54 protein-coding genes, 4 tRNA genes and 1 rRNA gene (1 of these 59 cut by a window edge) are annotated in these 55,252 nt (G+C 74.3%); 23 read left to right on the top strand and 36 right to left on the bottom strand.

The genetic code is table 11. The annotated features are described in order from the left end of the window. Positions 1-563: the 3' portion of a mycothiol synthase gene (mshD, locus tag QWY28_RS16165; protein WP_300953594.1), read on the top strand. 295 nt of this gene lie to the left of the window's left edge; the window shows 563 of its 858 coding nt (coding positions 296-858); its start codon lies off the left edge, out of view; it ends in the stop codon at positions 561-563. A gap of 32 nt (positions 564-595) precedes the next feature. On the opposite strand, the gene QWY28_RS24430 is transcribed toward mshD, so the two are convergent. The 4 genes from QWY28_RS24430 to QWY28_RS16145 form a co-directional block, all read right to left on the bottom strand. Further along, the gene (locus QWY28_RS24430; protein WP_369292706.1) at positions 596-904 is read right to left on the bottom strand and encodes an acyltransferase; all 309 of its coding nucleotides are present in this window, start codon (positions 902-904) and stop codon (positions 596-598) included. Between the two features lie 702 nt (positions 905-1,606). Next, a complete protein-coding gene (locus tag QWY28_RS16155) occupies positions 1,607-4,627 on the bottom strand; it encodes an amidase family protein (protein WP_300953592.1) in 3,021 nt (1,006 codons plus the stop codon). 111 nt (positions 4,628-4,738) lie between these two features. Beyond that, complete coding sequence (locus QWY28_RS16150) at positions 4,739-4,957, bottom strand: hypothetical protein (RefSeq protein WP_300953591.1); 219 nt, start codon at positions 4,955-4,957, stop codon at positions 4,739-4,741. A 10-nt stretch (positions 4,958-4,967) separates the two neighbouring features. Beyond that, positions 4,968-6,026 (bottom strand): YihY/virulence factor BrkB family protein, encoded by a 1,059-nt coding sequence (locus tag QWY28_RS16145; RefSeq protein WP_300953590.1) that lies wholly within the window; start codon positions 6,024-6,026, stop codon positions 4,968-4,970. 167 nt (positions 6,027-6,193) lie between these two features. On the opposite strand from QWY28_RS16145, the gene QWY28_RS16140 reads away from it, so the two are divergent. Continuing rightward, positions 6,194-6,697, top strand: a complete 504-nt coding sequence (locus tag QWY28_RS16140) for a DUF4234 domain-containing protein (protein WP_300953589.1) — start codon at positions 6,194-6,196, stop codon at positions 6,695-6,697. 19 nt (positions 6,698-6,716) lie between these two features. Here QWY28_RS16140 and ygfZ read toward each other — a convergent pair whose 3' ends face one another. The 3 genes from ygfZ to QWY28_RS16125 are packed head-to-tail and all read right to left on the bottom strand — an operon-like array spanning position 6,717 to position 8,592. Beyond that, a complete protein-coding gene (gene ygfZ / locus QWY28_RS16135; protein WP_300953588.1) occupies positions 6,717-7,655 on the bottom strand; it encodes a CAF17-like 4Fe-4S cluster assembly/insertion protein YgfZ in 939 nt (312 codons plus the stop codon). Next, positions 7,655-8,098, bottom strand: coding sequence for a Fur family transcriptional regulator (locus QWY28_RS16130; protein ID WP_300953587.1), 444 nt, complete (start codon positions 8,096-8,098; stop codon positions 7,655-7,657). The genes ygfZ and QWY28_RS16130 overlap by 1 nt, the downstream gene beginning before the upstream one ends. Next, a complete protein-coding gene (locus QWY28_RS16125; protein WP_300953586.1) occupies positions 8,098-8,592 on the bottom strand; it encodes a heme-binding beta-barrel domain-containing protein in 495 nt (164 codons plus the stop codon). The genes QWY28_RS16130 and QWY28_RS16125 overlap by 1 nt, the downstream gene beginning before the upstream one ends. Before the next feature lie 190 nt (positions 8,593-8,782). Here QWY28_RS16125 and QWY28_RS16120 point away from each other — a divergent pair, with 190 nt between their 5' ends. Both QWY28_RS16120 and QWY28_RS16115 read left to right on the top strand, forming a co-directional pair. Beyond that, entirely contained in the window at positions 8,783-9,145 is a 363-nt protein-coding gene (locus QWY28_RS16120; RefSeq protein WP_300953585.1) for a DsrE family protein, read from the top strand. A gap of 183 nt (positions 9,146-9,328) precedes the next feature. Then, positions 9,329-11,830: a hypothetical protein gene (locus QWY28_RS16115; RefSeq protein WP_300953584.1), complete on the top strand. Its 2,502-nt coding sequence runs from the start codon at positions 9,329-9,331 to the stop codon at positions 11,828-11,830. Positions 11,831-11,836: 6 nt separating this feature from the next. On the opposite strand, the gene QWY28_RS16110 is transcribed toward QWY28_RS16115, so the two are convergent. Continuing rightward, positions 11,837-12,871 carry an alpha/beta hydrolase gene (locus tag QWY28_RS16110; protein WP_300953583.1) on the bottom strand — a complete coding sequence of 345 codons (1,035 nt, stop codon included), beginning with the start codon at positions 12,869-12,871 and terminating at the stop codon, positions 11,837-11,839. 182 nt (positions 12,872-13,053) lie between these two features. Between QWY28_RS16110 and QWY28_RS16105 the strand changes: the two genes are divergently transcribed. The 3 genes from QWY28_RS16105 to QWY28_RS16095 all read left to right on the top strand — a co-directional run bounded on the left by QWY28_RS16105 (position 13,054) and on the right by QWY28_RS16095 (position 16,928). Continuing rightward, complete coding sequence (locus QWY28_RS16105; RefSeq protein ID WP_300953743.1) at positions 13,054-15,153, top strand: RNA degradosome polyphosphate kinase; 2,100 nt, start codon at positions 13,054-13,056, stop codon at positions 15,151-15,153. Positions 15,154-15,287: 134 nt separating this feature from the next. After that, positions 15,288-15,905, top strand: a complete 618-nt coding sequence (locus QWY28_RS16100; protein ID WP_300953582.1) for a DUF47 domain-containing protein — start codon at positions 15,288-15,290, stop codon at positions 15,903-15,905. A 3-nt stretch (positions 15,906-15,908) separates the two neighbouring features. Then, on the top strand, positions 15,909-16,928 hold the full coding sequence (locus QWY28_RS16095) for an inorganic phosphate transporter (RefSeq protein ID WP_300953581.1): 1,020 nt from the start codon (positions 15,909-15,911) through the stop codon (positions 16,926-16,928). A 162-nt stretch (positions 16,929-17,090) separates the two neighbouring features. Here QWY28_RS16095 and QWY28_RS16090 read toward each other — a convergent pair whose 3' ends face one another. Then, a complete protein-coding gene (locus QWY28_RS16090; RefSeq protein WP_300953580.1) occupies positions 17,091-18,143 on the bottom strand; it encodes a hypothetical protein in 1,053 nt (350 codons plus the stop codon). Between the two features lie 184 nt (positions 18,144-18,327). Further along, the gene (locus tag QWY28_RS16085) at positions 18,328-19,194 is read right to left on the bottom strand and encodes an NUDIX hydrolase (protein ID WP_300953579.1); all 867 of its coding nucleotides are present in this window, start codon (positions 19,192-19,194) and stop codon (positions 18,328-18,330) included. An 18-nt stretch (positions 19,195-19,212) separates the two neighbouring features. On the opposite strand from QWY28_RS16085, the gene QWY28_RS16080 reads away from it, so the two are divergent. Next, a complete protein-coding gene (locus QWY28_RS16080; RefSeq protein WP_300953578.1) occupies positions 19,213-20,274 on the top strand; it encodes a hypothetical protein in 1,062 nt (353 codons plus the stop codon). Here the strand turns inward: QWY28_RS16080 and QWY28_RS16075 are convergent. The 6 genes from QWY28_RS16075 to QWY28_RS16050 all read right to left on the bottom strand — a co-directional run bounded on the left by QWY28_RS16075 (position 20,271) and on the right by QWY28_RS16050 (position 24,775). After that, entirely contained in the window at positions 20,271-22,493 is a 2,223-nt protein-coding gene (locus QWY28_RS16075; protein WP_300953577.1) for a heavy metal translocating P-type ATPase, read from the bottom strand. The two genes, QWY28_RS16080 and QWY28_RS16075, sit on opposite strands and share 4 nt — an antisense overlap. Further along, positions 22,483-23,436, bottom strand: coding sequence for a DUF8832 domain-containing protein (locus QWY28_RS16070; RefSeq protein WP_300953576.1), 954 nt, complete (start codon positions 23,434-23,436; stop codon positions 22,483-22,485). Before QWY28_RS16070 ends, QWY28_RS16075 begins: the two co-directional genes overlap by 11 nt. Further along, the gene (locus QWY28_RS16065) at positions 23,436-23,642 is read right to left on the bottom strand and encodes a heavy-metal-associated domain-containing protein (RefSeq protein WP_300953575.1); all 207 of its coding nucleotides are present in this window, start codon (positions 23,640-23,642) and stop codon (positions 23,436-23,438) included. Before QWY28_RS16065 ends, QWY28_RS16070 begins: the two co-directional genes overlap by 1 nt. A 46-nt stretch (positions 23,643-23,688) precedes the next feature. Continuing rightward, the gene (locus QWY28_RS16060; RefSeq protein ID WP_300953574.1) at positions 23,689-24,006 is read right to left on the bottom strand and encodes a metal-sensitive transcriptional regulator; all 318 of its coding nucleotides are present in this window, start codon (positions 24,004-24,006) and stop codon (positions 23,689-23,691) included. A 147-nt stretch (positions 24,007-24,153) separates the two neighbouring features. Further along, positions 24,154-24,363, bottom strand: coding sequence for a hypothetical protein (locus QWY28_RS16055; protein ID WP_300953573.1), 210 nt, complete (start codon positions 24,361-24,363; stop codon positions 24,154-24,156). Positions 24,364-24,571: 208 nt separating this feature from the next. Next, positions 24,572-24,775: a cold-shock protein gene (locus QWY28_RS16050; protein WP_056863399.1), complete on the bottom strand. Its 204-nt coding sequence runs from the start codon at positions 24,773-24,775 to the stop codon at positions 24,572-24,574. 328 nt (positions 24,776-25,103) lie between these two features. On the opposite strand from QWY28_RS16050, the gene QWY28_RS16045 reads away from it, so the two are divergent. After that, positions 25,104-25,176: transfer RNA gene (locus QWY28_RS16045), tRNA-Lys, on the top strand. A 21-nt stretch (positions 25,177-25,197) separates the two neighbouring features. Here the strand turns inward: QWY28_RS16045 and QWY28_RS16040 are convergent. From QWY28_RS16040 to QWY28_RS16015, 6 genes are all read right to left on the bottom strand, one after another. After that, positions 25,198-25,725: a hypothetical protein gene (locus tag QWY28_RS16040; protein WP_300953572.1), complete on the bottom strand. Its 528-nt coding sequence runs from the start codon at positions 25,723-25,725 to the stop codon at positions 25,198-25,200. Between the two features lie 4 nt (positions 25,726-25,729). Then, entirely contained in the window at positions 25,730-27,241 is a 1,512-nt protein-coding gene (locus QWY28_RS16035; protein ID WP_300953571.1) for a sensor histidine kinase, read from the bottom strand. Positions 27,242-27,378: 137 nt separating this feature from the next. After that, entirely contained in the window at positions 27,379-27,798 is a 420-nt protein-coding gene (locus tag QWY28_RS16030; protein ID WP_300953570.1) for a helix-turn-helix domain-containing protein, read from the bottom strand. Continuing rightward, a complete protein-coding gene (locus QWY28_RS16025) occupies positions 27,795-28,070 on the bottom strand; it encodes a hypothetical protein (RefSeq protein WP_300953569.1) in 276 nt (91 codons plus the stop codon). Before QWY28_RS16025 ends, QWY28_RS16030 begins: the two co-directional genes overlap by 4 nt. Before the next feature lie 73 nt (positions 28,071-28,143). Next, complete coding sequence (locus QWY28_RS16020) at positions 28,144-29,961, bottom strand: thiamine pyrophosphate-requiring protein (RefSeq protein WP_300953568.1); 1,818 nt, start codon at positions 29,959-29,961, stop codon at positions 28,144-28,146. A gap of 280 nt (positions 29,962-30,241) precedes the next feature. Further along, the gene (locus QWY28_RS16015; RefSeq protein ID WP_300953567.1) at positions 30,242-30,451 is read right to left on the bottom strand and encodes a hypothetical protein; all 210 of its coding nucleotides are present in this window, start codon (positions 30,449-30,451) and stop codon (positions 30,242-30,244) included. Between the two features lie 91 nt (positions 30,452-30,542). Here QWY28_RS16015 and QWY28_RS16010 point away from each other — a divergent pair, with 91 nt between their 5' ends. Continuing rightward, positions 30,543-31,664: a glycosyltransferase family 4 protein gene (locus QWY28_RS16010; protein ID WP_300953566.1), complete on the top strand. Its 1,122-nt coding sequence runs from the start codon at positions 30,543-30,545 to the stop codon at positions 31,662-31,664. 1 nt (position 31,665) lies between these two features. After that, positions 31,666-32,829 (top strand): glycosyltransferase, encoded by a 1,164-nt coding sequence (locus QWY28_RS16005; RefSeq protein ID WP_439117263.1) that lies wholly within the window; start codon positions 31,666-31,668, stop codon positions 32,827-32,829. On the opposite strand, the gene mptB is transcribed toward QWY28_RS16005, so the two are convergent. After that, positions 32,759-34,171, bottom strand: coding sequence for a polyprenol phosphomannose-dependent alpha 1,6 mannosyltransferase MptB (gene mptB / locus QWY28_RS16000; RefSeq protein ID WP_300953565.1), 1,413 nt, complete (start codon positions 34,169-34,171; stop codon positions 32,759-32,761). The two genes, QWY28_RS16005 and mptB, sit on opposite strands and share 71 nt — an antisense overlap. Positions 34,172-34,326: 155 nt before the next feature. On the opposite strand from mptB, the gene QWY28_RS15995 reads away from it, so the two are divergent. From QWY28_RS15995 to QWY28_RS15980, 4 genes are all read left to right on the top strand, one after another. Further along, the gene (locus tag QWY28_RS15995) at positions 34,327-35,181 is read left to right on the top strand and encodes an SGNH/GDSL hydrolase family protein (RefSeq protein ID WP_300953564.1); all 855 of its coding nucleotides are present in this window, start codon (positions 34,327-34,329) and stop codon (positions 35,179-35,181) included. Positions 35,182-35,186: 5 nt separating this feature from the next. Further along, entirely contained in the window at positions 35,187-35,954 is a 768-nt protein-coding gene (locus QWY28_RS15990) for a crotonase/enoyl-CoA hydratase family protein (RefSeq protein WP_300953563.1), read from the top strand. A gap of 67 nt (positions 35,955-36,021) precedes the next feature. Further along, the gene (locus tag QWY28_RS15985) at positions 36,022-37,803 is read left to right on the top strand and encodes a hypothetical protein (protein WP_300953562.1); all 1,782 of its coding nucleotides are present in this window, start codon (positions 36,022-36,024) and stop codon (positions 37,801-37,803) included. A 62-nt stretch (positions 37,804-37,865) separates the two neighbouring features. Continuing rightward, positions 37,866-38,546 (top strand): PaaI family thioesterase, encoded by a 681-nt coding sequence (locus QWY28_RS15980; protein WP_300953561.1) that lies wholly within the window; start codon positions 37,866-37,868, stop codon positions 38,544-38,546. A gap of 144 nt (positions 38,547-38,690) precedes the next feature. On the opposite strand, the gene QWY28_RS15975 is transcribed toward QWY28_RS15980, so the two are convergent. Further along, positions 38,691-40,190: an NAD(P)/FAD-dependent oxidoreductase gene (locus QWY28_RS15975; protein WP_300953560.1), complete on the bottom strand. Its 1,500-nt coding sequence runs from the start codon at positions 40,188-40,190 to the stop codon at positions 38,691-38,693. Between the two features lie 465 nt (positions 40,191-40,655). Between QWY28_RS15975 and QWY28_RS15970 the strand changes: the two genes are divergently transcribed. The 3 genes from QWY28_RS15970 to QWY28_RS15960 are packed head-to-tail and all read left to right on the top strand — an operon-like array spanning position 40,656 to position 42,294. Continuing rightward, positions 40,656-41,579 carry an ATP-binding protein gene (locus tag QWY28_RS15970; protein ID WP_300953559.1) on the top strand — a complete coding sequence of 308 codons (924 nt, stop codon included), beginning with the start codon at positions 40,656-40,658 and terminating at the stop codon, positions 41,577-41,579. Further along, complete coding sequence (locus QWY28_RS15965; protein ID WP_300953558.1) at positions 41,576-41,956, top strand: fluoride efflux transporter FluC; 381 nt, start codon at positions 41,576-41,578, stop codon at positions 41,954-41,956. The genes QWY28_RS15970 and QWY28_RS15965 overlap by 4 nt, the downstream gene beginning before the upstream one ends. After that, positions 41,953-42,294, top strand: a complete 342-nt coding sequence (locus QWY28_RS15960; RefSeq protein WP_300953557.1) for a fluoride efflux transporter FluC — start codon at positions 41,953-41,955, stop codon at positions 42,292-42,294. The genes QWY28_RS15965 and QWY28_RS15960 overlap by 4 nt, the downstream gene beginning before the upstream one ends. On the opposite strand, the gene QWY28_RS15955 is transcribed toward QWY28_RS15960, so the two are convergent. From QWY28_RS15955 to QWY28_RS15940, 4 genes are all read right to left on the bottom strand, one after another. Next, positions 42,285-42,644 (bottom strand): metallopeptidase family protein, encoded by a 360-nt coding sequence (locus tag QWY28_RS15955; protein WP_300953556.1) that lies wholly within the window; start codon positions 42,642-42,644, stop codon positions 42,285-42,287. The two genes, QWY28_RS15960 and QWY28_RS15955, sit on opposite strands and share 10 nt — an antisense overlap. Positions 42,645-42,710: 66 nt before the next feature. After that, a tRNA-Asp gene (locus QWY28_RS15950) sits at positions 42,711-42,787 on the bottom strand. Positions 42,788-42,893: 106 nt separating this feature from the next. Next, a tRNA-Glu gene (locus QWY28_RS15945) sits at positions 42,894-42,966 on the bottom strand. An 80-nt stretch (positions 42,967-43,046) separates the two neighbouring features. Further along, positions 43,047-43,532, bottom strand: a complete 486-nt coding sequence (locus tag QWY28_RS15940) for a DUF2000 domain-containing protein (RefSeq protein ID WP_300953555.1) — start codon at positions 43,530-43,532, stop codon at positions 43,047-43,049. Between the two features lie 78 nt (positions 43,533-43,610). Between QWY28_RS15940 and QWY28_RS15935 the strand changes: the two genes are divergently transcribed. Together QWY28_RS15935 and QWY28_RS15930 are read left to right on the top strand one after the other, a co-directional pair. Then, positions 43,611-44,072, top strand: a complete 462-nt coding sequence (locus QWY28_RS15935; RefSeq protein ID WP_300953554.1) for an Lrp/AsnC family transcriptional regulator — start codon at positions 43,611-43,613, stop codon at positions 44,070-44,072. A 125-nt stretch (positions 44,073-44,197) separates the two neighbouring features. Continuing rightward, positions 44,198-44,274 (top strand) — tRNA-Phe (locus QWY28_RS15930). Between the two features lie 236 nt (positions 44,275-44,510). On the opposite strand, the gene QWY28_RS15925 is transcribed toward QWY28_RS15930, so the two are convergent. After that, the gene (locus QWY28_RS15925) at positions 44,511-45,272 is read right to left on the bottom strand and encodes a GTPase domain-containing protein (protein ID WP_300953553.1); all 762 of its coding nucleotides are present in this window, start codon (positions 45,270-45,272) and stop codon (positions 44,511-44,513) included. A gap of 57 nt (positions 45,273-45,329) precedes the next feature. Here QWY28_RS15925 and QWY28_RS15920 point away from each other — a divergent pair, with 57 nt between their 5' ends. Next, positions 45,330-46,400 carry an NADH:flavin oxidoreductase gene (locus QWY28_RS15920; protein ID WP_300953552.1) on the top strand — a complete coding sequence of 357 codons (1,071 nt, stop codon included), beginning with the start codon at positions 45,330-45,332 and terminating at the stop codon, positions 46,398-46,400. A 39-nt stretch (positions 46,401-46,439) separates the two neighbouring features. Here the strand turns inward: QWY28_RS15920 and QWY28_RS15915 are convergent, their stop codons facing one another. From QWY28_RS15915 to QWY28_RS15905, 3 genes are all read right to left on the bottom strand, one after another. Next, complete coding sequence (locus QWY28_RS15915) at positions 46,440-48,017, bottom strand: aldehyde dehydrogenase family protein (protein WP_300953550.1); 1,578 nt, start codon at positions 48,015-48,017, stop codon at positions 46,440-46,442. A gap of 1 nt (position 48,018) precedes the next feature. Further along, positions 48,019-49,617: a GMC family oxidoreductase gene (locus QWY28_RS15910; RefSeq protein ID WP_439117262.1), complete on the bottom strand. Its 1,599-nt coding sequence runs from the start codon at positions 49,615-49,617 to the stop codon at positions 48,019-48,021. A gap of 172 nt (positions 49,618-49,789) precedes the next feature. After that, complete coding sequence (locus tag QWY28_RS15905; protein ID WP_300953549.1) at positions 49,790-50,308, bottom strand: DUF5709 domain-containing protein; 519 nt, start codon at positions 50,306-50,308, stop codon at positions 49,790-49,792. 86 nt (positions 50,309-50,394) lie between these two features. Here QWY28_RS15905 and QWY28_RS15900 point away from each other — a divergent pair, with 86 nt between their 5' ends. Beyond that, positions 50,395-51,687, top strand: coding sequence for a PP2C family protein-serine/threonine phosphatase (locus QWY28_RS15900; protein WP_300953548.1), 1,293 nt, complete (start codon positions 50,395-50,397; stop codon positions 51,685-51,687). 28 nt (positions 51,688-51,715) lie between these two features. On the opposite strand, the gene QWY28_RS15895 is transcribed toward QWY28_RS15900, so the two are convergent. The 3 genes from QWY28_RS15895 to QWY28_RS15885 all read right to left on the bottom strand — a co-directional run bounded on the left by QWY28_RS15895 (position 51,716) and on the right by QWY28_RS15885 (position 54,212). Beyond that, the gene (locus QWY28_RS15895) at positions 51,716-52,147 is read right to left on the bottom strand and encodes an ATP-binding protein (RefSeq protein ID WP_300953547.1); all 432 of its coding nucleotides are present in this window, start codon (positions 52,145-52,147) and stop codon (positions 51,716-51,718) included. Between the two features lie 83 nt (positions 52,148-52,230). Beyond that, entirely contained in the window at positions 52,231-52,371 is a 141-nt protein-coding gene (locus QWY28_RS15890; protein WP_300953546.1) for a hypothetical protein, read from the bottom strand. Continuing rightward, complete coding sequence (locus QWY28_RS15885) at positions 52,368-54,212, bottom strand: hypothetical protein (RefSeq protein ID WP_300953545.1); 1,845 nt, start codon at positions 54,210-54,212, stop codon at positions 52,368-52,370. The genes QWY28_RS15890 and QWY28_RS15885 overlap by 4 nt, the downstream gene beginning before the upstream one ends. Before the next feature lie 52 nt (positions 54,213-54,264). On the opposite strand from QWY28_RS15885, the gene QWY28_RS15880 reads away from it, so the two are divergent. Next, complete coding sequence (locus QWY28_RS15880) at positions 54,265-55,041, top strand: MerR family transcriptional regulator (protein ID WP_300953544.1); 777 nt, start codon at positions 54,265-54,267, stop codon at positions 55,039-55,041. 94 nt (positions 55,042-55,135) lie between these two features. Here the strand turns inward: QWY28_RS15880 and rrf are convergent. After that, positions 55,136-55,252: ribosomal RNA gene (rrf, locus tag QWY28_RS15875) — 5S ribosomal RNA — on the bottom strand.

The following is a 55,252-nucleotide window of genomic DNA, read 5'->3' as shown; positions in this document are numbered from 1 at the left end:
AGCGGCATGGGCTGGAGCGGACGCGTGAGCTGTGGGTGATGCGGCGGCCGTCGTCCGTCCCGCTGCCCCAGCTGCCCGTGCGTGAGGGCATTACTGTGCGGGGCTATCAGCCCGACGACGCCGAGGCCGTCGTCCGCGTGAACGCGGCTGCCTTCGCCGCGCACCCGGAGCAGGGCGCGATGGACCTGGCGAACCTCCGCGAGCGGATGGCCGAGGGCTGGTTCGACCCCGCCGGCCTGCTCGTCGCCGTCGACTCGGCTTCCGGAGAGGTCCTCGGCTTCCACTGGACCAAGCAGCACTCCCCCGCGCTCGGCGAGGTGTACGTCGTCGGCATCTCACCCGCCGCCCAGGGCCGCGGGCTCGGCAAGCTGCTCACGCTCACCGGTCTGCACCACCTGGCAAGCAAGGGTGTCGACGAGGTGCTGCTCTACGTCGAGTCCGACAACGCGCCCGCGATCGCTGTGTATGGTGGATTGGGATTCGAGCACGCGGCGAACGACACGCACGTGCAATACGGGCGTCCGAACCTCTGTAAGCGGTCGGACCGGGTTGGATCGTTGTAGATTGTGATTTCAAACTCGCGACCGTGCCGCACTCAGACAGTGCGCTCTATCGGATGTTCGTACTCCCATTCCACGTCGCGGCGGATAACTCTCGCTGGCAATCCGGCAAGCAGGCAACGCGGCTCATCAAACACACCTACGACGGTAGCGTTCGCTGCTACGACGCAGCCGTCAGGGATTCTCGCGCCTGGCAGCACGGTCACACCGCTACCTATCCAAACGTCATCACCAACCTCGATCCGCGCGCCCGAGACTTGGCCGTGCAGTTGATGGAAATTTTCATCGAGAAAGTGAGTATTCCAGCCGATAGCGCAGCGTTCGCCGATCCGTAGGCCACGCATAATTACGAAATTCCCGCCCGGCGAGAAGTAGGTCCGATCCCCTACATCCATTATAGCGTTCGGGCCGATGTCCCACCGATTGCCATGAGCCACGCGAACCGTCCCTCGAATCTCCAACCTTCCGCGGACTCTGAGCAACCCACCCATCCGATTGTCAGCGAAACCGCGAAACATGACGCCGAGCTCGAGTCGACGGTTGACTCGAACGTTCTTCGAACCGCGCACGCGCATTCCACGTCCCACAATTATGATTCGTCCACGTCTTGTTGCGAGAGCAGTGCGCCACAGCGAGGCCCTAAATTCGCCGACCAGCAACTCGATTAATCTTTGCACACAACGAGTATGACACCGCTCGTCTCGAACTGCGGGGCGCGCCCCACACATGGCGGAGCGTGGTCGAGGGCGACGTGCACCGCTCCCCTGGCCCGGCGAGCTTGCGGGGCGGTGCAGGAGAGAACTCATGAATTCGTCGATACCGCGCGACGGGCGGCCAGTTACCTGCACTGCACCGCGTGACACGAGCGTTAGCCACTCGGGGACTCTCCAGTTGGGTGAGACGACTGACCCGGTTGTCCAGAATCGACTCGGGCTGTCCCCTCAGCGACACCCAAGTGGAGTTTTGAGGCGTCAATCAGAGTCCAGCGGCAATGATCAAGCGGCCCCCGGCTGGCGCCGGGGGCCGCTTCTCCTTCTGAGGACTCGTCAGCCCCTCGCACGGACGTACGCCGTGGCGGTGCTGCGGGCGAGGGTGTTGCTGCCGACGTACACAACCTTGACTGGGACCCGGCCGGTCTTGGTGAACGGCGCGAGGCGGACGGTCGCGGTGCCGGCCTTCAAGGTCAGCACGCGGGTCTTGCCGGCGGCGACGACCTTGACCGTCCCGGTCGGCTTGACGCCGGAGGCGCCGGTGACCGTGACGGTGACCTTCGGGCGGGCGCCGCGGGTGACCGTCTTCGGGGTGACTCTGGCCTTCGTGCGGCTGGTGGCCTTGGCGACCCGGACCTTCACGACGGCCGAGGTGGCGGCGTACCGGCTGTCACCGGAGTAGCGGACCGTGAGGCGGTGCAGCCCCGGGCGGAGGGAGCGGGCGGGGAGCCGCACCTTGGCGGTCGTACCCGCAACCGCGGCGAAGGCGAGCACGCGGCCGCCCGTTCGGAGCGAGATGGTGCCGGTCGGGGCCGGGCCGCCCGCGCGGAGTCGGACCGCAAGCGTGGCCGGCTTGCCGTAGGCGACCTTCGTGGTGCCGCCCTTGACGGTCAGCGCTGGCGCCGACCGCTCGGCGAGGGCCGGGGCGGTGCCGGGGGCGACGTGGCCGTCGGCGACCTGCTCGAAGGCGTAGGCGTACCCGACGAGCTCGGCGTCGGACCAGGCGCGGCCCATCAGCTGGATGCCGACGGGAGCGCCGTTGGCGTCGGTGCCGGCGGGGAAGGCGACGGTCGGGACGCCGGAGCCGCCCGAGGGGGTGTCGCGGCGGCCGAAGCTCGACCGGTTGCCGCCACCGTCGTTCAGCGAGATCTCCGAGAGCAGCCCCGGGTAGACCACGGCGTCGAGGTCGTTGGCGTCCATCCAGGCGTCGATGTTGGCCTGGTAGTCCTTGCGGTAGCCGCGCCAGGCGGCGACCTCGGCCTCGGTCATCCGACGCTTGCCCTCGCAGAAGGACGGGTCGTAGGTGGTGTACGGCAGCTTCAGCTGCGAGCAGACGACGTCGGCCGGGGAGTCCATGTCGAGCTCGGGGTGCGACGCGAGGTAGCGGGCCCAGCCCTCCCAGTTGACGTCCACGTTCGGACGGGTCGGGGCGACCGGGCTGTCGGCGACGGCGACCAGCTCCGCACCGGCAGTGGCAAGCTGCTGGCGGGCGGCGACGGAGGCGTCGATGACGGTGGACGTGCCGTACGGGTCGACCCACGCCGAGGGGACGTAGCCGATCCGCTTGCCCTGCAGCGCGTCGGCGTCCAGCACCGTGCGCCAGTCCTCGGGACGGTGCGCGTCGGCCTCGGCGGTCTCCGGGTTCTCCGGGTCGGTGCCGGAGACGACGTTGAGGATGTCGGCGAGGTCGGAGACGCTGCGGGTCATCGCGCCCGCGTAGTCCTGCAGCCACGACAGCGGCATGACCCCGCGGTCGGACTGCATGCCGTCGGTGCCGCGGAGGGTCACCAGGCTGGCGGCCGAGGCAGGCGCGTAGAGCGAGTCGCCGGTCTGCGAGCCGAGGCCGGCGGCCGCCATGCTCGTCGCGGTCGCAACGGCCGAGCCGCCCGAGGACGCGAGCGCCGAGCGGGACGGGTCGAAGGCGTTCCACACCGTGCCGAAGGCGTTGTCGGAGTACGAGCCGGAGGTGGCGTACTCCTCCATGCTCGCCTTGCCGATGATGATCGCGCCGGCCTCGCGGAGCTTCGCCACCTGGTAGGCGTCCTCTGCGGGGCGGAAGTCCTCGAACGTCAGCGAGCCGTTGGTGGTCGGCATGTCCGCGGTGTCGTAGAGGTCCTTGACCGCGATCGGGATGCCGAGCAGCGCGCCCATCCGGCCTGCGGCGCGGGCGGCGTCGGCGGCCGCGGCCTTGTCGAGTGCGTCGGCGGCGACGGTGGTGTAGGCGTTGAAGGCGAACGGGCCCTCGTCGTACGCGGCGATCCGGTCGAGGTAGGCCTGGGTGATCTCGACCGACGTGGTCACGCCGGCCTCCATGTCAGCCTGCAGCTCGGCGATGGTCTTGTCGACGACGTCGTAGCCGACCGAGGTGACCTGCGCCGGCTCGACCGCGGCCGGCGGCTGGGCAACCGTCACCGGGGCCCCGCCGCCGACGCCGTCGAGGTTGACGATCGAGGCGACCTCCTCGGCGCTGAGGCCCTCGAGGTCCGGTTCCGCGACCAGGTCGGCGGCGCGACCGGTGACTTCCGCTAGCTCGGCGGCGGCCGTGGCGGCGGTGACCCGGCCTCCCACGGCCACGAAGCGGACGAGCGAGGCGCTCGTGCCCGGCGCGAGGGTGAGGGTGTTGACGTACGCCGGGTAGTTGGCGGCGTGGCCCGTGGCGGAGTACGCCTCGGTGAACGTGTTGCGCAGCCAGGTGCCCGTGCGGTCGAACTCGCCGACCACCGTGGCGGTCGGGCCCTGCCAGGTGGAGCCTGCCGCGCCGGCGCCGGAGGCCGTGGCGGTCCAGGTGTCGGCGGTGTCGAGGGCGGCGTCGCCGGAGGACGAGGCCACGACCGCGCTGGCGTTGGTGCCGGTGGCGCCGTACCCGGTCTGGCCGCCGAAGGCGACCTCCACGGTCAGCGGACGGCCGGTGGTGTTGGTGAGGGTGTCGAGCCAGCGGCCGTAGCCCTCCTCCTCCACGACGTCGACGGTGTGGGTGACGTGGACGCCCTCGAGGGCCACCGCACGGGTGGACTCGAAGTGGCCGGCGCCGTCCTCGACGAGGCCGAAGCCCCGGAGGAGCGCGCCGTCGAAGCGGTGCCGGGCCGGGCCGTCGACGGTGACGCGGATGCCGGCGTACCCGTTGAGCATGGTGGAGTACGGCGCCTGGACGCCCGTCCCCTCCTGCGTGGCCCGGATGGAGCCGGTGTCGGCGCCCGGCGGGGCCGAGTCCTGGATGCCCCAGGCGGTGCCCTGGGCGTCGGTGACGTAGGTGAAGGCGTGGGCGGGTCCCGAGGGGAGCACCGCCGTGGTCGCGGTCAGCGAGGCCGTGGCCAGGGTCGCCACCCCGAGGGCGGCGAGACGCGAACGTGTGGGCAAGGGGACTTCTTTCCTGCGACTTCGTGCGACGTGGCCCGCCCCGGCCGGGGCGGGCCACGTCAGCCAACAGGCGTCGTGTTGCGGGGATGTGTCACCGATCGATCGCTCGGTTTACGTTCGCTGGTCGCGGCGGGCGAGAGCCGCACAGGCACCCATGCCGAGGGCCCACAGCCCCAGCACCGGGATGTCGCCGAGATTCAGTCCGTGGTTCGGCGAGAGCTTCAGCACCGTCGGGCCGGCCCACGGGCCGTGGCCGGCGATGAGCAGGGAGGTCAGCACCGACAGGACCCCGGCGAGGACGAGGACGAGGGCGAGGGGGCGGGCCGGCACCCGGCGTACGTTAGCGACCGCCTGTTTCCTTCTCCGGCTTGCCGTGGGTCTCGCGGATCTCGCGGGCCTTGGCGACGTCCTCGGCGTGCTTCTCGTCCTGCTTCTTGATGTTGCGGTCGTCGCGCGGGGGCAGCTGGACGGTCTCCTCGGCGGGCATGCCGGCCTGCAGCTCGCGGCCGCGCTCCAGCTCGGAGTCGAGCTCGGCGCCGAAGAGCAGCGCCAGGTTGGTGATCCACAGCCACAGCAGGAAGACGATGACGCCGGCGAGCGAGCCGTAGGTCTTGGAGTAGGAGGAGAAGTTCGCGACGTAGAACCCGAACGCCACCGAGGCCAGGACCCACACGACGATCGCGAGCAGGGCGCCGACGGAGATCCAGCGGAACTTCGGCTGCTTGATGTTCGGGGTGACGTAGTAGAGCAGCGCCACGATGACCACGACCATCAGCAGCAGCACCGGCCACTTGGCGATGTTGAAGACGGTGATGACGGTGGAGCCGAGGCCGAGCTGCTTGCCGACCGCGTCGGCGGCGGGCCCCGAGACCACGAGGCCGAGCAGCACGACCGCGACGAGCGCGACCAGCACGAGGGTCAGCAGCAGCATGACCGGGCGGAGCTTCCAGAACGGCCGGCCCTCGCGGATCTCGTAGATCCGGTTCATCGCGCGGCCGAACGCGCCGACGTACCCGCTCGCCGACCACAGCGCCGTCAGCAGACCGATGACCAGCGCGAGCCCGGCGCCCTGCGAGGACGCGAGCTGGTTGATCGTCGGCTCGAGGGTGTCGGCCTGGGACCCCGCGCCGATGTCGCGCATGACCTGCAGGATCTGGTCGACGGTCTTCTGCGGCTTCGAGACCAGCCCGACGATCGAGGTGAGCGCGATGAGGGCGGGGAAGAGCGCGAGGACGGCGTAGTACGTCAGCGCCGCCGCCACGTCGGTGCACTGGTCCTTGGAGAACTCGCGGGCCGTCTTGCGGGCGACGTACATCCACGACCGCTTGGTCAGGTCGTCGGGCGAGTCCGGCTTCGCCGGGTGGTCCTTGGGATCAGCGGTGTTCGTGTGGCGCGACATGACGACTCGGTTTCCGCAGGTCGCCGGGGCAAACCCGGAGCGGCCGCCGGGCCGTCTGGACCGCCCGGTGGAACCGCGGCTTTCGCAGGTCGGCCGGTCGGCCGCGGCGCTACGGTCACGGCAATCCGACGCTCGGGCGCCGATCGACCCCGAACGAGGAGACAGCGATGTCCGACCAGTCACCCCTGACCGCAGCCCCGACGGGCGCACCGCTCACCGCGCCGCCCCAGCCGGCGGTCGAGCCGACCGCGACCGGCATGCCGATGGCGCACCCGACCTCGACGGCCCAGCCGACCCCGGCGTACGCCGCCGGGCCGGTCGGCAAGGTCCGCTCCACCGGCACGTGCATCCTGCTGGCGGTGGTGACCCTCGGGATCTACTCGATCGTGTGGTTCTACAAGACCCACAGCGAGATGAAGGCGCACTCCGGCAACGGGATCGGCGGCGGGCTGGCGATCGTGCTGACGCTGTTCGTCGGCATCGTCATGCCGTTCCTCACCTCCAGCGAGGTGGGCAACCTGCACCGGCGCGCCGGCCGGGCGGCGCCGGTGTCCGGGGCGACCGGCCTGTGGTACTTCCCGGGCACGTTCATCCTGGTCGGCCCCATCGTGTGGTTCGTGAAGACCAATAGCGCGCTCAACGACCACTGGCGCTCGCTCGGCGCCGCCTGAGACAGGCCGACGACCCGCCTCAGCGCAGGGGGCGGACGTGCAGGCCGACCTCGGGGTCGACCACGACCTCCTGGGCGGCCGCGACGCCGTCGACGAGCAGCTCGGCGTCGGTGGGGACGTTCCGCTTGAGCAGGGCCAGCGCGATGGGGCCGAGCTCGTGGTGGCGGGCGGAGGTGCCGACGACGCCGACGGACTTCTCCCCGACCCTCACCTCGCTCCCCTGGGCCGGGAGGCGGTTCTCGCTGCCGTCGAGGTGCAGCAGCGTCAGCCGGCGCGGCGGGCGGCCGAGGGTGTGGACCCGCGCGACGGTCTCCTGCCCGCGGTAGCAGCCCTTGTCCAGGTGCACCGCCGGGCCGATCCAGCCGACCTCGTTGGGGATCGTGCGGTGATCGGTGTCGAGGCCCAGGCGCGGCTCGCCGCGGGCGATGCGCAGCGCCTCGAAGGCCCACAGGCCGCACGCGGGGCCCGCGGCCGCGGCGTACGTCGTCAGCTGGTCGCGCGGGACGAGGTCGTACTTGCCCCGGACGTCGGCGGCGGAGCGCCACATCGTGGCGAGGTCCGGCACCAGCGAGACCTCCACGCGGGTCATGAACTTCATCCGCTCGAGCCACTCCACGAGCGCCGCGCCGGCGCCCGGCTCGGTGTGGGCGGTGAACGCCGAGCCGTCGTCGTACCCCTCGAAGGCGTGCTCGACGTGACCCTGCGGGCTGAGCACGAGCGCCTGGGTCCAGGTGCCGGGGGCGAGGTCGAGGAAGTACTGCGTGGTGAGGTTGTGCAGCCAGCCCAGCCGGTCGGGGCCCTCGATGCGGAGCACGTCGCGATGGGAGAGGTCCACGAAGCCCTCGCCGGCCTCGAGCGAGCGCTGCTCGCCGTTGAACGACCCGTAGTGCGCCGCGACCGGTGCGTCGATGCCGTTGCCGGCGACCGCGCCGGGGAGGTCGAGCAGGGGGCTGGTCATCAGGACTCCTTCGTCGGCGTGCAGTCCGTGCAGTGGCCGAAGACCGTCAGGTGGCCCACGTCGGCGACGAAGCCGTCGGCCTCGAGCCGCTCGGTGAGCGGCCGGAGCACGTCGGGGTCAACCGAGACGACCTTCTGGCAATTCCGGCAGACGAGGTGGAAGTGCTCGTGGTCGGAGATCGAGTGATACGTCGGCGCGCGGTCGCTGAGGTGGGCGTGCCGCACGAGGCCGAGCTCCTCGAGCACCTCGAGCGTGCGGTAGACCGTCGAGATGTTGACCGCCGAGGACTGCTCGCGGACCTTCGCGAGCACCTCGTCGGGCGTGGCGTGGCCGAGCTCGTCGACCGCGCGCAGCACCATCTCGCGCTGCGGGGTCAGCCGGTAGCCGCGGGCGCGGAGCCTCGCGCGCCAGTCGGTGCCACCGGGAGCCTCGGGAGTGGCCATCAGACCCGCTGCAGCCTCGCCCACAGGTGCGGCTGGAGCGGCTGCCCGACCGCCGCCATGTCGTAGGCGTAGAGGAGGTCGCCCTCGACGTTGCCGTACAGCCGGTGGCCCGCGGTGACCTCCTTGGCCGACTCCGTGCGCGCGACCGCGTCGGTGGCCAGCTCGAGCTTGCCGCCCTCGGCGGTGCCGTACCAGATCTCGACGAAGCCGGTGTTGTGCGTCAGCACCAGCTCGACCTTCCCCTCGGGGCGGCAGCGGAGGAACCCGGTCTCCTGCGCGCCCTGGCGCACCGTGTTGCCCTCCTCGTCGATCACCCACGAGCGGGAGAAGTAGTGGAGGAAGGGCCGGCCGTCCTGCTGGAAGACGAGCTCCTGGCCGTACTGGTACGGCTCGATCGTCGGGTAGTCGCCGCGTCCGTTGCCCTGCCAGGTGCCGAGCATCCAGGCGACCGGGCCGCAGTCGGGGTGGAGGTTCTCCGGGATCTGGAAAGGCACCTGTCGAGTCTACGGGGGTGGGCCGGGTCCGTCAGGTGCGGCTGGGTGGGCGCGGGCGCCTGGGCTGCTGGGGTCCCCGGTCAACCGGGGACTCCTGCACATATCGGGGGGAACTTCACCTGAGATGTGCAGGGGTTCCCTGAGAAGTCCGCGCGGCCGTCGGCAGCCGGGGCGCCCTAGAGTCGGCCCCATGTCGCGCCCCCTCGTCGTCAAGGTGACCTGCGGCGCGGAGGACCCCGAGCGCTGCAACCAGGCGTTCACGGTGGCCGCGGCCGCCGTCGCCGCCGGGGCCGAGGTCTCGCTGTGGTTGACCGGCGAGGCGGCGTGGTTCGGCGTGCCCGGCCGTGCCGAAGCGTTCTCCCTGCCGCTCGCGACGCCGCTGCCCGACCTGCTCGCCGCCGTCGTCGCGGCGGGGACGGTGACCGTGTGCAGCCAGTGCGCCGCGCGACGGGAGATCACGCCCGACCAGCTGGTCCCCGGCGTGCAGGTCCGCGGCGCGGCGTCGTTCGCCGAGGAGGTCCTCCGGCCCGAGGTGCAGGCGCTCGTCTACTGAGGCCGCGTGCGGGCGGACGGCACCGAAGTACTGGTCGACGTCCGTCACGAGCCGCTCGCTCGGGCGTGACGGAGCCTCGAGGAGCGGACTTCCACCAGTAGTTCGGCAGGGGCTTCGCGGCTCCTGGCCCGCACCCGGGCCAGGACCCGCGGGGAGCGGCCGGGAGCGATACGATCCGGCGCCATGAGCCCGGCCGCGCCACCCCCTGAGGAGGGCACGACCGCACGCGGCTGGCGCCGTCGCCAACGCCCGGCCACCGCCCCGCCGCCTCCCGTGCTGACCCACGAGGAGGCGCTCGCCCGGCTCGCCGAGCAGACCGCGGCCGCCGACCACGCGACGTCGCTGCGCCGCGCCGCCGAGCTGGCCGCCTCCGAGCAGGCCGCGGAGCGGCTCGTCGCCGAGGAGGCCGCCCGCGCCGCCGCCACCGAGGCCGAGGCCGCGCACCGCCGCGCGGCCGAGCTGGCGGCCGCGGCCGCCGAGGCCCAGGAGGCCGCGGCCGCACTGTCGGAGCAGGCCACTGCCGCGCTCGCCGCCGCCGAGGGCCGCGAGGCCGCCGAGGCCCGGCTCGACGAGGCGGTCAGCGCCCGGGCCGCCGCGGAGGAGGCCGCTGCCGAGGCGGCCCGCAGGCACGAGCAGGCGGCGACGTACGCCGCCGAGCAGGCCTCGCTCGCCGCCGACGCGCTCGAGGGGCGGACCGCCGCGGACGCCTCGGCCGCCGATCAGGCCCGGCTCGCGGCGGAGGCGCACGAGGCGCGGCTCGCGGCCGAGGAGTCCGCAGCCGACGCCGCCCGGGAGCTCGCGGCGGCCGAGGCGCGGGCCGCCGAGCTGGCGGACGCCAACCGCGAGGCGACCGACGCCCGCCGGGCTGCCGAGGAGGCGGCGGCCGCGGCCGCGATCGCCCTCGAGGCGGTCGAGCAGCGGGCGACGGAGGCCGCCATGGCTCGGGCCGCCGCCGACGAGGTGGCGGCCGAGCACGCACGCCTGGCGACCGAGGCGCACGCGGCCCGCGAGGCCGCCGAGACGTCGGCGCGGGAGCGGGCCGAGCAGGCGGAGGCGGCGCTCGCCGACGCCCGGGACCAGGCCGCGCTCGCCGCCGCGGCGGCCGCCGCCGAGCACGCAGCGCTCACGGCCGCCGAGGAGCAGGCCGCCTCCGCAGCGACCGCGCACGAGCTCCGCGCGGCGGCGGACGAGATCGCCACCGCCCGCGGTCGCGAGGCCGCCGAGGCGTTCGAGGGTCGCCGGGCCGCCGACGACGCCGCCGGCGAGCAGGCCCGCCTGGCCGCCGACGCGCACGCCGCCCGGGAGGCCGCCGAGGCGTCGGCGCGGGAGCGGGCCGAGGAGGCGGCCGCCGCGGCCGCCGACGCGCGGGACCAGGCCGCCCTGGCCGCGGCTGCGGCCGCCGCCGAGCACGCCGCGCTGGTGTCCGCCACCGAGCAGGCCGGGATCGCCGCCGCCGCGCACGAGCTCCGCGCGGCCGCGGACGAGATCGCGACCGAACGGGGCCGCGCTGCCGCCGAGGCGCTGGAGGGCCGCCGGGTCGCCGACGAGGCCGCTGCGGAGCACGCCCGCCTCGCCGCCGAGGCACACGAGGCCCGTACCGCTGCCGAGCAGTCCGCTCGCGAACGGGCCGCCGAGGCGGCGGCCGCGTCGGAGTCCGCGTACGACGCCTCGATGCTGGCGGCCGCCGCCGCGCAGGCCGAGCACGCCGCCCTGGTCACCGCCGAGGAGCAGTCCGAGGCCGCGCGGGTCGCCGCTGCCGCCCGCGAGGAGGCCGAGACCCGGGCGGCCGAGCAGGCCCGGCTCGCCGCGGCCGCGCACGAGGCACGCATCGTCGCCGAGGAGGCCGCCCGGGTCGCCGTGGACGCGCGCGAGGCGGCCGAGCGCGACGCCGCCGAGCACGCCCGGCTCGCGGCCGAGGCGGTCGCCGCTCGTGCCGAGGCCGAGCAGCGGCTCACCGAGCTGGCCACCGAGCTCGCCGCGGCGCAGGAGGCGCGGCTGGCCGCCGAGCGCGCCGCCGAGGAGCAGTCGGCGCTCCGACTGGTCGCCGAGGAGAAGGCGGAGCAGCGGGCCATGGACCGCAGCGGGGTCGAGGCGTCCGTGCGCCACCAGGCCGAGCTGGTCGAGGCCGCGCTCGAGGACCGGCTGGTCGCCGAGCGCCGGGCCGCCGAGCTCGCCCAGGAGCTGGTCGAGGCGCGGGGCGGCGAGCCGGCGCCCCGCCCGGTCGCGCAGCCCGTCGCCGACGTGCCCGCCGCTCCCGTCGCGCCCTCCGCCCCCACGGCCCTGGAGCCGCGCGGCGGCGGGGTGCCGCGACCGGTGTACCTCGTCGCGGCGGTCGTGGCGGCGGCGCTGACGGCGTTCGCGTGGTTCGAGGGGTACGACGACCCGGTGCTGCTCGCGGTCGGGGCCGTGGTCACCGTCGCCTTCCTCGTCGCCTTCGCGACCGCCTCGCAGCGGACCGAGGTCACCCTCGCCGACGGCGTGGTCGACATCCGCGTCGCCGGCAGCCACCACACCTTCGACCTGACCAACCCGCACACCGAGGTCGAGGTGCGCGGCGAGCCGGGCCGGCGCGGCTGGAAGGTGCTCTTCCTACGGCGCAGCCTGCCGCCGTTCGAGGTCGACGCCTCGATGGTCGACCCCGTCGCCTTCACCGAGGCGCTGCGGCGCTGGCGGCCGGAGGCCTGACGCGGGTCAGGTGAGCCGCGCGCGCACCTGGTCGGCGATCGCGGCGACGGCGGCGCGGGAGGTGCGGCCGGCGCCGACGATGTTGAGGAAGCCGTGGATCTGGTCGGGGAACCGGCGCAGCTCCACCTCGACACCCGCGGCGGCGAGCTTGGCGGCGTACGCCTCGCCCTCGTCGCGCAGCGGGTCGAAGCCGGCGGTGACGACGTACGCCGGCGCGAGCCCCTCCGGGAGCTCGGCGCGAAGCGGGGCGACGCGGGGGTCGGTGCGGGTGGCGGCGTCGGGGGTGTAGGAGTCGACCGCGAGGTCCATGAACTCCTGGGTCAGGAACAGCCCGGAGCCGAACATCCGCTTGCTCTCGGTCTCCGTCGTCACGTCGGTCACCGGGTAGACCAGCAGCTGCCAGCTCAACGGCAGCCCGGCGCGGGCCGCCTCGATCGCGACCGCCGCGCTGAGGTTGCCGCCGGCGGAGTCGCCGCCGACGGCGATGCGGGCGGGGTCGGCGCCGAGCTCGGACGCGTGGTCGAGGACCCATCGGTACGCCGCGAGGGCGTCGTCGTGGGCTGCTGGGAAGGGGTGCTCGGGGCTGAGCCGGTAGTCGACGGCGAGCACCCGCACGCCCCCGCGCTCGGAGAGCACGCGGCACGTCGCGTCGTGGGTCTCGAGGTCGCCGAAGAAGAACCCGCCGCCGTGGAAGAACAGCAGCAGCGGGCCCGGCGTCGCGACCGGGCCGCTCCGGGACGAGGGCGTGTAGAGGCGGGCGAGCAGGCCGCCGGCGTTGACGTCGCGGACCGAGCCGACCGGCTGGCGACCGGCGGTCAGGCCGGTCTGCCGGATGGCTGCCTGGCGGCCCAGCTCGACCTCCAGCGTCTCGATCGCGGGCTCGCGCACCAGCCGCTGGATCCGCAGCATCAGCTGCAGGTCGACGGCCAGCGTCTGCCCGTCGCGCCGCAACGGGCGCCCGGCGAGCACCCTCTGGACCGGGGCGGGCAGCCCCAGCAGTGCCCGCAGGGCAGCGACCTCGACGACCGTCTTCGCACTCACGGCCGGGACAGTAGCGGGCCCGGGAGCCGTCCACAGCGACCGCTCGCGCACGCCGCTCCCCAGCCGCTCCCTAGCGACACCTGCCGTTCACCCGCCGGTGCCACACTGGCGAGGTGACCCTGGAGACCGGCCCGGCCGAGGACCTGCTGCCCCGTGACGGGGCCCCGCACGACTCCTTCGACGTGGAGCCGCCGTACGTCGCCGACCACGACGCGCTCGCCGCGGTGGAGAAGTACGACGACCGGTTCCTCGACCGCGAGCTCTCCTGGCTGCGGTTCAACCAGCGGGTGCTCGAGCTCGCCGAGGACCCCGAGCTGCCGCTGCTCGAGCGGGTGCGGTTCCTGGCGATCTTCACCAGCAACCTCGACGAGTTCTTCATGGTGCGGGTGGCCGGCCTCAAGCGCCGGATCGCCGCCGGGCTGGCCGTCAGGGCCGCCTCCGGCCTCATGCCGCGCGAGGTGCTCGAGCAGATCTGGCGCACCAGCCGGGAGCTGAGCGAGCGGCAGGTCTGCCTGTTCCGCGACGAGATCAACCCCGCGCTGCGCGACCACGGCATCGAGATCGTGCGCTGGCACGAGCTCGACGACGCCGAGCAGAAGCACTGCAAGAAGCTGTTCAAGGAGCGGGTCTTCCCCGTCCTGACCCCGCTGGCGGTCGACCCGGCGCACCCGTTCCCCTACATCTCGGGGCTCTCGCTCAACCTCGCCGTCGTGCTGCGGGACCCGGGGACCGGCAAGGAGCACTTCGCGCGGGTCAAGGTGCCGCCGATCTTCGCCCGGTTCGTGCCGCTGGGGAACCAGCGCTTCGTGCCGCTCGAGGACGTCATGCGTGAGCGGCTCAAGCGGCTGTTCCCCGGCATGGAGGTCCTGGAGGCGCACACCTTCCGGGTCACCCGCAACGAGGACCTCGAGGTCGAGGAGGACGACGCGGAGAACCTGCTCGCGGCGCTGGAGAAGGAGCTGCTGCGGCGCCGGTTCGGCCCGCCGGTGCGGCTGGAGGTCGAGGAGTCGATCACGCCGGCCGTGCTCGAGCTGCTGGTCTCGGAGCTCGGGGTGGCCGAGGAGGAGGTCTTCCGGCTGCCCGCCCCGCTCGACCTCCGCGGCCTGCACAGCATCGCCGACCTCTCCCGCGAGGAGCTGAAGTACCCCGCGTTCGTCCCCACGACCCACGCCCGGCTGGCGGAGGTCGAGTCCGCAGCACCGGTCGACGTGTTCAAGGCGGCGCGACGCCACGACGTGCTGCTGCACCACCCCTACGACTCCTTCGCCACCTCCGTGCAGCGCTTCCTCGAGCAGGCCGCCGCCGACCCGCACGTGCTGGCGATCAAGCAGACGCTCTACCGGACCTCCGGCGACTCCCCCATCATCGACGCGCTCATCGACGCGGCCGAGGCCGGCAAGCAGGTGCTGGTGATCGTCGAGATCAAGGCCCGCTTCGACGAGGAGGCCAACATCCGGTGGGCCCGCAAGCTCGAGCAGGCCGGCTGCCACGTCGTCTACGGCCTGGTCGGGCTCAAGACGCACTGCAAGCTGTCGATGGTGGTGCGCGAGGAGGACGGCTCGGGCGGCGGGATCCGCCGCTACACCCACATCGGGACCGGCAACTACAACCCGAAGACGTCGCGCACCTACGAGGACCTCGGGCTGATCACCACCGACGAGACGATCGGCGAGGACGTCGCCCACCTGTTCAACAACCTGTCCGGGTGGTCGCGCAACGCGTCGTACGAGCAGCTGCTCGTGGCGCCGGACTCCGTGCGCTCCGGCCTCGTCGAGCGGATCCACCGCGAGATCGCCCACCACCGGGCCGGCCGGCCCGCGCGGATCCGGATGAAGGCCAACTCCGTGGTCGACGAGGCCGTCGTCGACGCGCTCTACCTGGCTTCGCAGGCCGGCGTGCCGGTGCAGCTGCTGGTCCGCGGCATCTGCGCGCTGCGGCCCGGGGTGCCGGGGCTCTCGGAGACGATCGAGGTGCGGTCGGTGCTCGGGCGGTTCCTCGAGCACAGCCGGATCTTCTGGTTCGACAACGGCGGCGACCCCGAGGCCTGGATCGGCTCGGCCGACATGATGCACCGCAACCTCGACCGTCGGGTCGAGGTCCTGGTGCGGCTTCCTGGCGAGTCCAGCCGCACCGCGGTCGACGAGCTGCTGACGCTCGCCTTCGACGCCGACACTGACGCGTGGCTGCTCGGGCCGGACGGGGCGTGGACGCGCTCGCCGGGCTCCGTGCACCTGCAGGAGTGCCTCATCGAGCGGCAGCGGCGGCGGCGTACGACGGGCTGAGCGGCAGGGCGGCGTACTGGTCCGCCCGGGTCTTTACCCGGGTGACGGGGCCGACGCCAGCCTCGCTTGCGTGATCTCGCGGCGGTGCCCCTAGTCTGTTTCACGTCGTTCACCCGTCGTTCAGGAGTTACTCCGTGGGACTGCGTTTCCGCCCGGTCGAGGCCACGTTCTACGACCAGTTCACCGAGCAGGCGAACCACCTCGTCACCGGCGCCAGGATCCTCGCCGAGATGCTCGCCGACGGCGCGGACCACGAAGCCGTGGCCCAGCGCATGCGCGACGCCGAGCACGGTGCCGACGAGACCACCCACGCGATCATCCGGAAGGTGAACTCCACGTTCATCACGCCGTTCGACCGCGAGGACATCTACGCGCTCGCGTCCGGCCTCGACGACGTCATGGACATGATGGACGAGGTCGTCGACATGATCCTGCTCTACGAGGTGCGGCTCATGCCCGCCGAGGTGTCGGGCCAGGTCGAGCTGCTCCAGCGCTGCGCCGACCTGACGGCGGCCGCGATGCCGAACCTGCGGTCGATGCAGTCGCTCGAGGAGTACTGGATCGAGATCAACCGCCTCGAGAACGCCGGCGACAAGAACCACCGCCGGATCCTCGCCAACATCTTCAGCGGCGACTACAAGACCATCGAGGTCCTGAAGCTCAAGGACATCGTCGAGGCCCTCGAGGACGCCATCGACGCGTTCGAGAAGGTCGCGAACACGGTGGAGCAGATCGCCGTCAAGGAGTCCTGACCGGTGGAGCTCGCGATCATCATCGCGGTGGTCGTGGTCGCCCTCGTGTTCGACTACACGAACGGGTTCCACGACGCCGCCAACGCCATCGCGACCTCGGTCTCGACCCGCGCGCTCACGCCGCGGGTCGCGCTGGGTCTCGCGGCGGTCATGAACTTCATCGGGGCGTTCCTCGGGCAGAAGGTCGCCAAGACCGTCTCCGAGGTCATCTCGTTCCCGGCGGACATGCTGGCCAACGACGCCAGCCATGCGCTCGTCGTGGTGGTGGCCGGCCTGGCCGGTGCCATCACCTGGAACATGATCACCTGGTACTACGGCCTGCCGTCCTCCTCCTCCCACGCCCTCATCGGCGGTCTCGTCGGCGCCGCGCTCGCGGCCGGCGTCACCGTCTCGTGGGACACGGTGATGGAGAAGGTCGTCATCCCGATGCTCATCTCCCCCGTGTTCGCGTTCGCCGCCGGCTTCGCGGTGATGCTCGCGATCATGTGGATCTTCCGCCGGGTCAACCCGCACAAGGCGAACCGCAACTTCAAGCTCGCCCAGACCGCGTCGGCCGCCGCGATGGCGCTCGGCCACGGCCTGCAGGACGCCCAGAAGACGATGGGCGTCATCTTCCTGGCCCTGCTCGCCGGTGGGTACGTCGGCGCCGACGACGACCTGCCGCTGTGGGTCATCTTCGCCGCGGCCGCCGCGATCTCGGCCGGCACCTGGGCCGGTGGCTGGCGGATCATGCGCACCCTCGGGCGCCGCATCATCCACCTCGACCCCGCCCGCGGGTTCGCCGCCGAGTCGGTCGCCGCGTCGGTGCTCTACACCACGGCGTACGCCTTCGAGGCCCCCATCTCCACCACCCACACCATCACCTCCGCGGTCATGGGCGTCGGCGCCACCAAGCGCTTCTCCGCCGTCCGCTGGGGTGTCGCCCGCTCGATCGTCGTCGCCTGGGTCTCCACCTTCCCCGCCGCCGGCGCCGTCGCCGCGTTCGTCTACCTCGTCTGCCGGTACGTCTTCCAGCTGCCGTAGGTCCCTCCACCCCGGGCGGGCTGCTGTCCGCCCCGGCGCCTGCTCGATCCCCTTCGAGGGGGTAGTCACGGACGAAAACGTCCGTGACTACCCCCTCGAAGGACATTTTCGTCCGTGACTATCCCGCCGACGACCCAGGCGACCGTCCCGTGCCCCGGCCGGTCAGCCGGCCTGCGGACGGAGCAGGCGGCGACGGTCGTCGTCGCTGAGCCGGCGCCGTCGCTCGACGGTCGTCGTCGGCGTCCACCACGGGGGCGGGTCGACGGTCCACGCGCGCTCCTCGGCCCGCTCGAACGTCGCCCGCGCGCGGGTGTGCAGCATGCGCGGCACGATCGTGCGGAGCGGGTCGATCCGGTCCGCCGCGGTCATCGTGAAGTACTCGAGCCCGACCGCCCGGAACGCGTGCTCGCGCGTGATGTCCCGGGTCCGCCGCCGCCGTTCGAGGTGGAGCGCGCCGTCGTACTCACCGACGACACCGGCCTCGACGTCGAGCAGGTCAGGCGTGCCGAGGTGCCGGCCGGACCGGTCGAAGACCGGCTGGTTCATCGCCGGCGTCGGCACGCCGGCGTCGAGCTCCCACACCAGGCGCATCTCGACCTCCATCGGGGACCAGCTGTTCTCGGAGGCCAGGCCGATCGCGGCCCGCGCCTGCGGGATGCCGGTCCAGCCGTTGCAGGTGTCGGCATAGGCCTGGACCTCCGCGATGCTGACCAGGTCCGCGGCGGCCGCCATGTCGAGCGCGATCGTCGCGGCGCGCACGCCGGCGGCGTACCGCATCTCGAAGCAGACCGACCGCACCGCCGTGGTGACGCGCAGGCCGTCGACGACCGTCAACGTCTCAGGCGCGAGCCGCTCGGAGCTCACCTCCAGGCCGCGCTGCTCCCGCACGGCTCGGTGCAGCACGGCCAGGACGACGGGCCGCGCCGACCCGTCCGGGGCGGCACCGTCGAAGTGCCCTGCTCCCATCCAGCGCAGTGCCGCCCAGCCCGTGACACCGCCGTACGCCGGCAGTGCCATGGACGCATCCGCGATCCGCTGCTCGACGCTCACCGGCAGGTCGGCCGGCAGGAAGCGGCCGCGGGTCGTCTGTCGCCATGCACGCCCCGGAGCCTGGTTCGGCGTCGGGCCGCGCCGACCGGTCGGGTCGGTCCGCATCGGCCGCAGGACGTGCGGACGCGCAGGGTGGAACGGCTGCGGTCGGGGTGCGCTCGGCATGCCGTCATGGTGGCTGCGCCGTCCGGTTCATGCCCGCGCTCATCCACAGGCTCGGGCGGTGGGGAGTCCGCGGGGGGATAGTCACGGACGTTTTCGTCCCTCGTGACCACCGTGGAGGACGAATTCGTCCGTGACTACCCCCCTACCCCCTACCCCCGAGGTCGGCCGAACGAGGCGTCGGCGCCTAGACCGGCCGGTGCACCTCGGAGGCGACGACCGAGCCGCGGCGGTGGTGGGCGACGAGGAGGCCGGCGGGGGCGAGGCGGGGGTCGGGGAGGTCGAGAGCGGCGAGGACGAGCGGGAGCACCGGGCGGTGGGTGCACAGGACGACGGGCTCGCGGCGGTCGAGGAGGGTCGAGACGACCCGGCGGACCGAGCGCGGATCGGCGTCCTCCTCGCTGAGCAGCGGCTCCTCGTCGAGGGTGAGGCCGGCGGCGCCGGCGTACGGCAGGACGGTCTCCACGCAGCGGGTGGAGGAGGAGGTGGTGACGGAGGTGGCGCCGTACGCCGCGAGGAGGGGCACGAGCGCGAGCGCCTCGGCGCGGCCGGCGGGGGCGAGGGGGCGGAGGCGGTCGTCCTCGCGCCACTGCTTGCGGGGGTGGGCCTGCCCGTGGCGGAGCACCACCAGCGGCACCGTGCCGCGCGGGACCGCGAGCGCCTCGGCCAGGGTGGCGCGGTCGTGCGGGTAGGACAGCGTCGAGGGCGCGGCGTCGACCGGCACCCAGGCGACCTGGTCGATCTCCTCGCCGTAGGTGTAGCCCTCGACCGAGGCGGACGGGTCGAGGGCCCGGCCGACCCAGTAGTGCACGGTCTTCATCCGCCCGCCGGCGACGGGGTAGCGCTGCGGCGCCAGCGGCGGGCCGAGCCGGACCGCGAGCCCGGTCTCCTCGGCGACCTCGCGCACGGCGGCGGTGACCCGGTGCTCGCCCGGGTCGAGCTTCCCCTTGGGGAAGGACCAGTCGTCGTACTTCGGCCGGTGCACCAGCAGGACCGAGCGCGTCCCGTCGGGCCCACGCCCCAGCACGACCGCTCCCGCGGACTGCACGTCCATGCCGGTTAGTCTCACACCGTGCCGGCGCGGAGGAAGGTCCTGGGTGCCGTCCTGGCACTCCTGCTGGTGACGGCCGTCGCGGTCGTCGGCTGGCGCTGGTGGTCCGGCCGCGACACCACCGACCTGCAGCGGGCGATGGCGCTGGCACCCGCGGACGGCCAGCGGTTCTCGTTCACCGACTGGGCCGGGGTCCGCGCCGAGCTCGGCAGCGAGGTCGACGCGGACTCCTTCGACGACGAGGTGAACGCGCTGCTCGACGAGGCCTTCGACGCCGACCTCGCCAGCACCTCCGCGCTGGTGGAGAGCGCCGAGACGCTGCAGAGCAGGTACGGCTTCTCCCCCGCCAGCCTGGAGTGGGAGCTGTTCAGCCAGGGCGAGGCCGGGGCGGTCGCGATCCTGGAGGTCGCCGACGGCGGCGTGGCGGACGTGGCGGAGCGGCTGACCGAGCTCGGGTACGACGAGCCGGCGGACGAGACCGGCGTGTGGACCGGCGGCGACACGCTCCTCGCCCAGATCGGCGGCGTCACCCCGGTGCTGGCCCACGTCGCGCTGGACGAGGACCGCGGCCTGGTCCTGGCGAGCGACAACGTCGACTACCTCCGCGGCCTCGTCGAGGAGGACGACACGGGCCTCAGCGGCCTCGACGACGACGGTGTCGACGCGGCGGTCGACGCCGCCGGCGAGCCGGTCACGGCCGCGGTCTACACCGGCGACCACGTCTGCCGGGCGCTCGCCATGGCGCAGGCCGACCCCGCCGATGCGGCCGAGGGCGAGCGGCTGGTCGACGAGGCCGGCGGGGTGCACCCGCTGACCGGGTTCGTCATGGGGACCCAGCCGGGCGGCGACGTACGGGTCGCGATGGCGCTGGAGGACGAGGACCGCGCCCGCGCGGACGCCGACGCCCGCGCCACGCTCGCCGCCGGGCCGGCGCCGGGCCAGGGCGGCGACTTCGCGGACCGGTTCGAGCTCGGCCGGGTCGCCGCCGAGGGCGCCGTGGTGACGATGGAGCTGGAGCCGACGCCGGGCAGCTACGTGCTGAGCGACCTCTCGACCGGCCCGGTCCTCTTCGCGACCTGCTAGCGGAAGGTCCGCAGCCGCAGGCTGTTGGCCACCACGAACACCGACGACAGCGCCATCGCCGCGCCCGCCAGCATCGGGTTGAGCAGGCCGGCGGCGGCGAGCGGCAGAGCGGCGACGTTGTAGCCGAACGCCCACACCAGGTTCGAACGGATCGTGCCGAGCGTGCGCCGGGAGAGGCGTACGGCGTCCGCGGCGACCCGCAGGTCCCCCCGCACGAGCGTCAGGTCGCTGGCCTCGATCGCGACGTCGGTGCCGGCGCCCATGGCGATGCCGAGGTCGGCCTGCGCGAGCGCGGCGGCGTCGTTGACGCCGTCGCCGACCATCGCCACGACACGGCCCTCAGCCTGCAGCCGCCGGACGTGCGCGACCTTGTCCTCGGGCAGGACCTCCGCGACGACGTCGTCGATGCCGACCTCGCGGGCCACGGCGCGGGCGGCCCGCTCGTTGTCGCCGGTCAGCAGCACCGGCGCCAGCCCGAGCTCCCGGAACCGCCGCACCGCCTCGGCCGAGGTGTCCTTGACCCCGTCCGCGACCACGAGTACGCCGCGTGCGGCACCACCCCAGGCGACGGCCACCGCCGTGCGGCCGGCGGCCTCGGCCCGGTCGACCGCCTGGACCAGCCGGTCGTCGAGGGGCGTGCCGAGGTCGGCCAGCAGCGCCGGCCGGCCGACGACGACGTCGTGCCCCTCGACGGTGCCGCGCACCCCGCGACCGGGCAGGTTGGCGAAGTCCTCGACCGCGCCGGTGTGGCCGTCGGCGAGCGCGCGGGCGACCGGGTGCTCGGAGGCCGACTCGAGCACGCCGGCCAGGCGGCGTACCTCCGCGGCGTCGGTGCCGTCGGCGGCGACCACGTCGACGAGCGTCATCCGGCCGGTGGTGACCGTGCCGGTCTTGTCGAGGACGACCGTGTCGACGCGGCGGGTCTGCTCGAGCGCCTCGGGTCCGCGGACGAGGATCCCCAGCTGGGCCCCGCGGCCGGTCCCGACCAGCAGCGCGGTCGGCGTCGCCAGGCCGAGTGCGCACGGGCAGGCGATGATCAGCACCGAGACGGCCGCGGCGAACGCGGCCGAGGTCGCGACGCCGGTGCCGAGCCAGAAGCCGAGCGTGCCGACGGCGAGCGCGACGACGACCGGCACGAACACGCCGGAGACGCGGTCGGCGAGCCGCTGCGCGCGGGCCTTGCCACTCTGCGCGTCCTCGACCAGGCGCGCCATCTGCGCCAGCCGCGTGTCGGCACCGACCCGGGTGGCCCGGACGACGAGCCGGCCGCCGGCGTTGACGGTCGCGCCGGTGACCGTGTCGCCGGGACCGACCTCGACCGGCACGGGCTCGCCGGTGAGCATCGAGGCGTCCACCGCCGACGTACCGCTCTCCACGACACCGTCGGTGGCGACCTTCTCCCCCGGCCGGACCACGAACACGTCGCCCACGGCGAGCCGGTCCGCCGGCATCGGGGTCTCCACGCCCTCGCGCAGCACCACGACGTCCTTGGCGCCCAGGTCGAGCAGCGCGCGCAGCGCGTCCCCGGCCCGGCGCTTCGACCGCTTCTCGAACCAGCGCCCGGCGAGCAGGAAGGTGGTCACGCCGGCGGCGGTCTCGAGGTAGATGTTCGACAGCCCGTCGGTGCGGTCCACCGACAGCTCGAACGCGTGCGTCATCCCCGGGTCGCCGGCGCTCCCCCACAGCAGGGCGACGAGCGACCAGCCGAACGCCGCCAGCACGCCGACCGAGACCAGCGTGTCCATCGTCGTCGCGCCGTGGCGCAGGTTGGTGAGCGCGGCGCGGTGGAAGGGCCAGGCGCCCCACACCGCGACCGGCGCGGCGAGGGTGAGCGAGAGCCACTGCCAGTGCTCGACCTGCAGCGCGGGCACCATCGCCATCGCGATGACCGGGACGGTGAGCGCGGCGCTGACGACCAGCCGGTCGCGCAGCGCGTCGAGCTCGGGGTCCCGACCGTCGGCACCATCGGCACCATCGGCACCGTCGCCGTCGGCCGGCTCGGACCGCTCCCGGGGCAGCGTCGCGGCGTAGCCCGCCGACTCGACGGTGCGCAGCAGGTCCTCCGGCGTCACCGTCCCCGCGAACCGCACCCGGGCCTTCTCGGTCGCGTAGTTCACGCTCGCCTCGACGCCGTCGAGCTTGTTGAGCTTGCGCTCGATCCGGTTGGCGCACGACGCGCAGGTCATCCCGGAGATAGCCAGCTCGACGTCAGTGCTCATGGTCGTCCTCCTGCTCGTCCTCGTGCTCGGCCTCGCCGTGGCTGTGGGTCGCGTGGTCGTGCCCGGCGCCCTCGACCTCCACGGTGAACGCCGCGGTCCGCACGACGCCGTCGTGCTGGAAGTCCAGGAACAGCCGGTAGGTCCCGACCGAGGGGAACGAGGTGTGGAACTCCGCCCGGTCGGTGTCCTCCTCGGGGTGCACGTGCAGGTAGCCGAGGTCGCCAGCGCGCAGCGCCACGAGGTGGCCGGTCGCGCCGAGGTACGGCTCGAGGTCGACCACCTCGCCGTCGCGGCTGACCGTCGCGGTCAGGGTCGACTCCTCGCCGGCCACGAACCCGCCGCCGAGGTTCACGTCGTACCCGTCGACGCTCGCCGAGAGCTCCTGCTCCCCGAGCGGCTCGGGCTGGAAGTCACCGGGCACGAACAGGTCCGCGCCCAGGACGTGCGCCTCGCCGTCGGTCGGCTTGAAGTCGGCGAAGACCCGCCACGGCCCGGGCTCGAGGTCGACGTCCACCCGCCAGGTGCCGTCGGCGTCCATCGTCGGGTGGACGTGCTGGAAGCCGGTGAGGTCGCGACGGACGACGATGAGGTGCAGCTGCTTCTCGTGCGCCACGTCGTACGCCGTCACCGGCCCGTCCTCGCCCTCGACCGTGAACGCCAGCTCCTGGCGCCCCGCCGGCAGCGTGGCCTCGGCGAGCGTCAGCGTGTGGCCGTGCTCGCTGACCTGCAGCCCGGCGGCGGCCGCCTCGGCACCCGAACCGTGCGAGCCGTGCGCGTCGGACGCCTCCTCCGCGGTCTGCGAGGAACCGTGCGACCCGTGGCCGCCCTCGTCCGCGGCCACGGTCTCCTCGTCGGGTCCGAGCCAGCGCCCGCCGGCCCAGCCGAGGCCCAGCACGAGGACGAGCACGGCGAGGAAGCCCAGGACCCGGGTCGACGTACGCATCAGGCGAGCTCGTAGCCGGCCTCGGCCACGGCGGCCTCCACCGCGGACCGGTCGAGCGGCTCGGCGCTGGTCACGACGACCGCGCCGCTGGCGTGGTCGGCGGTCACCGACTCCACGCCCGGCAGCTCGCCGATCTCCTCGCGGACCGACGCCTCGCAGTGCGCGCACGTCATGCCGGTCACGGTCCAGGTGCTGCTGGTGCTCATCTCGGGGTTCCTTCCTCGGGGTGTTCGTGGGTCGTCGGGGTCGGCCCTAGGACCGGACCAGCCGCGCGATCGCGGCCATGGCCTCGTCGACCTTGTCCTTGCCCTGCTCCTCGCCGGCGCGCGCGGCGTCGACGACGCAGTGGTTCATGTGCTCCTCGAGCAGGCCGAGCGAGACGGCCTGGAGGGCCTTCGTCATCGCGGCGACCTGGGTGAGGATGTCGATGCAGTACTGCTCCTCCTCCACCATCCGCTGGAGGCCGCGCGCCTGACCCTCGATGCGGCGCAGCCGCTTGAGGTAGTCGTCCTTGTGCGAGAGGTAGCCGTGCTGGTGCTCGTGCTCCGGAGCCGCGGTCTGGTCGTCCATGCCGCCGACTATACCCCTAGGGGGTAGGGGCACCACGTCAGTCCCGGACGGACCGAACCCCGGACGTGCAGCGAGCCCGCCCGACAGTTCGTCGGGCGGGCTCGGGGAGCGTGCGGCGCTCGAAGAGCGCGGGGTCGTGCGGCGGCGTCAGTCCTCGGCGCGGTGCTGCGGGGCGACGCCGAGGATGCGGTCGATCTCCTCGTCGCTGAGGTGCTCGTCGGACTCGCTCGCGGCGATGATCAGGTTGGTGGTGAGCTCGACCTCGCCGAGCAGGTCGGCGTCCTCGAGCGTCACGTCGAACTGGTCGTGCACCCGGACCTCCCTCTGCGCGTCGGCGGCCTGACGTTCCTCGTTCATCCGCTCCAACCTTCCCCGCCCACTCTACGGTCAAACCTGGTTCCCGGCCGTGGCCCGGACGGGTGGTTCGCGCGGGTGGCCGGGGCCTGTGCCGGCAGGTGCCCGGACGCACACGAGGCCCCACCCGTGACGGGTGGGGCCTCGCGTCAAGAGACCTGGGCAGGTGCTGCCCGGCGCTCCGCGGTCCTACGAGCCGGAGCTCGGAGGATCAGACGGGGCGGACGTTCTCGGCCTGGGGACCCTTGGGGCCCTGGGTCACGTCGAACTCGACCTTCTGGTTCTCGTCCAGGGACTTGTAGCCCTGGGTCTGGATCGCCGAGTAGTGCACGAAGACGTCGTCGCCGCCGTCCTCCTGCGCGATGAAGCCGAAGCCCTTCTCAGCGTTGAACCACTTCACGGTGCCCTGAGCCATTGTGCTCATTCCTCTTTCGTCGGGGCGAGAGCCGCCACCTCGGCGGCCCGCACCAGATGCGGTGACACGTCGCTCCGACCCGTGATTGGTTGCACCACAGAACAGAAACGCCGTTGGATCACAAACTCCGCGGGCGTCAGACCAGCTGGAACTTGCACCTGTTGCAGGCACGACAGTACCAACCCCTGGCCGCTTGCAAACCTTTCGGACCATGTTCTGTGAAACCGGAGCATGAAGGTTCTGCGACGCACGGGTGACAGGCCGGTCGCGCCGACCCCCGTCCCGGCCGCGCGGCGGCCCTCGGGGACCGGCATGATGGGCCCCGTCGGGGCCTCTAGCTCAATGGGCAGAGCAGGAGACTTTTAATCTCTTGGTTGTGGGTTCGAGTCCCACGGGGCCCACCTCGTACGCCGCCGGGCGGGTCACCCCTCGGCCCGGGCTCTGCGGGCCGCTCGACGAGCCGCGCCCCGCTCCGCCGCCCGTACCGTGACCCGGTGCCGCCAGGCGTTCGCCCAGCCGATCAGCAGGCTGCCCAGCGGGATCCCGAGACCGAGCCACAGCCACGAGGCGACCGGCCCCTCGTCGTAGGTGGCCGACGGACGCTCGGGGCTCACCCAGAGGTCCCAGGTCTCCCCGGCCGCGCGGCGGGCCGTGCCGCTGCGCTTGAAGGTCGAGGTGTGCGCGGCGCCGTCCTCGTCCCGCCACGCCAGCTCGTAGGTCGTGACGGGCCGGTCGCTGCTGCCGGACCGCGTGCCGGGCAGGACCGAGACGACGGTGGTCTCGCGCCGCTCCGTGCCGCCGAGGGCGTGGTGGCGCAGGTCGGGGAGGGCGACCAGCAACGCGGCCACCATGAGCAGGCCGAGCACCAGTCCGAAGACGACGTCCCCGCGGGACAGGCCGAGCCAGGTGGGTCGCTCGGCCGCCGAGCGCGCTGTCGATCGCGCTGCCACGGGCTCAGCCCACCGCCCCGGCGCGCCCGACGAGCGAGGCGTGCCCACCCGACGCCGCGAGGCGGGGCAGCCGGACGGTGAAGGTGGTGCCGACGCCGACCTCCGACTCGACCAGCACGTGGCCGCCGTGGGCCTCGACGAGCGCGCGGGTGATGGAGAGCCCGAGGCCGAGGCCCTCGATGCCGCGCTGACGGGCGGAGGCGCAGCGGTAGAAGCGCTCGAAGACCCGGTCGAGGTCAGCGGGCGGGATGCCGAGGCCCGTGTCGGCGAGGACCAGCTCGACCTCGTCGACCTCGTCGTCCCAGTAGACCTCGAGGGTGACCGAGCCGCCGTCGGCGGTGTACTTCACCGCGTTCGACAACAGGTTGTCGAGGACCTGGCGGACCCGCCCGGCGTCGCCGAAGGCCGGGATCCGCCGGGGCGTGCCGCTGCCGTCGTCCAGCGCGGCGGACAGGGCGACCCCGGCGGCGGCCGCGCCCGGCTCCGCGGCCGCGACGGCCTCAGCGGCGACCGCGACGACGTCGTACGCCGCGCAGCGCAGGTGGAGGGCCCCGCTCTGCAGCTGGCCGGCCTGGATGAGGTCCGAGACGAGGCGCTCCAGGCGCGCGGTGTTGCGCTGCAGGGCGGCCACGTCGGCACGGACCTCCGGCGGCTGGTCCGGGTACGACGCCAGCAGCTCGGTCCGGCCGCGCACCGCCGCCAACGGCGTCCGCAGCTCGTGGGAGACGGCGGCGATGAAGTCGTCCTTGACCTGCAGCGCCTGCAGCACGTCGGTGATGTCGGTGTAGGCGAGGCCGGCGCCGGCGAAGGTGCCGTCGGGGTCGCGCACCGACCGCGCCGAGACCGACAGCGCCCGCCGCAGCAGGGGGTCGCGGCCGACCCACATGTGGACGTCGTCGAACTCCTCGCCGTGCGCCGCCCGCCACGACGGCATCTGCTCGCGCGTCCACGGCACCCCGTCGAGGCCGAACACCGCGCCCTCCTGGCCGGCCGTGCCGAGGTGGCCGTCGGGGAAGGCGAGGGCGATGAAGTCGCGGTGGCGGCGGTTCATGGCGGCGTACCGCCCGTCGGCGTCGAGGAGGACGAGCCCGACGTCGACGGTCTGCACGATGGCGTCGGCGAAGCGTCGCTGGTTCTCCAGCAGCTGGGCGGCCGCCCGCAGACGCTCCTGGTCGCGCATGCGCTCGGTGACGTCGACGACCTGGGACATGAAGTACGCCGGCCGTCCTTCGGCGTCCTTGACCACCGCGACCGACAGGTCGCCCCACACGTGCTCGCCGTCGCTGCGCACGTAGCGCTTCGTGACCCGGTAGCCGTCCCGCTGGCCGGTCAGCGCCTCCTGGAAGAGACGGAGGTTCGACTCGAGGTCGAGGTCGGCGGTGACCTTCGCGAAGGGGACGGTGAGCAGCTCCTCGCGGGTGTAGCCGAGCATGTCGCCGAGGGCCTGGTTCACCGTGACCATGCGGCCCTCGGCGTCGACGAGCGCCATGCCGACGGGTGAGTGCTCGACGGTCATGCGCCACAGCTCCGCCGCGTCCGGGCGTCCCGGCTCGGCTGCGTCACCGCGGTGGGCCATCATCCGTCCCTCTGTACCACGGCCGCCCGCCTCGCCGCGTCGGCCCGTGGACGACCAACGGGGCGCGGCGGCGGACGTTATGCCCGTGTGGGCGGACCAGCGGTCGCCGCCGTGCGCGCCCGGCAGCGGAACGGGTCGCCGCCCGCCCGGCCCCGCAGCAGCGGTTCGTGGGACATCACCCAGGCGACCGCCTCCGCCCTCCGGGCGACGTGCAGCTTGCGGTAGGCCGTGCGGATGTAGGTCTTCACGGTGTTGATGCTGACGAACAGCACCGCCGCGATCTCCTCGTTGGAGCACCCGGCGGCGATCCCCCGGAGGACCTCGACCTCCCGGTCGCTCAGCTCGGCCGGCAGCTCCTTCGCGCGGGGGGCGGCCCCCACGCCGGCCCGCACACCCACGCGCGCCCGGGCCGCCCGCCGCACGGCGTTGACCAGCGTGGGTCCGTCGGCGCTGATCGGCAGCAGGGCGACCCCGGAGTCGCCGATGGCCGCCGTCACGGACCGACGTGCTCCGGCCGCACGAGCAGCACGGTGGCCCCGCCGTCGTCGACGGAGGCCCGGGCCGAGGGCCCACCCGAGACGAGCAGGGCGGAGTCGACCACGACGACGTCGGCCCACGCGGGCCGGACGCCGGACCGGCCGGTGCCGAGGTCGTGGACGGCGACGTCACGGTCGTAGGAGGCGAGCACGGCCGCCACGCCGTGGACGACCACGGCGTGCGGGCTGAGCACGGCGACGTCGAGCGAGGAGACGGGCCGGAGGGCGGTCATCGGAGGTCCTGTCTGCGGACGCGGGGGACGCGTCGTCCACGGCCTCTGCTCAGCCGCCCGCCAGTCTAGACCACTACGGGGCCGACCGCGTCCCGTCCGGACCCGACTCCTGCGCCGCCTGCCGGTCGAGCAGGCGCCGGGCGTGCGCGCCGCCCTCCTCCTGCGCCAGCGCGCGGTGGAAGCTGTCGAGCTTCTGCTCGCCGGCCGGGAACGGAGGAAGCAGGGGCACGTCGGGGTCGACGACCGCCTCGAGCACGACCGGCCGGTCGGCGGCGAGCGCGCGGTCCCACGCGTCGTCGACCTCCTCGGGGCGCTCGACGCGGATGCCGGTGAGGCCGAGGAGCTCGGCGTACGCCGAGTAGGGGACGTCCGGGAGCGACTGGCTGACCGCGTACCGCGGGTCCCCCTCGGTCTCCCGCTGCTCCCAGGTCACCTCGGCCAGGTCGCCGTTGGCGAGCACCAGCACGACGAAGCGCGGGTCGGCCCAGTCGCGCCAGCGCGAGGCGACCGTGACGAGCTCGGCGAGGCCGTTCATCTGCATGGCCCCGTCGCCGACGAGGGCGACGACCGGCCGGTCCGGCGCCGCCAGCTTCGCGGCCAGGCCGTAGGGCAGGCCGGAGCCCATCGACGCGAGCGTCGAGGAGAGGTGGGCCGGGACGCCGGGCGGGAGCGTGAGGTGCCGGGCGTACCAGTAGACGACCGAGCCGACGTCGACGCTGACCTGCGCGTCGTGCGGCAGCCGCGGGGTGAGGGCGCGCACGACGCGCTCGGGGCTGAGGGGGTCGGCCTCCCCCGTGCCGCCCGTGGCTCGCTCCTCGGCGATCCGGTGCCACCGCTCGACCTGGCCGACGACCTCCTCGCGCCAGGAGGTGTCGCTGCGCTCGTCCAGGAGCGGCAGCAGCGCCTCGAGCGTCTCCGCGGCGTCGCCGACGAGGCCGACCTCCACCGGGTAGCGGTTGCCGACGTGGCGCCCGTCGAGGTCGACCTGCACGCCGCGGGCCTGGCCGGGCGCGGGGTAGAACTCCGTCCACGGGTCGTTGGTGCCGACCATCAGCAGCGTGTCGCACCGGTCCATCAGCCAGGCCGAGGCGGTCGTGCCGAGGTGGCCCATCACCCCGCAGCTGGTCGGCAGCGTCTCGTCCCACCACGGCTTGCCGAGCAGGCTGGTGGTCACCCCGGCGCCGAGCCGCTCGGCGACCGCCCGCACCTGGTCGCCGGCGTCGCGGGCGCCCTGGCCGACGAGGAGGGCGACCCGGCGGCCGGCGTTGAGGACGGCCGCGGCCTCGGCCAGGTCGGCGTCGGCGGGCAGCACCCGCGGCGGTCGCCACTGGGGCACGGTCGGCACGACGCCGTGCTCGTGGGACGGCTCGTCGGGGGCCGGCTCGACCTGGACGTCGTGCGGCAGCACCACCACGCAGGGGGAGCGGGTCGCCAGCGCGGTCCGGAACGCGCGGTCGAGCACCATGGCGGCCTGCTCGGGGTCGAGCACGGTGCCGACGTACTGCGCGGCGACGTCCTTGAACAGCGAGGTCAGGTCGATCTCCTGCTGGTACTCCGAGCCGAGCGCCGTCGTCTGCTGCTGGCCGACGATGGCGACCACCGGCTGGTGGTCCAGCTTGGCGTCGTAGAGGCCGTTGAGGACGTGGACCGCGCCCGGGCCCTGCGTGCTGGTGACGACACCGACGCCACCGGTGTACTTCGCGTGGCCGACCGCCATGAGCGCGGCGTTCTCCTCGTGGCGGGCCTGGACGAACGCGGGTACGCCGCCGGCCCGGCGCAGCGCGCCCATGAGCCCGTTGATGCCGTCGCCGGAGTAGCCGAAGACGCGGTCCACGCCCCACGCGCGCAACCGCTCGACGACGAGGTCCGCGACCAGTCTCTGCTCCCCCACGGGGCCCTCCTCGGGTACGCCCGGTGGATCGCGGGCGGGAGCCGGTTCGGTACCCGGAAACACGACAGCCACCCGGACCGGGGCTTACCCGACGGGTGGCTGCGTGCTGTGGCTCGCCGGCCCGACAGCCGCCTCTCGGCGGGAGGCCGCTCGTAGCGGCAAGGGGTGAGCCCGGGGGCATGGACCGGGCCGGCTGAGGTGGTCAACGGGCCGGCGCGGCCGGTCATTCCGGGCCGTCGGCGTGGCGTGCGCCACGGCCGCCCGGACCCGGATGGAGCGGTCAGGAGCGGGGGTGCCCCTCCTCGCCGCTCTTCGCCGACTCCTCCGGGAACGACTCGCCCACGGGGTGCCCGCCGCCGGGCGAGCCCTGGGCCGGGTCGTAGTCGCCGGCCGCCGCAGCGCCGTCGGTGGTCGAGGACTCCTGAGCCTCCTCGGCGGCGTCGTCGAGGTGGCCGGTCTGCTTCTGGGACTGGTCGGGCTGCTCGGTCATGGCGGCCCGGTACCCGACGGTTCGCCGGCCACGCAGCAGCCGCTCACGCCAGGGACACGCGGGGTTCACCGGGCGCCACCACCGTCGAGGCATGCGCGTCGCGATCGTGACCGAGTCCTTCCTCCCGCAGGTCAACGGCGTGGCCGGCACGGTCCGGCACGCGGTCGACCGGCTCACGACGACCGGCCACCAGGTGCTCGTCGTCGCGCCGGGCGCCGGCCCGGCGGCGTACTCCGGCGCGGAGGTGGTGCGGGTCCGCTCGCTCGCGCTGCCGGGCTACCGCTCCTTCCCGCTCGGCCTGCCCGACCCGGCGGTCCAGCACGCGCTCGCACGGTTCCGGCCCGACGTCGTCCACCTGGCCTCGCCGATCGCGCTCGGCGCGGTGGGCCTGCGGGCGGCGCGGCGGCTGGGCGTGCCGACGGTCGCGGTCTTCCAGACCGACGTCGCCGGCTTCGCCCGGCAGTACGGCGTGCGCGCCGAGCACCTCATCGACCGGTGGGTGGGCCACCTGCACCGGCGCGCGGACCGCACGCTGGTGCCGTCGACCGCCTCGTGGGACCAGCTCGCCGCGCTCGGCGTCCCCGACCTGCACCTGTGGCGGCGCGGCGTCGCGCTCGACCTCTTCGACCCCGGCCACCGCGACGAGGCGCTGCGCGCGGCGTGGACCGGCGGGGAGCCCGGCCGGACCGTGGTGGGGTACGTCGGGCGGCTGGCGCAGGAGAAGCGGGTGCGCCGCCTGGCCGAGCTCGCCGACCTCCCCGGCGTCCACCTCGTCGTGGTCGGCGACGGCCCCGAGCGCGGCTGGCTGGCCGAGCGCCTGCCGGCCGCGACCTTCACCGGCATGCTGCGCGGGCCGGAGCTGGCCCGCGCCTTCGCCTCGCTCGACGTCTTCGTGCACACCGGCGAGGCCGAGACGTTCTGCCAGACCGTGCAGGAGGCGCAGGCCAGCGGCGTGGCCGTGGTCGCCCCGGCCGCCGGCGGGCCGCTCGACCTGGTGGCGCCCGGCCGGACCGGCAGCCTCTACGACGTCACCGACCCCGGCGCGCTGCGGCGGGCGGTTGGCGCGCTGGTGGCCGACCCCGACACCCGGGCCCGCCTCGCGCGCGGTGGCCGGCAGGCCGTGGCGGGGCGCAGCTGGGCCCGGGTGGTCGACGAGCTGGTCGACCACTACGCGGCCGTCGTCGCGCCCGTGCCCGGCCGGCTCGCGGCCTGAGGTGCGCGTCGCCCAGCTCGCCAACTTCGTCGGCCCCACCTCGGGCGGGATGCGCACGACGCTCGAGGCCCTCGGCGAGGGGTACGTCGCGGCCGGGGTCGCCCGTCTGCTCGTCGTGCCGGGGCCCGAGGACCGCCACCTGGAGACCCCGGCCGGCGACGTGGTCCAGCTGCGGGCGCCCCGGGTCGGCGGCGGCTACCGGCTGATCGTCGAGCCGTGGCGCGTCACCGACGTGCTGCGCCGCTTCGGGCCGACGTCGCTGGAGGTGTCGGACAAGACCACGCTGCTCCCGGTGACCCGGTGGGCCCGGGGCGCCGGCGTCGCCTCGCTGCTGTTCTCCCACGAGCGGCTCGACGCGATGCTCGCGCTGCGCACCGGGCTGCCCGTGCGGGTCACGCCCTGGAACCGCACGCTGGTGCGCCACCACGACCGGGTCGTCGTCACCTCCCGCTACGCCCGCGACGAGCTGCGGGCGCTGGCGAGCCTCGCCGCGACGCCGCTGCACCGGGTGCCGCTCGGGGTCGACCTGCAGACCTTCCGGCCGGTGCCGCGGCTCCCCGCCCGCGAGCACCACGCCGCCGGGCCGCTGCGCCTGGTCCACGCCGGGCGGCTGTCGCGGGAGAAGAGCCCCCACCTGGCGGTCGCCACCGCCGTCGCGCTGCACCGCCGCGGGGTGCCGCTGCGGCTCGACGTCTACGGCGACGGCCCCCACCGCGGCGAGCTGGAGGAGCTGGCCGCCGGGGCGCCGGTGGTGTTCCACGGCCACCTGGCCGGGCGCGACCGGCTCGCTGCCCGGCTGGCGGAGGCCGACGTCGCGCTGTCGGTGTGCCCGGGCGAGACGTTCGGGCTGGCCGTCCTCGAGGCGCTGGCCTGCGGCACACCGGTGGTGACCGCGGACGAGGGCGGGGCCCGCGAGCTCGTCCACGAGCGGTCGGGCGCCTGGGCGCCGGCCGAGGCCGGGCCGCTCGCCGACGCCGTGCTGCGGGTCGCCGGCCGGGACCCGGTACGCCGCCGGGCGGCCGCGCGCCGGCGGGCCGAGCAGTTCCCCTGGTCGCGGACCGTCGAGCGGATGCTCGAGATCCACGACCTGGCGCTCAGCCGACCAGCCGCGCCGGCTCCCGCGGGGCAGCGGCGAGCGCCCGTCGGTGACCGACGGCCTGCGTGACCGCCACCCCGACGACCAGCACCACGGCCACCGCGATGTCGGTGCCGCGCGCCCGCAGCGTGGAGTCCAGCGGCGCCACGAGGCCGACCAGGCCCAGGAGGCCGACCAGCGCCGCCTCCGCGCGCGGCCCGAGCCGGGTGGCGGCCAGGAACGGCACCACCCACAGCGCGTACCAGTGGTGGACCACCGGGCTCAGCACGACCATCGCCAGCGCCGTCAGCGCGGCCATCCGCACGGCGGTCGCCGGCACGCCGGTGGGCGCCCGCAGCGCGCACGCCGCGGCGAGGGCCAGCGCGAGCAGGGTCCCCGTCAGCCGCAGCACCTCGACCGGCGATGGCCCCGGCAGGCCCGCGAGCTGCTGCAGCCACGAGAGCAGCTGGCCGACCTGCGTGGTCACCGAGAGCGGCGAGCGGACGACCCCGGGGACGCCCAGTGCGTGCACCCAGCCGACACCCAGCCCGGTCGCCAGCCCCGCCGCCACGAGCACCCCGCCGGAGACGCCGGCCACCGCGACGAGCCGCCGCAGCCGGTCGCCGAGCGTCGCCGCGAGCGGCAGCGAGACCAGCACGACCGCCACGCACACCAGCCCGCCGGGCAGCTTCACCGCGGCCGCCGCCCCGCCGAGCGCCGCGCCGAGGACCCAGCGCTCCTCGAGGGCCACCGCCAGCGCGACCGCCATCAGGCCGACCATGAGCAGGTCGTTGTGCAGCCCCGCGACGCCGTGGGCGAGGACGAGCGGGCTGGGGAGCACCAGCGCGGCGGCGTACACGGGGTCGCGGCCGGCGGCCGCCGCCAACCGCGGGACCGCCCAGGCGAGCAGCGCGAGACCGACCAGCGCGAGCAGCCGGTGGGCCACGACGAGGTCCCAGGGCTCGCGGGTGAGCCCGGCGGCGAGCGCGCCCCAGGCGAGCGGGAGCGGACCGTACGGCGTGGGCGTGTCGAGCCACATCGGGTCGACCGCCTCCACGACGGCGCCGGGCAGCACCGAGGGCCCGTGCTCGTAGGGCGAGAAGCCGACCCGCGTCATCACGCCCTGCGCCGCGTAGCTCCACCCGTCGCGGCTGAACATCGCCGGCGCCAGCAGCAGCGGCGCCGACCAGCTCGCGGCGGCCCGGTGCACCAGCAGCATCCCGCCGGTTCCCGTGCGCACCCGTCGCAGCAGCTCCAGCCACGCCCACCCGCCGAGGCCCAGCCCGCCGATGACCAGGCCCAGCCCGACCAGCCGGCCGGGGGTGTCGTGGCGCAGCGGCAGGTCGTCGAGCGGGCTCGAGACCGGCAGCACGGAGACGACGAGGCCACCGACCAGGACCAGGACGGAGCCCAGCACCCCACGCGTGATCACCCCGGCGACGCTAGGGACCGCCGGGCACCTCCCGGCGACCTCGCCGTGAACGCTTCCCCAACCTCCGGTCGGCGTGCCCGACGCGCCCCGTCCGCGTCACCGCGCCGTCGCCCGGCCGTCACCTCCGCGCCGTCCGGGCGGGGTCGGGTGGGTGGATGCGCGGGTGGAGGTACGTCGGCGGCGGGGGCGCGGTCGTCCTGGGTGGGGTGCTCGGCGGCCTGCTCGCCGGGCGCGGGGTGCTGCAGCGGCAGGCCGCGGCCGCGCGCGCGATCGTGGGGAAGCCGCTCGGCGAGGACGCCCACCGCGCGGACAAGGTCTGGAAGAAGGCGTACGGCGACCCCCTCGACCTGCTCGTGCTCGGCGACTCCATCGCGGCCGGTCTCGGGGCGGACTCCCCCGGCGGCACGTTCGGCGCGCAGCTGGCCAAGCGGCTGGCCAAGGCGGCCGGCCGGTCGGTGCGGCTGCACACCGCGGCCGTCGTCGGGGCGGAGAGCTCGATGCTGCGCACCCAGCTGGCGGGCCTGCCCGGCGGCTACCGGCCCGACGTGGCCGTCGTGGTCGTCGGCGGCAACGACGTCACGCACCGGGTCCGGGTCTCGGACTCCCGCCGGCACCTCGCCGAGGCGCTGGCCACGCTGCGCGGCCTCGACGTGCCCGTGGTCGTCGGGACGTGTCCCGACCTCGGCGCGCTGGCCGTGCTGCAGCAGCCGCTGCGCACCCTGGCGCGGGTCGCCTCGCGCCAGCTCGCCGCCGCGCAGCGCGAGGTCGCGCTCGAGCACGGCGCGCTGGCGGTGTCGCTCGCCGAGGTGGTCGGCCCCTTCTTCGTGACCCGGCCCGACGAGATGTTCGCGGTCGACCGGTTCCACCCGTCGAGCGCCGGCTACAAGCGGACCGCGAAGGCCGTGCTGCCCAGCGTGCTGGTGGCGCTGTCGCTGGCCGACGAGCTGCCGCACGGCCACCACGCCCCCGCCGTACCCCCTGGACAGGTCCTCGCCCCACCAGCAGGGTGACCCGCATGAGCGAACCCGCCGTCCTCGTCGAGCAGCGCGACCGCGTCCTCGTCGTCACCCTCAACCGCCCACAGGCCCGGAACGCGGTCAACGCGGAGGTCTCCGCCGCCGTCGCCGCCGCGATGGACGACCTCGAGGCGCGCGACGACCTGTCGGTCGGCGTCATCACCGGCGCGGGCGGGACGTTCTGCGCCGGCATGGACCTCAAGGCGTTCCTCACCGGCGAGGACGTGACCACCGGGGGCCGCGGTCTCGCCGGGATCTGCGAGCGGCCGCCGGCCAAGCCGCTCGTCGCCGCGGTCGAGGGCTGGGCGCTCGCGGGCGGCTGCGAGGTCGTGCTGGCGTGCGACGTCGTGGTGGCCTCCCGGGAGGCGAAGCTCGGCATCCCCGAGGTCAAGCGCGGGCTCGTCGCCGGCGCCGGCGGACTCGTGCGCCTGCCGCGGAAGATCCCGCAGAACGTCGCCAACGAGCTCGCCCTGACCGGCGACCCGATCACCGCCGAGCGCGCCGAGCGGCTCGGCCTGGTCAACCTGGTGACCGAGCCGGGCGGGGCGCTCGACGCCGCCCTCGAGCTGGCCGGGCGGATGACCGCGAACGGTCCGCTCGCGATGGCGGCCACCAAGCGGATCCTCGCCGAGCAGGCCGACTGGAGCACCGGGGAGGTCTGGGAGCGGCAGCTGGAGGTGATGGGCCCGGTGTTCGGCTCCGAGGACGCCCAGGAGGGCGCCCGGGCCTTCGCCGAGAAGCGGCCGCCGCAGTGGCGCAACCGCTGATCCCGACCGCGGCCGTTTGGTCCGGTACGGCGGCGTAACGCCCGCTCGCACGCGTAGTTTGAGGGGCATGGCGGAGGACAAGGAGCCGGCGGCCGACCTGTTCGACCGGTGGCTGACCCATCGCGAGCAGGCCGGCGGAGCGCGTACGCCGCCGCGCGCGACCACCGCCGACGACGTCCGCCCCGACGAGCCGGCTGTCGAGCCGGCTGTCGAGCCGGCTGTCGAGCCGGTTCCTGAGCCCGCCGCCGAGCCGACTGCCGCCGAGGCCTCGGACGACCCGCTGTTCGACGAGTCGTTCGTGCCGACCGAGCGCGAGCCGGGGGCGCCCCTGTTCGAGGCGACCGCGCCGGACCAGCTGCAGCTGGACTTCGAGCCGGTGATCATCCCCTCGGCGCGCAAGCGGAGCGAGAAGTCGTCCTCACGGCTCCGCTCGCGCCGCTCGCGCCGGCCGGAGGCGCCGCAGGAGGGGAGCCCCGAGGTCCCTGCGCCCGTCGGTGCGGACGACCAGCCGGCCCTCGACCCCGTGCCGGCCGCCACGGCGCCGCGCGTCGACGACGCCCGGCCCACGGAGCAGGAACGCATCGCCGAGCAGGCCCGCCGCGACGCCGAGGCCCGCCTCGCCGCCCAGGTCGAAGCCGCTCGCCAGGCCGAGGAACGCCGCCTGGCGCAGGAGGCCGAGGCCGCCCGCCTCGCCGAGCAGGAGCGCATCGCCGAGCAGGCCCGCCGCGACGCCGAGGCCCGCCTCGCGGCCCAGGTCGAAGCCGCCCGCCAGGCCGAGAAGGCCCGAGCAGCCGCGGAAGCCGAACGCGCCCGACGGGCCGCCGAGGCCGCCGAGGCCGCGAAGCAGGCCGAGGAACGCCGCCTCGCCCAGGAGGCCGAGGAACGCCGCCTCGCCCAGGAGGCCCGAGCAGCAACCGAGGCCGCCGAGGCCGAGGAGCGCCGGCTGGCCCAGCAGGCCGAGGACGCGCGGATCGCGGAGGAGGCCCGGCTCGAGGCCACCCGGGCAGACCAGCCGGAGCGCCCCCTCGAGCCGCCCCGGACCGACTCCGTCGCCGCTGGGCGCGACGTGGTCGCCGCCCTGCGCCCGACACCTCCCGAGCCCGAGGCACCCGAGGCTCCCGCGGCTCCTGCGAAGACCGCCGGGCCCTCGCCGCGGAAGCGCCCGACGCGGGGCGAGCCGGACGCGAAGAAGGGCCAGGAGCCCGCCCGGAAGCCCGCCGAGAAGTCCGCCGAGAAGCCGGCCCCGAGGTCCAGTGGACCCACCAGGAAGCAGGCCGCGCGGCCGGCCGCCTCCGACGCCGCCCGGGCGATGGTCGCGTCGGCCAGGCCAGCCGCCGTCGCCCCAGCCCCCTCCCCTCCCGCGGCCGAGCGCGCGAGGCCGGCTCCGGCGCCCGCAGCGGTCGCGACGGAGGAGGCGTCGACGAACCACAGCTTCCGGCCGCGCACCGGCCCGCGGCGCCTGGTCGGGATCCTCCTCCTGGTGCTGCTCCTGGCGACGGTTGGCGCGGCGTACCTCGTCTACGAGGACCGCACGACGTTCAACCTCGGCCTGGCCGGCACGCTCGCGGTGCTGACCCTCGTGGTCTGGGCGGTCCGGGCCGGGTCGGCGGTCACCCGGATGTCGGTGACGGCCGGACAGCTGGAGGTGCTGCGGGGCGGGGGACGGTTCGTCTTCGACCTGCGCAGCCGGTACACCCCGATCGAGGTGGTCGGCGAGCCCGGCTCGCGCGGCTGGAAGGTGCTCTTCCTGCGGCGGAGCATGGCCCCGTTCGTCGTGGACGCCTCGATGGTCGACCCCGAGGAGTTCATGACGGTGCTGCGGCAGCACCGCCCCGAGCACTCGGACTAACCCCGCCCCCACCCGGTCACCCCCGGACCGGCCGGGTCCCATCGGCTACCTAGACTCCGCGCGTGAGCGTGAACCCCGACCGGCCAGCCGAGATCACCCCCGAGGAGCTCGCCGCGCAGACGGCGCTCTACGCGCCGTTCACCCAGGCCGTGCGGGAGCTCGTGGACGCCACCATCCGGACCACGGTGGACCCGGCGACCATCCGGACCGCCCAGGCCGAGGTGGAGGCGATCACCGCGCGGCTGCGCGAGGAGCAGCTCGAGGGCTCGCTCGGAGCGCACTTCGGCCACGGCCGGGCGCGGCAGCCGTGGGGCAACACCGTCGTCGGCCTGCGCAACCCGGTCGCGCCGCCGCTGCGTCCGGTGCCCGCCGGTGACCGCGAGGGCGAGGTGCACGCCGAGGTGGTGCTCGGGGCGGCGTACGAGGGACCGCCGGGCCTCGTGCACGGAGGCGTCTCGTCGCTGCTGCTGGACCAGATCCTCGGCACCGCCGCCGCGGCCGCGGGCAAGCCGGGGATGACGGCGTACCTCAACCTGACCTACCGCCGGCCGACGCCGCTCGGGCCGTTGCGGGTCGAGGGATGGGTCGACCGCAGCGAGGGCCACAAGACCTGGGCGCGAGGACACGTCGTCGGGCCGGACGGGCCGACCGTCGAGGCCGAGGGGCTGTTCGTCCTCCCCCGCTGGGCCCGCGAGCTGCTGGCGCGCCGTGGCGACGCCGAGGCCCCGCCGGCCTTCGAGTAGACCGGCGGCCCGATCGCCCGGGCCGTCGACGATCGTTCAATTGCGCGGTTCTGGACGCCCGAGACGCCGAGAACCCGTCACAACCGTTCAATTGAACGACTGTGACGGGTCAGGCAGGACGACCAGCCAGGAGCGGCGGGTGCGTCAGACCCGCTCGGAGGGACGCGTGCCGCGCTCGCCGGCGTCGGTGAGCCGGACCTCCTCGGCGGCCTGCGCCTCGAGCTCGTCGCGCCGCGCCTGCTCGCGCTGGGCGTCGTACTCACCCGGCGGCGAGACGAGGTCGGTGGCGCCGCGCTCGAGCCGCTGCAGCGCGGACCGGGCGAAGATCTGCTGCTCGGTCGTCGTGCGCTCCGAGCGGCCGCGGCCGAGGAACGAGACGGCCCAGTGCAGCACCGCCGTCACGCGGTTCTTGAAGCCGGTGATGTAGACGAGGTGGACCGCCAGCCACATCAGCCAGGCGATGACGCCGGTCAGGCGCAGCCCGCCGACCATCGCGACCGCCCGGAAGCGGCTGATGATCGCCATCGAGCCCTTGTCGAAGTACTTGAACGGCTTCTGCGGGGCCTTGCCCTTGACCCGGCCGTCGATCTCCTTGGCGGCGTACTTGGCGCCCTGGATCGCGACCTGCGCGACACCCGGGAGGTTGTCGAGCTGGATCATGTCGCCGACGACGAACACCTCGGGGTGGCCGGGCAGCGTGAGGTCGGGGTTGACCCCGATCCGGCCGGCGCGGTCGAGGGGGGCGCCGCTCTGCTCGGCGAGCTGCTTGCCCAGCGGCGATGCCTGGACGCCGGCGGCCCAGATCTTGGTCACCGACTCCAGCCGCTCGACCCGGCCGTCCTTGAACTTCATCGACAGGCCGCGCTCGTCGACGTCGGTCACCATGGCGCCGAGGATGACCTCGACACCGAGGTTCTCGAGCTCCTTCTGCGCCTTGCCGCCGAGCTTGGCGCCGAAGGGCGGCAGCACCTGCGGAGCGGCGTCGACGAGGACCACGCGCGCCTGCCGCGTGTTGATGGCGCGGAAGTCGCGGCGCAGGGTGCGGTGCGCGAGCTCGGCGATCTGGCCGGCCATCTCGACACCGGTCGGTCCGGCGCCGACGACGACGAACGTCAGCAGGTGGTCGACGTCCTCGCCGCGGGAGGCGCCGAGCTCGGCGAGCTCGAACGCGCCGAAGATGCGACCGCGGAGCTCGAGGGCGTCGTCGATGGACTTCATGCCCGGCGCGAACTCGGCGAACTGGTCGTTGCCGAAGTACGACTGGCCGGCGCCCGCGGCGACGATCAGGGAGTCGTACGGCGTCAAGGTCTCGCGACCGAGGACGTGCGAGCGGACCGTCTGCTTCTCCAGGTCGATCTCGGTGACCTCGCCGAGCAGCACCTTGGCGTTCTTCTGCCCGGCCAGCACCTCGCGCGTCGGGGGCGCGATCTCGCCCTCGGAGAGGATGCCGGTGGCGACCTGGTAGAGCAGCGGCTGGAAGAGGTGGTGGGTCGTCTTGGCCACCATCGTGACGTCGACGTCGGCGCGACGCAGCGCCTTGGTGCCGAAGAGGCCGCCGAAGCCGGAGCCGATGACGACCACCTGGTGGCGGCCACCCTCGCCGGTCGTCCGGGTCTCGTCGCTGAGGGGCGCGGTCGCTGCCATGACAATCCTCCTGTACGAGGTGGGGCTGTGCGCGTGACGTGCACCGAGCTCCGCCGATGTTCCGCGGTGAGTGGTTCATTGTCCCGCCGCACGCGTGCCGATCGCCAATCCGGTGACCGATCCGTCCTGCCCCACACCTCGGCCGGCCGGACGTCCGCAGTGCCCTCGTGGGAGCTGCTGGTGGCCCGCGCCGGAACCGGGACGTGGAGCTGGCGACGACGGGATACCGGCACAACACCGCCACCCGGGAACCGATTCCGTCGGAAAAACTTTCAACGACATGGGTTTGGTCACAACAACCCCGGGTATGCAGGCCGAGAATGGCCGCTGTCGGCCCCTGCCCCGCACCACCTCCCCGCACCCCCCGCACCACCGCTCGGTCGCCCCTTTGTCCACCTTCCGTCCGGAGTCGCACCTGTGCCGCTGAACCGGCCCGCCCTGTCCCTGGGCCCTGGTCCTCGCGGAGTGCAAGACGCACGCCGCTGGGTGGTCGCGACGTGCCACGACATCGGGCGCGACGACCTCGCGGAGTGCGCGGAGCTCGGCGTCTCGGAGCTGGTGACCAACGCGCTCCTCCACGGTGAGCAGCCGATCCAGGTCCGGGTCCGCGGCACGGCACAGCACCCGCGGGTCGAGGTGCGCGACGCGTCCACGGAGCGACCGGTGCTGCCCACCCCGACCGAGGACGACGAGGACGACCTGCTCCTCACCTTCGGCCGCGGTCTCTCGATCGTGGCCCGCAGCTCCGACGCCTGGGGCGCGGAGATCGAGGACGACGGCAAGACCGTGTGGTTCGCGCCCGCCGTGGAGTTCGCCGAGGACGACGGGGTCGAGGGGGTCATCACGGGCGTGGCCGAGGAGGCCGTCCTGGCCGGCACCGACGACCAGGACCTGCTCGAGATCGAGGTCCAGGGCGTCCCGCTCAAGACCTACCTGGGCTTCCAGCGCCACTACCGCGAGCTGCGCCGCGAGGTGCGGCTGCTGGCGCTGGCCCACGAGGCGGACTACCCGCTCGCCAAGAACCTCTCCGACCTCTTCAGCGCCCTCGAGCGGCAGCTGCGCGAGGGCATCGGCTCCGAGCAGATCGAGACGGCCCAGGCCTCCGGCCTCGAGACGGCCGACCTCCGCATCGTGATGCCGCGCCGCGGCGCCCAGACGATCGACCGGTTCCTCGAGCTGCTCGACCTCGCCGACGAGTTCTGCCGCCAGCAGCGGCTGCTGTCGCTGGCCCGCACGACCGAGCAGCGCGAGTTCCAGCGGTGGTTCCTGGGCGAGCTGGTCCGTCAGGCGCACGGCGCCCCGCCGCGCGGCTGGACCGGCGCCGACCCCGCCGCGGCCGGGCACCTCGAGGCCGTCACCGAGCCGGGCCGCCAGAGCAGCGTGTCGTGAGCCCCCGGCTGCTCGCGGCGGTGGCCGCGGGTGGCGCGGTCGGCGCGGCCCTCCGCTGTGCGTGCGGCGAGGCCGTGCCCGACGGTCCGGGCCTGCCCGGCACGACGCTCGCGATCAACGTCGTCGGCAGCCTCCTGTTGGCCCTGCTCCCCTCGCTCGCCGTCGTCCGGCGCTCCCCCACCCTCCAGGCCGCCGCGGGCCCCGGCCTCCTCGGCGGGTTCACCACCCTGTCGGCCGCCTCGGAGCAGACCCGCGCGCTGCTCGCCGACGGCCGCCCGGCCCTCGCGCTCGGCTACCTCCTCGGCACGCTCGCGGCCACGCTGGCCGCCGTCGCCCTGGCCACCCGCCTCACCGCCGGCCCGGAGCGCCCGGCGTGACCGGCGTGACCGTCCTGCTCGTCGCCGTCGGGGGCGCGCTCGGCTCCGCGCTGCGGTACGTCGCCGCGTCGGTCCTCGACGCGAGGTGGCCGCGGGGCACGCTGGCCGTGAACCTCGCCGGCTCCGCCCTGCTCGGCCTGCTCGTCGCCCGGGGGCCCGGCGACGCGGCGTACGCGCTGGTCGGCGTGGGGTTCTGCGGCGGCCTGACCACGTGGTCGGCGTTCGCGGTGCAGACCCACCGGCTCGGGCCGCGCCCCGGGGCGGCGTACGCCGTCGCGACGCTCGGGTTGGCCCTGGCGGCGTGCGCGCTCGGCTTCTGGGTGGGCGCTCAGGCGTAGCCGAGCTCGTGCAGCCGCTCGTCGTCGATGCCGAAGTGATGGGCGACCTCGTGCACGACGGTGATCCGGACCTCCTCGACCAGCTCCTCCTCGCTGTCGCAGAGGTCGAGCAGCGGCCCGCGGAAGACGAAGATCCGGTCGGGCAGCTCCGCCCCCTCGGTCCAGCTGGTCCGCTCGGTCAGGGCCACGCCGTCGTACAGCCCGAGCAGGTCGTCGGGCTCGCCCTCCGGCGGCTCCTCCTCGACCAGCACGACCACGTTGCGGACCAGCCGGGCCAGCTCGTCGGGGATGCCGTCCAGCGCCTGGTCGACGAGGGCGTCGAAACGGTCGGGGTCCATGTCGATCGGCACGGCCGTCAGTCTGCCCGAGCCCCGGAACGACTGAGCGCCCCGGACCTGGTGGTCCGGGGCGCTCGGTGGCGACCCCGACGGGACTCGAACCCGCGGCCTCCGCCGTGACAGGGCGGCGCGCTAACCAACTGCGCTACGGGGCCTCGTGAACTGCTGGTGCTGCTCTGCCTCGCGCATCGGCGAAGCGGTGGAACTCTAACCCACACCCTCCCGACGCACCCAATCGAGGACGACGGGGGCCGGACGGAGCACCCCCAACGGGATTCGAACCCGTGCTACCGCCGTGAAAGGGCGGGGTCCTGGGCCGCTAGACGATGGGGGCAGGACTGCACTCCCAGCATAACGAGATCCGGCGTGCTCCGCGGAGCCCGGGTGAGTCCGCACGTGCGCTGCGGCCCGCCGTCACGGGAGCAGGCCGAGCCCCTTGACCAACCGGTCGACGACCTTCCGCGGCCCGACCAGGCTGAGCGCGAGGAACGACAGGTCCTCCGCCGCGCTGCTCGCGACGGCCTCGAGGTAGTCGTCGTAGACCCGGGTGAGCTGCGCGGCGACCGGCATCGCCACGACCGCGACGTCCGTGCGCCGGCCCGCCGCCGCTCGCAGCGCGCCCAACCGCTCGGCGGGCGCGCCGAGGACCGTGCACCCCAGCCACGGCAGACCGGGGTACGTCGTCCCGTCGGCGTCCGTGGCGTCGGCGCCGAGCAGCCCGGGCACCTGCGCCGTGGTCGCGCCGGCGACGCACACGGCGGCGTTGACCGCCCGCCCCGGCGGCAGCGCCTCGTCCACGACGACCACCCACTTCTGGCGCACGTCGCGGGTGCTCGCCGACTGGTCGATCTGCTCGGGCGTGAACCCGATCGCGGGTCCGGGCAGGATCTCGGTGCTCATGCCGGGACGCTAGGTCACCGCACGGACGGTATGCCAGCACGCCGGACGATGCACGGCATCTGGCGTACTCTGCCTGACATGGACGCCCTCGACCGCTCGATCCTGCGCGCCTGGATGACAGATGCCCGACGCAGCCTGCGCGACGTCGCCGCGGAGGTGGGCGTCTCTGCGACGACGGTCCACGACCGGGCGCGCGCCCTGCAGCGCCGCGGGGTCGTGCGCGGCAGCCGGCTCGAGGTCGACCTCGCCGCGCTCGGCAGGCCCGTCCAGGCGCTCGTGTCGGTGCGGGTCCGGCCGCCGACGCGAGCGAACATCGAGGACTTCCGCGACTGGGTCGCCGCGCTGCCCGAGACCGTCGGGGTCTTCGTCACCTCGGGCCGCGCCGACTTCCTGGTGCACGTCGCCGTCGCGAGCAACGACGCCCTCTACTCCTTCGTCATCGACCGGCTGACCTCGCGGGAGGCGATCGCCGACGTCGAGACCTCGATCATCTACGAGCACCTCCGCGACCCGGTCGTGGACCTCGGGCCGGACGCCTGAGCCCGGGCCCGAGCCGGGGCCCGTACCGGGGCCGGGGAGCGCGGCCCGTTCGACCATGTATGCTTCTGCGCGTCCGGGACGCTCTCGGGCGGGACGGCGACGCCGACCCGTCGGGGCCCGGAGTGGGGCAGGTAGCTCAGTTGGTACGAGCGTCCGCCTGAAAAGTGGAAGGTCGGCGGTTCGACCCCGCCCCTGCCCACCAGCACAGCAGGCCCCGGCCTGCGAGAAGGGCCCCGCCGGACTCCGGCGGGGCCCTTCGGCGTTCCGCCTCGCGCCGACCGGGTTTGGCCGGTACCGGCGCGGGGTATCCCCAGGGCAGGAACAGCACCCGCCCCGGTCGGTAACTCACGCAGCCCGAGCCCGGGGCGGGCTGCTTCTTCGCGCCTTCCGCCGGCGGAGCCGCCTCGTGGGGGCAGGGCCGGGTGAGGTGCGCGATCCTCAGACGTGCCCGGCCAGCTGGCCCATCCGCGCCTCGAGCGCGGCCAGGTAGGCGTCGCGCTGCTTCGGCGACAGGGGGCTGCCCGGGTCCAGCCGGCTGCAGGCCGGCAGCACGTCGATGGAGAGCTTCGCCGCGCCGGCGAGCGCCCGCAGCTCGTCGAGGCGGTCGCCGAAGGGGGTGCCGCTGCCCGGCGAGTAGGAGCGGACGGCCTCGTCCACGCCACCCGGCTCGTCGAGGAACAGGTCCACCTTGGTGACCACGACGACCAGCCAGGTCGGTCGCGGCCGGCGCACCGCCATCGAGGCGATCCGGTGGGCGGTGACCGTCCAGTCCTCCAGCTCGCGGGCCAGCTGCTCCTCGCGGTCGACCGCGACGGCGCCGGTGGTCCCGGCCGGGCGCCGGCCGGTCGCCAGCCCGTTGGCGACGACGTGCAGCACGCCGTCGACCGGGTCGTCGTGGAAGACCTCGTCGAGCGCCCCGAGCCGGGTCGCGGCGTTCTCCCCCGGCACCACGCGGAAGCGGAAGCCGCGCAGCCGCCGGTCCCGGCGCACCCGCCGCTCCATCACCGCGGATCCGGCCTCCGACGGCTCCTCGCGGCGCGGGCGGCCGGCGAGGTGGTCGACCAGCTCGCTCTTGCCGACGCCGGTCATGCCGGTGACCGCCACGGTCGGGTAGCGGTGCTGGACCAGGCCGGTCAGGCGGTCACGGCCGCGCGCGAGGGTGGAGGGTACGGCACGGAGGCCGCGGCGTGAGTCGCTCATCGCCGCCGACGGTACCCGAGCACCGGCCCGCGACCGGCCGCTCGGCAGGATGGGCCGGTGACCTCCTTCGCCGACCCGCTCACCCTCGCCCACGGACCGGAGTGGACCAACCGGTTCGCGCTCGCCCCGCTCACCAACACCCAGAGCCACGCCGACGGCACGCTCTCCGACGACGAGCACCAGTGGCTCGAGGCGCGCGGGCGCGGCGGCTTCGGGATGGTCATGACGGCGGCGGCGTACGTCACCGCGGCGGGGCAGGCGTGGGGCGGCCAGCTCGGCATCGCCTCCGACGACCACCTCCCCGGCCTCACCCGGCTCGCCGACGCCCTGCGCGCGACCGGCGCCGCGTCGTCGGTCCAGCTGCACCACGGCGGCCGCCGCGCCGACCCGGCGCTCACCGGCCGGCCGAACCAGTGCCCCTGGGACGAGCCCTCGAAGGGCGCCGTCGCGATGACCACCGGCGAGGTGGAGCAGGTGGTGGCCGACTTCGTCGCAGCGGCGGTCCGCGCCGAGCGCGCCGGCTTCGACGGGGTGCAGGTGCACGGCGCGCACGGCTACCTGGTCGGGCAGTTCCTCGACGCGCGGCACAACCACCGCACCGACGGGTACGGCGGGTCGTTCGACGACCGGTTCCGCCTCGTCCGCGAGGTGCTCGAGGGCATCCGCGCGGCGACCGGCCCGGACTTCCAGCTCGGGCTGCGGCTCACCCCCGAGGGCAGCGGCATCACGCTCGAGGAGGGCCGCGAGACCGCCCGTCAGGTGATGACCTCGGGGCTGCTGGACTACCTCGACATGTCGCTGTGGGACGTCTTCATGGGCTCCCGGTTCGGCGCCGAGGGGCGGCTCATCGAGCACTTCACCGACCTGCCCCGCGGCGGCACCCGCCTCGGCGTCGCCGGCAGGGTCCTCTCCGCCGCCGACGCCCGCTGGTGCCTGGAGCAAGGCGCCGACCTCGTGACGGTCGGCACCGGCGCGATCCTGCACCACGACTTCGCCGCACGCGCGGTCGCCGACCCCGACTTCCGGGTCCGGGAGCGGCCGGTGACGCGCGAGGTCCTGCGCGAGGAGAAGGTCGGCCCGGCGTTCATCGACTACCTCGCCGCCGGCTGGGACGACCTGGTCGCCTGACCCGCCCCAGCACGGCCCCGGCCCGGCCCCGGCCCGGCCTCAGCCGCGGCGGCGGCCGCCGAGGCCCCGGATGGTCTCCACCGGCCGCCGCGGGAGCTTCGGCAGCTGCGTCGCGCGGCCGTGCAGGGCCAGCAGGAGCGTCGCCACCATCGTGTCCTGCTCCGGGGTGCGCTCGAAGGTCGTGAGGTTCAGCGGCGCCTTGAACCGGGTGCGGGTCACCGCCTTGGCGTAGGTGAACTCCCGCAGGCCGTCGGGCCCGTGGATCCGCCCGAAGCCCGAGTCGCCGACCCCACCGAACGGCAGCGTCGGGACGCCTGCGAACGAGATCACCGAGTTGATCGAGGTCATCCCCGTCCGCAGCCGGCGGGCGAGGTCGTCGCCGCGCTTGGCGGTGAAGATCGCCGAGCCCAGGCCGTACTTCCCGGCGTTGGTCAGCTCGACCGCCTCGTCCATGTCGCGCACCTTGCGCACCGTGACGGTCGGCCCGAACGTCTCCTCGGTCACCGCCTCGCTGTCCTCGGGCACGTCGACCAGCACGGTCGGCTGCACGAACCGGTCGCCCACGGCCTCCGCACCGCCGACGACGGCGCGGCCGCCGCGGGCGAGCGCGTCGTCGACGTGGCGGCGTACGACGTCGAGCTGGCCGGGCATCGTCATCGGGCCGATCTTCGCCTCGACGTCGGTGCCGGCGTGCACGCCGCGGGCGCGCTCCGCGAGGAGCTCCACGAACCGGTCGTGCACCCGCTCGTGGACGTAGACCCGCTCGACGCCGGCGCAGGTCTGGCCGGCGTTCGCGAACGCGCCCCACGCGGCCGCCTCCGCGGCGGCGTCGAGGTCGGCGTCCTCGTCGACGAGCAGCGCGTCCTTGCCGCCCGCCTCGATGACCACCGGGGTCAGCGTCTCGGCGCACGCCGCCATCACCCGCTTGCCGGTGGCGGTCGACCCGGTGAAGGCCAGCTTGTCGACCCCGGCCCGGCACAACGCCGCACCGGTCTCGCCGTACCCCGTCACCACCTGCAGCAGGTCGTGGTCGGGCACGACCTCGCGCAGGCTGTCGGCCAGCCACGTCCCGACGCCCGGGGTGAGCTCGCTGGGCTTGAACACCACCGTGTTGCCGGCGGCCAGGGCGTAGGCGATGGAGCCCATCGGCGTGAAGACCGGGTAGTTCCAGGGGCCGATGACGCCGACGACCCCGAGCGGGAGGTACTCCACCGACGCGGCCTGGTTGGCCAGCAGCAGGCCCGGTGAGACCCGGCGCCGGCCGAGCACCTTCTCGGCGTGCGAGCCGGCCCAGGCGAGGTGGTCGATCGCGAGGGCGCACTCGAGCTGCGCGTCTCCGTGCGGCTTGCCGGTCTCCTGGTGGACCACGTCGCACAGCTGGGCGAGCCGGCGGGTGATGACGCCGCGCCACTGGGTGAGCACCTCGCGGCGGCCGTCGAAGCCGAGGCCGGCCCACCAGTCGGCGGACGCCCGGGCGCGGGCGACGGCGGCGCGCACGTCGGTCTCGTCGTGGACGGGGTGGACGCCGACGACGTCCCCGGTCGCGGGGTCGATCGACTCGAAGGTCGCCCGCTCGGCGGCGTCCGGGGCGGGGGCGGTCGTGGTGGTCGTGGTCATGTCAGGCCTTTCCGCGCAGGAGGTCGGCGGCGCGCTCGCCGATCATGATCGTGGGGGCGTTGGTGTTGCCGCGCGTCACCATCGGCATCACGCTCGCGTCGGCGACGCGGAGGCCGTCGACGCCGCGCACGCGCAGCTCGGGGTCGACGACGGCGCGCTCGTCGCCGCCCATCGCGCAGGTGCCGACGGGGTGGTAGAGCGTCTGGGTGTAGGCGCGGACGTGCTCGACCACCTGGGCGTCGGTCGGGTCGTCGCCCCAGGCCTCCATGGTCGGCAGGCCCGGTCCGGCGACGTGCTCGGCGAGCGGCCCGGTGGCGACGGTCTCGAGCATCCGGCGCACCCCGGCGGCCATCGCGTCGAGGTCGGCCGGGTCGTCGTAGTAGCCGGGGTCGATGTCGGGGTGCCACCGCGGGTCGGTCGAGCGCAGCCGCAGCGACCCGCGACTGGCCACCGACACCAGCGTCGGCGCGACGGTCACCTTGCGCTCGGTCGCCTCGTGCAGGCCGTTGTCCCAGAAGCCGGTCGGCGCGACGTGCACCTGCAGGTCCGGGGCGGCGAGGTCGTCGCGGGTGCGCCAGAAGCCGCCGCCCTCGCCGACGTTGGAGACCAGCGGCCCCGTGCCGGTCGCCTTGGCGCGCGCGAACTGCACCAGGTTGTTGTGGTCCATCAGGTCGGTGGTCCCGCGCGTGCGGAAGACCAGCGGCACGGCCGGGTGGTCGTGCAGGTTCTGCCCGACGCCGGGCAGGTCCACGACGACGTCGACGCCCACCTCGCGCAGGTGCGCACCGGGCCCGATGCCGGAGAGCATCAGCAGCTGCGGGGAGTTGATCGCGCCGCCCGCGAGCACCACCTCGCCGTCCACGTACGCCGTGCGGGTGCCGGCGCCGTGCTGGTAGGCGACGCCGACGGCGCGGCCGCCCTCGACGACGACCCGCTCGACGAGCGCGCCGGTGCGGACCGTGAGGTTGGGCCGGCCCGCCGCGGGCTCGAGGTAGGCCTTGGCGGTCGACCAGCGCCGGCCCTTGCGGCAGGTGACCTGGTAGAGCCCGGCGCCCTCCTGCTCGGCGCCGTTGAAGTCGTCGGTCGGCTTGAACCCGGCCGCCACCGCCGACTCCACCCAAGCGGTGGTGAGCGGATGGGTCCAGCGGCGGTCCTCGACGTGCAGCGGCCCGTCCTGCCCGTGGAACGGGCCGGCGAGCCGGGTGTTGCCCTCGGAGCGGACGAAAGCCGGGAGCACGTCGTCGTACCCCCACCCGGTCGCGCCGTAGGCGTCGCGCCAGGTGTCGTAGTCGGCCCGGTTCCCGCGGATGTAGATCATCGCGTTCATCGAGGAGCAGCCGCCGAGCGCCTTCATCCGCGGCCAGTAGGCGCGGCGGCTGTCGAGCTGCTTCTGCTCGGAGGTCTGGTAGTTCCAGTCCCACCGGGTCTTGAAGAGGTTGGCGAAGGCCGCGGGGATGGTCACCTCGTCGGCGTCGGCCGGGCCGCCCGCCTCGAGCAGCAGGACCGAGACCGACGGGTCCTCGGTCAACCGGGCCGCGAGCACGGCCCCGGCACTGCCGGCACCGACCACCACGTGGGTGAAGACTTCCCGGTCCGGCACGACGTCCTCCTCGGCTCGACCCTCCGCGGCGCGGTGCCGGGACGGGTGCGAGGAACACTAGGTCGGGTGACGGCGATCACCAAGGGTCGTCCGCCGCACCGGCCCCGGACGGCGTGATCCCCAGCGTGCGCCGGGGCGCACGCTGGGCATCACGAGGCGGGTGGGGGTCCGCTCAGAGCTGGTCGTCGTCGACGACGTGGACCGCTGCCTCCTCCGCACCGGCGGCGGCGCCGTCGATGCCGACGTCCTGGGCGACCAGGTCCTTCTCGGTGTCGGTGCGCGCGCCCTCGTCGGGCTCGACCAGCCGGCCGGCACGCTCGTCGCCGACCTGCGACCCCTCGCGGATGTCGTCGTTGAGCTCGCCGCGGGCGGCCTCGGCCTCGGCCTGCTCGTAGGGGTCGGGCTCGGGGACCTCCTGCTCGAGGCGCTGCTCGAAGGTCTCCCCCATGCTCTCCTCGAGCGGGGTGTTGCCGTAGCCCTGCGCGACCGACCACTTCTCCGGCGGGCTGTAGCCCTCGTCGAGCGGCTCGCCGATGTCGGTGTTCTCCTGGACCAGGCTGTCACCGGAGCTCTGCGGCTGCGTCTCGTCGTCGACGCTGTAGCCGTGGTAGCTCTCGTTGTCGCTCGCGTCCTGGGTGACGTCGACGGAGGGGTCGGTGCCGAGGGCTGCGGAGTCGTCGTTCTGGCTCATGTCGTCCCGGTACCCGACCCCGCCCGCACTATCGCCCGGACGCACCTCACACGGGTGGGCGGCCCGCAGCCACCTACGATCAGCCCATGTCCTACAGCCGGGCGGAGCGGGCCCTCGACGACCTGCTCGGGTCTTCCCACCTGGCCGGCGCCTACGAGCTGCCGGCGCTCTTCGAGGCCCACGCCGAGCAGCTCGGCCTCACCGACGTCCGGGTCTACCTGGCCGACCTGCAGCAGCGCCTGCTCGTCCCCCTCCCCGACCGGCCGGGACCCGACGGCGAGCCGCGGCAGCGGTGCGGGGACCGGCACGAGGACGGGCAGGACGATGGGGAGATCCGGGTCGACGGCACGCTGGCCGGCCGCGCCTTCCAGCTCAACGAGGTGGTGATCCAGGAGCTCGACGACCTCCCCGGCGGCGTACGCCTGTGGCTGCCGGTGCTCGACGGGACCGAGCGGCTCGGCGTGCTCGCGGTGACGGTGCCCGACCGCGAGGCGCTCGACGCCGACGACGGCGCCCTCCGCCTGCGGGTGCGACGGTTCACGACGGTCGTCGCGGAGCTCGTGATGTCCAAGACGTTGTACGGCGACACGATCGTGCGGCTGCGCCGCGGGACGGACATGGGGCTGGCGGCCGAGATGCAGTGGAGCCTGCTGCCGCCCCTGACCTTCTCCGACCGTTCCGTCGTGGTGGCGGGCGGCCTGGAGCCGGCCTACGAGGTCGCGGGCGACTCGCTGGACTACGCGGTGGACGACGGCGTCGCGCGGGTGGCCCTCTTCGACGGCATGGGCCACGGCCTGGCCTCGGCCCAGCTCGCGGTGCTCACCGTGTCGGCGTACCGCAACCAGCGCCGGGTCGGCGCCGACCTCGGGAGCACCGCGCGCTTCGTGGACGACGCGGTCGCGGCCGCCGCCCGCGGCGAGGGCTTCAGCACCGGCCTGCTGGTCGAGCTCGACACCCGCTCCGGCGAGCTGCGGTGGGTCAACGCCGGGCACCCCGACCCGCTGCTGCTGCGCGACGGCCGGCTGGTGCGGCCGCTGGAGACCCAGCACGCGCTGCCGTTCGGGCTGAACGAGGCGATCACCGGCGCCCAGGAGTTCAGCGTCGGCTGCGAGACCCTCCAGCCCGGTGACCTCGTGCTGCTGCACACCGACGGCGTCGTCGAGGCGCGGTCGACGACCGGCGAGTACTTCGGTGCCGAGCGTCTGGTCGACCTGGTCACGCGCAACCTCGCGGCCGGCCTGCCTGCGCCCGAGACCGTCCGCCGGCTGATCCGCGCCCTCCTCGACCACCAGGACACGCGACTGGAGGACGACGCGACCCTGGCGCTGCTCCAGTGGCGCCCCGACGACCCGGAACGGCTCGCCCCACCGACCCCCTGAGGCCGGCTCGGCGAGCCGGCAGGGCCGGTCAGGAGGAGAAGGTGAGCTCCGCGGTCACGCGCACCGTGCCGTCGTCGAGGTCGACGCCCCACTGGTCGCAGACGTGGTCGACGATCGCCAGCCCCCGGCCCCGCGCCGCGAACTCGGACGCCTGGCCGGGTCGGAACCGGTCGACGACCTCGTCGCCGACCTCGGGGTCGACGTCGCCGGCGACCGTGAGCCGGGCCCCGCCGTCGAAGAGGCACCACGTCGCCTCGACGTGGCCGCACCCGTGCGGCGTGCCGTGCTCGACGGCGTTGCTGACGAGCTCGGAGAACACCAGGACGACGTCCTCGGCCGCCCGCCGCTCGAGCCGAGCCTGCTCCAGGTCCCGCACCAGCGCCCGGCGCACGTCGGCCACCGCGGTCAGGTCGTGCCAGAGGTGCACCCGGGTGCACGGGTCCTGGTCAGAGGTGGTCATGCCCCTCCGGTGAGCGGACCGTGCCCGGCCCAAACGGGTGAGGTCCCCCTCGTCCACCCCCGGCCGGGCCCGGCCATCCGCGCTCAGGCCTCCTGCTCGCCGCGCCAGCGCAGGTAGAAGACCGTCACGAACGCCACGAGCAGCGGTCCGAGCGCGAGCAGGAGCACGAGGAAGCCCTCGGCGCCGTGCAGCGACCCCATGTGCAGCGCCGGCGGCGGCGTCACGCGGGGACCTTCGGCGCCGTCCCGGTCCCGACCTCCGGCCGGGTGGCGCGGGCGAACCGGGTGACGCCCCAGCCGAGGCCGAGCACGAGCGCGATCGAGCAGAGCAGCACGATCGAGCCGGCGGCCAGCCAGAGCCACCCCGGTACGTCGTCGGACAGCTCGCGCTGCAGCAGCAGCTTCTCCTCGTCGAAGGCGCGGGTGCCGTCCTCGACGGGGATCTCGGGCTCGTCCAGGGCGGCGTCCTCGGGCAGGTAGACCGGCATGGCGGTCAGCGAGCGGCCGTCGTGGAGGCGGACCATCGTCTTCCAGGTCCCGTCGGCCGGGACCGGCTGGGTCGTGCGCCAGACGCCGTCGCGCTCCTCCTCGAGGTGCTCGATCGCCAGGCCGTCGCTGCCGGCGCCGCCCTGCCAGCCGGTCACCGTCAGCCACGCGGGCTCGCCGGCGACCGGGTCGCGGTCGAAGCGGACCTCGAGGTCGACCTCGCCCGAGCCGGCGTCGGACACCGCGACGGTGCCCCGCAGGTCGTCGGGGTGGGTGGCGATGACGCCATTGGTCGCGCACGCCGCGATCGCCGCGAGGGACAGCGCGAAGAGCAGGCGGGGGCGGATCGCGTCGGGCAGGTCGCGGCGCAGCCCGCGGACGAGCAGCCCGCCGAGCACACCGGCGGCCGCCCCGGCCACGGTCGCCATCGCGACGCCCTCGACCGCGATGTCCGAGGTCCACGGGAGCGGGAAGGCGACCTGCGTCCAGGCGTGCTCGGCGGCGTACCCCACCGTGCCGATGAGGACGCCGCTGGTGAGCCCGAACGCGAGGGGCCGGTGCGCGAGCCGCAGGGCGACGAGCTCCACGATCAGTGCCTCGGCGAGGTAGAGCGGCACGGCGGCCCACAGCTCGCCCAGGACGGGCCCGACGACGACGCTCACGCCACCGCGGACCACGAGGTAGAACAGCACAGCGGCGATCGCCGCGCCGCGTCCGATCCACAGTCGCGCGACGACGAGGCTGAAGGCCGCGGCCAGCGCGATGAGGAAGGGCTGGAGGACGAGGCGGAACTGCGGCACGCCGAAGTCGAACTCGGCCTGGAACACGCTCATCCCGATGAGCAGGCCACCGACCAGGCACGCCTTGAGCGCGTACGTCGCCACGGGGCTCGTCCGCCGCCCGGTGCGCTCGGTCGCCGTCCGGCCCTCCTCGAAGAGCACCGCCATCGCGACCAGCGAGAGCCCTGCGCCGCCGATGAGCATCAGGTGGGTCGGCCCCCACAGGGTGACGTCCTGGCCGAAGATCCGGTGCCACACGTCGTCCAGCGGGAAGCCGAGCAGGGCGTAGGTGCCCGCACCGGTCAGCAGCACGCCACCCGCGGGAGCGTTCCACCCGGGCGCGAGCCGCACACCGGAAGGGCCCACCTCGTCCTGGCGCGGCAGCGCGCACGCGAGCACGCCGGCGGCGGAGATGCCGAAGAGGCCGAAGAGGATCGGGTAGTGCGCCGGGTTGGCCAGCGGACCCTCGTCGCGGCCGATGCCGATGTGCAGGGCGATGTCCCAGTACATCCCGAGCAGCGCGGTGATCAGCGAGACCATCGCGACCATCAGCGGCACCTGGGCCCAGGGGGCCAGCGTGCCGAAGAAGCGGGACCGGTCCATCCGCTCCATCAGCCGGCCGAGCGCGGGCAGCCGGCCCGAGCGGTGCGCGAGGACGACCGCGCCGAGCGCGATCGTCATGACCAGGGCCAGCCCGGAGGCGAGGGCGACCTCGCTGAGCGCCGCGGCGCCGGCCGGGCGGTCCTCGACGGCGGTGGGCGCAGCGGCGACGACGTCCGCGAGCCGGTTCGTGGAAAGCATGGATCTATGTAACATCGTTCGATGTAACCGTTGCAAGGGTTACGATCGCAGCGTGGCCGAGCACACGTCCCCCCTCGAGGCGGACAGCGTCCCCGACGGCTTCGTCGTCGAGGAGCTCGCGCGCCGGACCGGCGTCTCGGTGCGCTCGTTGCGCAACTACCAGTCGCGGCGCCTCCTGCCGCCACCCGACCTGCGGGGACGCACCGGCTACTACGGCGCCGAGCACGTCGAGCGGGTCCGGCTCGTCCAGCAGCTACGGGCCGCCGGCCTGAAGCTCGACGGGATCGCGCGGATGCTCGACAGCGACACGACCGCCGACGGGCCCCTGCTGGCGTTCACCGAGCACGCCCGGGGCATGTTCACCGCGCCGGAGCCCGAGGTCACCACACTCGCGGACCTCGTGGACCGCTTCCGCCTCGACGCGGACTCCGCGCCCACGGTGCTCGAGACCGCGCTGCGCCTCGGCCTCGTCCGCGAGGCCCCGGAGGCCGCCGACGGCGAGCCCCGGGTCGAGGTCGTCGCCCCCGCCCTGCTGACCGCCGGCGAGGAGGCGATGCGGCTGCTCGGCCTCGAGGCGACCGGCGCACTGGACCTGCTCGAACGGCTGCGACGCCACGCGGACGGCGTGGCCAAGCTGTACGTCGAGCTCTTCGTCGACCGGGTCTGGCAGCCGTTCGTCGACGCCGGGAAGCCCGCCGTCGCCTGGCCCGACGTGGAGCAGGCACTCGACGACCTGCGCCAGCTCGCGACCCGGGCCCTCGAGGCGACCTTCGACCTCGCCATGGTGCACCGCGTCGACCGGGTGCTGGGCGAGCGCCTCCTGGGTTGAACGCCAGCGGCGCCCGCTCACGACCCAGGAGGATGTCCTGAAATGCGAAGCAGGGCCATCCCGGTGATGGGATGGCCCTGCTTGCTAATGGTATGTCCGGCGGCGTCCTACTCTCCCACAACCTCGCGGTTGCAGTACCATCGGCGCTGAAAGGCTTAACTTCCGGGTTCGGGATGGGACCGGGTGTTTCCCTTTCGCTATGGCCGCCGTA

The sequence above is a fragment of the Nocardioides oceani genome (assembly GCF_030412965.1).
Lineage (GTDB): Bacteria > Actinomycetota > Actinomycetes > Propionibacteriales > Nocardioidaceae > Nocardioides > Nocardioides oceani.
Note: the sequence above shows the minus strand (reverse complement) of the source record. Positions and strands in the feature narration are given on the sequence as shown.

What these genes read in the sequence shown, in the direction of transcription:
- QWY28_RS24430 (WP_369292706.1), bottom strand. Translation starts at nt 904, where the DNA reads ATGCGTGGCCTACGGATCGGCGAACGCTGCGCTATCGGCTGGAATACT.
- QWY28_RS16145 (WP_300953590.1), bottom strand. Translation starts at nt 6,026, where the DNA reads ATGTCGCGCCACACGAACACCGCTGATCCCAAGGACCACCCGGCGAAG.
- QWY28_RS16140 (WP_300953589.1), top strand. Translation starts at nt 6,194, where the DNA reads ATGTCCGACCAGTCACCCCTGACCGCAGCCCCGACGGGCGCACCGCTC.
- ygfZ (WP_300953588.1), bottom strand. Translation starts at nt 7,655, where the DNA reads ATGACCAGCCCCCTGCTCGACCTCCCCGGCGCGGTCGCCGGCAACGGC.
- QWY28_RS16130 (WP_300953587.1), bottom strand. Translation starts at nt 8,098, where the DNA reads ATGGCCACTCCCGAGGCTCCCGGTGGCACCGACTGGCGCGCGAGGCTC.
- QWY28_RS16120 (WP_300953585.1), top strand. Translation starts at nt 8,783, where the DNA reads ATGTCGCGCCCCCTCGTCGTCAAGGTGACCTGCGGCGCGGAGGACCCC.
- QWY28_RS16115 (WP_300953584.1), top strand. Translation starts at nt 9,329, where the DNA reads ATGAGCCCGGCCGCGCCACCCCCTGAGGAGGGCACGACCGCACGCGGC.
- QWY28_RS16090 (WP_300953580.1), bottom strand. Translation starts at nt 18,143, where the DNA reads ATGCCGAGCGCACCCCGACCGCAGCCGTTCCACCCTGCGCGTCCGCAC.
- QWY28_RS16085 (WP_300953579.1), bottom strand. Translation starts at nt 19,194, where the DNA reads ATGGACGTGCAGTCCGCGGGAGCGGTCGTGCTGGGGCGTGGGCCCGAC.
- QWY28_RS16075 (WP_300953577.1), bottom strand. Translation starts at nt 22,493, where the DNA reads ATGAGCACTGACGTCGAGCTGGCTATCTCCGGGATGACCTGCGCGTCG.
- QWY28_RS16070 (WP_300953576.1), bottom strand. Translation starts at nt 23,436, where the DNA reads ATGCGTACGTCGACCCGGGTCCTGGGCTTCCTCGCCGTGCTCGTCCTC.
- QWY28_RS16065 (WP_300953575.1), bottom strand. Translation starts at nt 23,642, where the DNA reads ATGAGCACCAGCAGCACCTGGACCGTGACCGGCATGACGTGCGCGCAC.
- QWY28_RS16060 (WP_300953574.1), bottom strand. Translation starts at nt 24,006, where the DNA reads ATGGACGACCAGACCGCGGCTCCGGAGCACGAGCACCAGCACGGCTAC.
- QWY28_RS16055 (WP_300953573.1), bottom strand. Translation starts at nt 24,363, where the DNA reads ATGAACGAGGAACGTCAGGCCGCCGACGCGCAGAGGGAGGTCCGGGTG.
- QWY28_RS16050 (WP_056863399.1), bottom strand. Translation starts at nt 24,775, where the DNA reads ATGGCTCAGGGCACCGTGAAGTGGTTCAACGCTGAGAAGGGCTTCGGC.
- QWY28_RS16035 (WP_300953571.1), bottom strand. Translation starts at nt 27,241, where the DNA reads ATGACCGTCGAGCACTCACCCGTCGGCATGGCGCTCGTCGACGCCGAG.
- QWY28_RS16025 (WP_300953569.1), bottom strand. Translation starts at nt 28,070, where the DNA reads ATGACCGCCCTCCGGCCCGTCTCCTCGCTCGACGTCGCCGTGCTCAGC.
- QWY28_RS16015 (WP_300953567.1), bottom strand. Translation starts at nt 30,451, where the DNA reads ATGACCGAGCAGCCCGACCAGTCCCAGAAGCAGACCGGCCACCTCGAC.
- QWY28_RS16010 (WP_300953566.1), top strand. Translation starts at nt 30,543, where the DNA reads ATGCGCGTCGCGATCGTGACCGAGTCCTTCCTCCCGCAGGTCAACGGC.
- QWY28_RS15995 (WP_300953564.1), top strand. Translation starts at nt 34,327, where the DNA reads ATGCGCGGGTGGAGGTACGTCGGCGGCGGGGGCGCGGTCGTCCTGGGT.
- QWY28_RS15990 (WP_300953563.1), top strand. Translation starts at nt 35,187, where the DNA reads ATGAGCGAACCCGCCGTCCTCGTCGAGCAGCGCGACCGCGTCCTCGTC.
- QWY28_RS15985 (WP_300953562.1), top strand. Translation starts at nt 36,022, where the DNA reads ATGGCGGAGGACAAGGAGCCGGCGGCCGACCTGTTCGACCGGTGGCTG.
- QWY28_RS15975 (WP_300953560.1), bottom strand. Translation starts at nt 40,190, where the DNA reads ATGGCAGCGACCGCGCCCCTCAGCGACGAGACCCGGACGACCGGCGAG.
- QWY28_RS15940 (WP_300953555.1), bottom strand. Translation starts at nt 43,532, where the DNA reads ATGAGCACCGAGATCCTGCCCGGACCCGCGATCGGGTTCACGCCCGAG.
- QWY28_RS15935 (WP_300953554.1), top strand. Translation starts at nt 43,611, where the DNA reads ATGGACGCCCTCGACCGCTCGATCCTGCGCGCCTGGATGACAGATGCC.
- QWY28_RS15925 (WP_300953553.1), bottom strand. Translation starts at nt 45,272, where the DNA reads ATGAGCGACTCACGCCGCGGCCTCCGTGCCGTACCCTCCACCCTCGCG.
- QWY28_RS15915 (WP_300953550.1), bottom strand. Translation starts at nt 48,017, where the DNA reads ATGACCACGACCACCACGACCGCCCCCGCCCCGGACGCCGCCGAGCGG.
- QWY28_RS15905 (WP_300953549.1), bottom strand. Translation starts at nt 50,308, where the DNA reads ATGAGCCAGAACGACGACTCCGCAGCCCTCGGCACCGACCCCTCCGTC.
- QWY28_RS15900 (WP_300953548.1), top strand. Translation starts at nt 50,395, where the DNA reads ATGTCCTACAGCCGGGCGGAGCGGGCCCTCGACGACCTGCTCGGGTCT.
- QWY28_RS15895 (WP_300953547.1), bottom strand. Translation starts at nt 52,147, where the DNA reads ATGACCACCTCTGACCAGGACCCGTGCACCCGGGTGCACCTCTGGCAC.
- QWY28_RS15885 (WP_300953545.1), bottom strand. Translation starts at nt 54,212, where the DNA reads ATGCTTTCCACGAACCGGCTCGCGGACGTCGTCGCCGCTGCGCCCACC.